The sequence below is a fragment of the Paraburkholderia caffeinilytica genome (assembly GCF_046030355.1).
Classification (GTDB): Bacteria; Pseudomonadota; Gammaproteobacteria; order Burkholderiales; family Burkholderiaceae; genus Paraburkholderia; species Paraburkholderia caffeinilytica_B.
The window spans coordinates 287087-343433 of sequence record NZ_JAQQCQ010000006.1; the positions used below are offsets into that span (position 1 = coordinate 287087).

The 56347-nt window shown below is 61.8% G+C and carries 54 protein-coding genes (2 of these 54 cut by a window edge); 27 read left to right on the top strand and 27 right to left on the bottom strand.

Annotation, left to right across the window (positions count from 1 at the left end; all coding sequences use genetic code 11):
• A protein-coding gene (locus tag PQQ95_RS12550; RefSeq protein WP_408437692.1) for a metal ABC transporter solute-binding protein crosses the window boundary here: on the bottom strand, positions 1–11 show its start. Its footprint begins 964 nt before the window's first position; 11 of the gene's 975 nt are visible here — the first part of the coding sequence; its start codon is at positions 9–11; the stop codon falls past the left edge of the window.
• Between the two features lie 412 nt (positions 12–423).
• On the opposite strand from PQQ95_RS12550, the gene PQQ95_RS12555 reads away from it, so the two are divergent.
• The 6 genes from PQQ95_RS12555 (at position 424) to PQQ95_RS12580 (ending at position 6575) form a co-directional block, all read left to right on the top strand.
• The gene (locus PQQ95_RS12555; protein ID WP_408437693.1) at positions 424–1206 is read left to right on the top strand and encodes an L-iditol 2-dehydrogenase; all 783 of its coding nucleotides are present in this window, start codon (positions 424–426) and stop codon (positions 1204–1206) included.
• A 113-nt stretch (positions 1207–1319) separates the two neighbouring features.
• Positions 1320–2642, top strand: coding sequence for an ABC transporter substrate-binding protein (locus tag PQQ95_RS12560; protein ID WP_408437694.1), 1323 nt, complete (start codon positions 1320–1322; stop codon positions 2640–2642).
• 209 nt (positions 2643–2851) lie between these two features.
• Positions 2852–3787 carry a carbohydrate ABC transporter permease gene (locus PQQ95_RS12565; protein ID WP_408437695.1) on the top strand — a complete coding sequence of 312 codons (936 nt, stop codon included), beginning with the start codon at positions 2852–2854 and terminating at the stop codon, positions 3785–3787.
• 38 nt (positions 3788–3825) lie between these two features.
• A complete protein-coding gene (locus PQQ95_RS12570) occupies positions 3826–4659 on the top strand; it encodes a carbohydrate ABC transporter permease (protein WP_408437764.1) in 834 nt (277 codons plus the stop codon).
• Complete coding sequence (locus tag PQQ95_RS12575; RefSeq protein WP_408437696.1) at positions 4656–5357, top strand: HAD family hydrolase; 702 nt, start codon at positions 4656–4658, stop codon at positions 5355–5357. The genes PQQ95_RS12570 and PQQ95_RS12575 overlap by 4 nt, the downstream gene beginning before the upstream one ends.
• Positions 5358–5465: 108 nt before the next feature.
• The gene (locus PQQ95_RS12580) at positions 5466–6575 is read left to right on the top strand and encodes an ABC transporter ATP-binding protein (protein ID WP_408437697.1); all 1110 of its coding nucleotides are present in this window, start codon (positions 5466–5468) and stop codon (positions 6573–6575) included.
• A 149-nt stretch (positions 6576–6724) separates the two neighbouring features.
• Here PQQ95_RS12580 and PQQ95_RS12585 read toward each other — a convergent pair whose 3' ends face one another.
• The 3 genes from PQQ95_RS12585 to dalD form a co-directional block, all read right to left on the bottom strand.
• Complete coding sequence (locus tag PQQ95_RS12585; protein ID WP_408437698.1) at positions 6725–7672, bottom strand: sugar-binding transcriptional regulator; 948 nt, start codon at positions 7670–7672, stop codon at positions 6725–6727.
• A gap of 78 nt (positions 7673–7750) precedes the next feature.
• Positions 7751–9232, bottom strand: coding sequence for a xylulokinase (gene xylB, locus PQQ95_RS12590; protein ID WP_408437699.1), 1482 nt, complete (start codon positions 9230–9232; stop codon positions 7751–7753).
• 91 nt (positions 9233–9323) lie between these two features.
• On the bottom strand, positions 9324–10736 hold the full coding sequence (dalD, locus tag PQQ95_RS12595) for a D-arabinitol 4-dehydrogenase (RefSeq protein ID WP_408437700.1): 1413 nt from the start codon (positions 10734–10736) through the stop codon (positions 9324–9326).
• 387 nt (positions 10737–11123) lie between these two features.
• On the opposite strand from dalD, the gene PQQ95_RS12600 reads away from it, so the two are divergent.
• The 7 genes from PQQ95_RS12600 to PQQ95_RS12630 all read left to right on the top strand — a co-directional run bounded on the left by PQQ95_RS12600 (position 11124) and on the right by PQQ95_RS12630 (position 19224).
• On the top strand, positions 11124–12104 hold the full coding sequence (locus tag PQQ95_RS12600) for an AraC family transcriptional regulator (RefSeq protein ID WP_408437701.1): 981 nt from the start codon (positions 11124–11126) through the stop codon (positions 12102–12104).
• Positions 12105–12235: 131 nt separating this feature from the next.
• The gene (locus PQQ95_RS12605; protein ID WP_408437702.1) at positions 12236–13189 is read left to right on the top strand and encodes an ABC transporter substrate-binding protein; all 954 of its coding nucleotides are present in this window, start codon (positions 12236–12238) and stop codon (positions 13187–13189) included.
• A gap of 62 nt (positions 13190–13251) precedes the next feature.
• Complete coding sequence (locus PQQ95_RS12610; protein ID WP_408437703.1) at positions 13252–14772, top strand: sugar ABC transporter ATP-binding protein; 1521 nt, start codon at positions 13252–13254, stop codon at positions 14770–14772.
• A complete protein-coding gene (locus PQQ95_RS12615; RefSeq protein ID WP_408437704.1) occupies positions 14759–15766 on the top strand; it encodes an ABC transporter permease in 1008 nt (335 codons plus the stop codon). Before PQQ95_RS12610 ends, PQQ95_RS12615 begins: the two co-directional genes overlap by 14 nt.
• A gap of 33 nt (positions 15767–15799) precedes the next feature.
• A complete protein-coding gene (locus tag PQQ95_RS12620) occupies positions 15800–16894 on the top strand; it encodes an alcohol dehydrogenase catalytic domain-containing protein (RefSeq protein WP_408437705.1) in 1095 nt (364 codons plus the stop codon).
• Between the two features lie 51 nt (positions 16895–16945).
• Complete coding sequence (locus PQQ95_RS12625) at positions 16946–18490, top strand: FGGY-family carbohydrate kinase (RefSeq protein WP_408437706.1); 1545 nt, start codon at positions 16946–16948, stop codon at positions 18488–18490.
• A complete protein-coding gene (locus PQQ95_RS12630; RefSeq protein WP_408437707.1) occupies positions 18487–19224 on the top strand; it encodes an SDR family oxidoreductase in 738 nt (245 codons plus the stop codon). Before PQQ95_RS12625 ends, PQQ95_RS12630 begins: the two co-directional genes overlap by 4 nt.
• A 361-nt stretch (positions 19225–19585) precedes the next feature.
• Here PQQ95_RS12630 and PQQ95_RS12635 read toward each other — a convergent pair whose 3' ends face one another.
• The 5 genes from PQQ95_RS12635 to kynB all read right to left on the bottom strand — a co-directional run bounded on the left by PQQ95_RS12635 (position 19586) and on the right by kynB (position 24667).
• Positions 19586–19825 (bottom strand): hypothetical protein, encoded by a 240-nt coding sequence (locus tag PQQ95_RS12635; protein WP_408437708.1) that lies wholly within the window; start codon positions 19823–19825, stop codon positions 19586–19588.
• 1044 nt (positions 19826–20869) lie between these two features.
• On the bottom strand, positions 20870–21355 hold the full coding sequence (locus tag PQQ95_RS12640; protein ID WP_408437709.1) for a hypothetical protein: 486 nt from the start codon (positions 21353–21355) through the stop codon (positions 20870–20872).
• Between the two features lie 390 nt (positions 21356–21745).
• The gene (gene kynA / locus PQQ95_RS12645; RefSeq protein ID WP_408437710.1) at positions 21746–22690 is read right to left on the bottom strand and encodes a tryptophan 2,3-dioxygenase; all 945 of its coding nucleotides are present in this window, start codon (positions 22688–22690) and stop codon (positions 21746–21748) included.
• Positions 22691–22700: 10 nt separating this feature from the next.
• On the bottom strand, positions 22701–23951 hold the full coding sequence (gene kynU, locus PQQ95_RS12650) for a kynureninase (RefSeq protein ID WP_408437711.1): 1251 nt from the start codon (positions 23949–23951) through the stop codon (positions 22701–22703).
• A gap of 77 nt (positions 23952–24028) precedes the next feature.
• Positions 24029–24667 (bottom strand): arylformamidase, encoded by a 639-nt coding sequence (gene kynB / locus PQQ95_RS12655; RefSeq protein WP_408437712.1) that lies wholly within the window; start codon positions 24665–24667, stop codon positions 24029–24031.
• Between the two features lie 130 nt (positions 24668–24797).
• Between kynB and PQQ95_RS12660 the strand changes: the two genes are divergently transcribed.
• The gene (locus PQQ95_RS12660; RefSeq protein ID WP_408437713.1) at positions 24798–25307 is read left to right on the top strand and encodes an Lrp/AsnC family transcriptional regulator; all 510 of its coding nucleotides are present in this window, start codon (positions 24798–24800) and stop codon (positions 25305–25307) included.
• 87 nt (positions 25308–25394) lie between these two features.
• On the opposite strand, the gene PQQ95_RS12665 is transcribed toward PQQ95_RS12660, so the two are convergent.
• Positions 25395–25904 (bottom strand): flavin reductase family protein, encoded by a 510-nt coding sequence (locus tag PQQ95_RS12665; RefSeq protein ID WP_408437714.1) that lies wholly within the window; start codon positions 25902–25904, stop codon positions 25395–25397.
• A gap of 256 nt (positions 25905–26160) precedes the next feature.
• Between PQQ95_RS12665 and msrA the strand changes: the two genes are divergently transcribed.
• Positions 26161–26709: a peptide-methionine (S)-S-oxide reductase MsrA gene (gene msrA / locus PQQ95_RS12670; protein WP_408437715.1), complete on the top strand. Its 549-nt coding sequence runs from the start codon at positions 26161–26163 to the stop codon at positions 26707–26709.
• 18 nt (positions 26710–26727) lie between these two features.
• Here the strand turns inward: msrA and PQQ95_RS12675 are convergent, their stop codons facing one another.
• The 3 genes from PQQ95_RS12675 to pdxH all read right to left on the bottom strand — a co-directional run bounded on the left by PQQ95_RS12675 (position 26728) and on the right by pdxH (position 30198).
• A complete protein-coding gene (locus PQQ95_RS12675) occupies positions 26728–28095 on the bottom strand; it encodes a DUF72 domain-containing protein (protein ID WP_408437716.1) in 1368 nt (455 codons plus the stop codon).
• Between the two features lie 106 nt (positions 28096–28201).
• On the bottom strand, positions 28202–29416 hold the full coding sequence (locus PQQ95_RS12680) for a class I SAM-dependent methyltransferase (protein ID WP_408437717.1): 1215 nt from the start codon (positions 29414–29416) through the stop codon (positions 28202–28204).
• 140 nt (positions 29417–29556) lie between these two features.
• The gene (gene pdxH, locus PQQ95_RS12685) at positions 29557–30198 is read right to left on the bottom strand and encodes a pyridoxamine 5'-phosphate oxidase (protein ID WP_408437718.1); all 642 of its coding nucleotides are present in this window, start codon (positions 30196–30198) and stop codon (positions 29557–29559) included.
• 255 nt (positions 30199–30453) lie between these two features.
• On the opposite strand from pdxH, the gene tcdA reads away from it, so the two are divergent.
• The gene (gene tcdA, locus PQQ95_RS12690) at positions 30454–31347 is read left to right on the top strand and encodes a tRNA cyclic N6-threonylcarbamoyladenosine(37) synthase TcdA (protein ID WP_408437719.1); all 894 of its coding nucleotides are present in this window, start codon (positions 30454–30456) and stop codon (positions 31345–31347) included.
• On the opposite strand, the gene trxA is transcribed toward tcdA, so the two are convergent.
• Positions 31344–32192 (bottom strand): thioredoxin, encoded by an 849-nt coding sequence (gene trxA, locus PQQ95_RS12695; RefSeq protein WP_408437720.1) that lies wholly within the window; start codon positions 32190–32192, stop codon positions 31344–31346. The two genes, tcdA and trxA, sit on opposite strands and share 4 nt — an antisense overlap.
• 97 nt (positions 32193–32289) lie before the next feature.
• Complete coding sequence (locus PQQ95_RS12700) at positions 32290–33165, bottom strand: pirin family protein (RefSeq protein WP_408437721.1); 876 nt, start codon at positions 33163–33165, stop codon at positions 32290–32292.
• Positions 33166–33342: 177 nt separating this feature from the next.
• Between PQQ95_RS12700 and PQQ95_RS12705 the strand changes: the two genes are divergently transcribed.
• Complete coding sequence (locus PQQ95_RS12705; RefSeq protein WP_408437722.1) at positions 33343–34224, top strand: EamA family transporter; 882 nt, start codon at positions 33343–33345, stop codon at positions 34222–34224.
• Positions 34225–34314: 90 nt separating this feature from the next.
• Here the strand turns inward: PQQ95_RS12705 and PQQ95_RS12710 are convergent, their stop codons facing one another.
• Positions 34315–35898: an N-acetylmuramoyl-L-alanine amidase gene (locus PQQ95_RS12710; RefSeq protein WP_408437723.1), complete on the bottom strand. Its 1584-nt coding sequence runs from the start codon at positions 35896–35898 to the stop codon at positions 34315–34317.
• On the bottom strand, positions 35880–36488 hold the full coding sequence (gene tsaE / locus PQQ95_RS12715) for a tRNA (adenosine(37)-N6)-threonylcarbamoyltransferase complex ATPase subunit type 1 TsaE (protein WP_408437724.1): 609 nt from the start codon (positions 36486–36488) through the stop codon (positions 35880–35882). Before tsaE ends, PQQ95_RS12710 begins: the two co-directional genes overlap by 19 nt.
• 17 nt (positions 36489–36505) lie before the next feature.
• Between tsaE and queG the strand changes: the two genes are divergently transcribed.
• The 3 genes from queG (at position 36506) to xerD (ending at position 39257) form a co-directional block, all read left to right on the top strand.
• The gene (queG, locus tag PQQ95_RS12720) at positions 36506–37747 is read left to right on the top strand and encodes a tRNA epoxyqueuosine(34) reductase QueG (protein WP_408437725.1); all 1242 of its coding nucleotides are present in this window, start codon (positions 36506–36508) and stop codon (positions 37745–37747) included.
• A 107-nt stretch (positions 37748–37854) separates the two neighbouring features.
• Entirely contained in the window at positions 37855–38325 is a 471-nt protein-coding gene (locus PQQ95_RS12725; protein WP_408437726.1) for a methylated-DNA--[protein]-cysteine S-methyltransferase, read from the top strand.
• Positions 38322–39257 (top strand): site-specific tyrosine recombinase XerD, encoded by a 936-nt coding sequence (gene xerD, locus PQQ95_RS12730; protein WP_408437727.1) that lies wholly within the window; start codon positions 38322–38324, stop codon positions 39255–39257. The genes PQQ95_RS12725 and xerD overlap by 4 nt, the downstream gene beginning before the upstream one ends.
• Before the next feature lie 158 nt (positions 39258–39415).
• Here the strand turns inward: xerD and PQQ95_RS12735 are convergent, their stop codons facing one another.
• Complete coding sequence (locus PQQ95_RS12735) at positions 39416–40978, bottom strand: class I adenylate-forming enzyme family protein (protein ID WP_408437728.1); 1563 nt, start codon at positions 40976–40978, stop codon at positions 39416–39418.
• A 294-nt stretch (positions 40979–41272) separates the two neighbouring features.
• On the opposite strand from PQQ95_RS12735, the gene ybaK reads away from it, so the two are divergent.
• Complete coding sequence (gene ybaK / locus PQQ95_RS12740; protein ID WP_408437729.1) at positions 41273–41764, top strand: Cys-tRNA(Pro) deacylase; 492 nt, start codon at positions 41273–41275, stop codon at positions 41762–41764.
• Between the two features lie 113 nt (positions 41765–41877).
• Positions 41878–42522: a glycerol-3-phosphate 1-O-acyltransferase PlsY gene (gene plsY / locus PQQ95_RS12745; protein ID WP_408437730.1), complete on the top strand. Its 645-nt coding sequence runs from the start codon at positions 41878–41880 to the stop codon at positions 42520–42522.
• Between the two features lie 209 nt (positions 42523–42731).
• Here the strand turns inward: plsY and PQQ95_RS12750 are convergent, their stop codons facing one another.
• The gene (locus PQQ95_RS12750) at positions 42732–43217 is read right to left on the bottom strand and encodes a YajQ family cyclic di-GMP-binding protein (protein WP_408437731.1); all 486 of its coding nucleotides are present in this window, start codon (positions 43215–43217) and stop codon (positions 42732–42734) included.
• A 184-nt stretch (positions 43218–43401) separates the two neighbouring features.
• Here PQQ95_RS12750 and murB point away from each other — a divergent pair, with 184 nt between their 5' ends.
• On the top strand, positions 43402–44445 hold the full coding sequence (gene murB, locus PQQ95_RS12755) for a UDP-N-acetylmuramate dehydrogenase (protein ID WP_408437732.1): 1044 nt from the start codon (positions 43402–43404) through the stop codon (positions 44443–44445).
• 268 nt (positions 44446–44713) lie between these two features.
• Here murB and PQQ95_RS12760 read toward each other — a convergent pair whose 3' ends face one another.
• Both PQQ95_RS12760 and argF read right to left on the bottom strand, forming a co-directional pair.
• Complete coding sequence (locus tag PQQ95_RS12760; protein WP_408437733.1) at positions 44714–45940, bottom strand: argininosuccinate synthase; 1227 nt, start codon at positions 45938–45940, stop codon at positions 44714–44716.
• Between the two features lie 250 nt (positions 45941–46190).
• Positions 46191–47120: an ornithine carbamoyltransferase gene (gene argF, locus PQQ95_RS12765; protein WP_408437734.1), complete on the bottom strand. Its 930-nt coding sequence runs from the start codon at positions 47118–47120 to the stop codon at positions 46191–46193.
• Positions 47121–47556: 436 nt separating this feature from the next.
• Between argF and PQQ95_RS12770 the strand changes: the two genes are divergently transcribed.
• Positions 47557–47904 (top strand): DUF3579 domain-containing protein, encoded by a 348-nt coding sequence (locus tag PQQ95_RS12770; protein ID WP_408437735.1) that lies wholly within the window; start codon positions 47557–47559, stop codon positions 47902–47904.
• 240 nt (positions 47905–48144) lie between these two features.
• Here the strand turns inward: PQQ95_RS12770 and rpsT are convergent, their stop codons facing one another.
• A complete protein-coding gene (gene rpsT / locus PQQ95_RS12775; RefSeq protein ID WP_054034306.1) occupies positions 48145–48423 on the bottom strand; it encodes a 30S ribosomal protein S20 in 279 nt (92 codons plus the stop codon).
• Positions 48424–49001: 578 nt separating this feature from the next.
• Between rpsT and murJ the strand changes: the two genes are divergently transcribed.
• Both murJ and PQQ95_RS12785 read left to right on the top strand, forming a co-directional pair.
• Positions 49002–50552 (top strand): murein biosynthesis integral membrane protein MurJ, encoded by a 1551-nt coding sequence (gene murJ / locus PQQ95_RS12780; protein WP_408437736.1) that lies wholly within the window; start codon positions 49002–49004, stop codon positions 50550–50552.
• A gap of 5 nt (positions 50553–50557) precedes the next feature.
• Positions 50558–51400, top strand: coding sequence for a SirB1 family protein (locus PQQ95_RS12785; protein WP_408437737.1), 843 nt, complete (start codon positions 50558–50560; stop codon positions 51398–51400).
• A gap of 113 nt (positions 51401–51513) precedes the next feature.
• Here PQQ95_RS12785 and PQQ95_RS12790 read toward each other — a convergent pair whose 3' ends face one another.
• The 5 genes from PQQ95_RS12790 to lpxK form a co-directional block, all read right to left on the bottom strand.
• On the bottom strand, positions 51514–52272 hold the full coding sequence (locus PQQ95_RS12790; protein WP_408437738.1) for a 3-hydroxyacyl-CoA dehydrogenase: 759 nt from the start codon (positions 52270–52272) through the stop codon (positions 51514–51516).
• Between the two features lie 278 nt (positions 52273–52550).
• Positions 52551–53216 carry an adenylate kinase gene (gene adk, locus PQQ95_RS12795; RefSeq protein WP_408437739.1) on the bottom strand — a complete coding sequence of 222 codons (666 nt, stop codon included), beginning with the start codon at positions 53214–53216 and terminating at the stop codon, positions 52551–52553.
• Between the two features lie 214 nt (positions 53217–53430).
• Entirely contained in the window at positions 53431–54231 is an 801-nt protein-coding gene (gene kdsB, locus PQQ95_RS12800) for a 3-deoxy-manno-octulosonate cytidylyltransferase (RefSeq protein WP_408437740.1), read from the bottom strand.
• 139 nt (positions 54232–54370) lie between these two features.
• The gene (locus PQQ95_RS12805) at positions 54371–54574 is read right to left on the bottom strand and encodes a Trm112 family protein (RefSeq protein WP_408437741.1); all 204 of its coding nucleotides are present in this window, start codon (positions 54572–54574) and stop codon (positions 54371–54373) included.
• Positions 54555–55571 (bottom strand): tetraacyldisaccharide 4'-kinase, encoded by a 1017-nt coding sequence (gene lpxK / locus PQQ95_RS12810; RefSeq protein WP_408437742.1) that lies wholly within the window; start codon positions 55569–55571, stop codon positions 54555–54557. Before lpxK ends, PQQ95_RS12805 begins: the two co-directional genes overlap by 20 nt.
• A gap of 578 nt (positions 55572–56149) precedes the next feature.
• On the opposite strand from lpxK, the gene xseA reads away from it, so the two are divergent.
• On the top strand, positions 56150–56347 hold the beginning of the coding sequence (xseA, locus tag PQQ95_RS12815; protein ID WP_408437743.1) for an exodeoxyribonuclease VII large subunit. It continues 1182 nt past the right edge of the window; 198 of the gene's 1380 nt are visible here — the first part of the coding sequence; it begins with the start codon at positions 56150–56152; the stop codon falls past the right edge of the window.

Consider the following 56347-nt stretch of genomic DNA (forward strand, 5'->3'; position numbering starts at 1 on the left):
AATTTCTTCATCGTTGTTTCCTGCTGCGTGAGAGTTGGATGAACTACAAACCTTGGGAGCGGCGCGCTTCGGCGTTCTTGCGGTCGCTCATGCGCACATGCCGCCGGGCCGTGCCGCGCGGGGATGCGCCTATGCCCACCGCTCAAAACCGGGCGAGGCCGCAATGATATAACGTATCTCGAATTTTTGTCAGCGGCTCGAGCTAAAAGCAGATGAGCGATCTTCGATTTCTCGTATTTGTGCCGATCGAGGCGAGAAGAAGGCGCGTGAGGGTCCTGCCGCGCTGCACCATCGAAATCTGGTCGAGCGCCTTGACATGATCCGGTCCGTATCCGATCATTCGATCACCAACAGAGCAATTGATCGCGCAGCGAGCGTTCGCTCACCGCGCCTCAAGATGCGAAACGAACCGGAGACAGGCAAGTGGCGGCACGACTGCAAGACAAGGTGGCCATTCTGACGGGCGCGGCAAGCGGAATCGGTGAAGCCGTGGCCCGCCGCTATCTGGACGAAGGCGCGCGCTGCGTGCTGGTCGACGTCAAGCCGGCGGACAGTTTCGGCGACGCGTTGCGCGCCGCTTACGGCGACCGTGTGCTGACCGTCAGCGCCGATGTGACGCGCCGCGAAGACATCGAACGCATTCTCGCAAGCACGCTGGAGCGCTTCGGCCAGGTCGATATCCTCTTCAACAACGCGGCGCTCTTCGATATGCGCCCGATCCTCGATGAATCCTGGGACGTGTTCGACCGCCTCTTCGCGGTCAACGTGAAGGGCATGTTCTTCCTGATGCAAACCGTCGCGCGGAAAATGGTCGAGCAGGGCCGCGGCGGCAAGATCATCAATATGTCGTCGCAAGCCGGGCGGCGCGGCGAAGCGCTGGTGTCGCACTACTGTGCAACCAAAGCCGCCGTACTCAGCTATACCCAATCCGCCGCGCTCGCTCTCGCGCCGCACAAGATCAACGTGAACGGCATCGCGCCGGGTGTCGTCGATACGCCGATGTGGAAAGAGGTCGACGCGCTCTTCGCCCGCTATGAAAACCGGCCGCTCGGTGAGAAGAAGCGCCTCGTCGGTGAAGCGGTGCCGCTCGGCCGTATGGGTGTGCCGGACGATCTGACCGGCGCAGCCCTGTTTCTCGCGTCGGCGGATGCCGACTACATCACTGCGCAAACCCTGAACGTCGACGGCGGGAACTGGATGAGCTGAGCGGATAGCAATGTGGAGGAAGGAGCGAACCTGCTTGACCAACCCGCCTCACCCATCGTCATTTTCGTAGAACAAACGCAGCATCACATAACGTACGAGAAAGGAGACAACACATGAAACCAGCTACAAAATCCGCGCTGAAAGCGCTCAGTGCCGGTGCGCTTGCCTGCTTCGCGCTGAGTGCGTCGGCGGCCACGGTGACCATCGCCACGTTGAACAATCCGGACATGATCGAGCTGAAGAAGCTCTCGCCCGCCTTCGAGCAGGCCAATCCGGACATCAAGCTCAACTGGGTGATTCTCGAAGAAAACGTGCTGCGTCAGCGCGCCACCACCGACATCACGACGGGCAGCGGCCAATTCGACGTGATGACGATCGGCGCGTACGAAACGCCTCAATGGGGCAAACGCGGCTGGCTCACGCCGCTCACCAGTCTGCCCGCCGATTACGATCTGAACGATGTCGTGAAGACGGCACGCGACGGCCTCTCGAGCGGCGGCCAGTTGTACGCGCTGCCGTTTTACGTCGAAAGCTCGATGACGTATTACCGTAAGGACCTGTTCGCGGCCAAGGGTCTGAAGATGCCCGATCAACCGACCTACGACCAGATCGCGCAATTCGCCGACAAGCTCACCGACAAAGCCAACGGCGTGTACGGCATCTGCCTGCGCGGTAAGGCCGGCTGGGGCGAAAACATGGCGTATGCGACGACCGTGGTGAACACGTTCGGCGGCCGCTGGTTCGACGAGAAGTGGAACGCGCAACTGACCTCGCCGGAATGGAAGAAGGCGATTACGTTCTATGTCGATCTATTGAAGAAAGACGGCCCTCCGGGAGCGAGTTCGAACGGCTTCAACGAAAATCTCACGCTGATGTCCTCGGGCAAGTGCGCGATGTGGATCGACGCAACGGTGGCCGCCGGCATGCTCTACAACAAGCAGCAGTCGCAGATCGCCGACAAGGTGGGCTTTGCGGCGGCGCCGACGGCGGTCACGCCGAAGGGTTCGCATTGGCTGTGGGCGTGGGCGCTGGCGATTCCGAAGTCGTCGAAGCAGGCGGATGCGGCGAAGAAGTTCATCGCGTGGGCCACGTCGAAGCAGTACATCGAACTGGTTGCGAAGGATGAAGGCTGGGCGTCGGTGCCGCCGGGAACGCGTCAATCCACTTACGCGCGTCCGGAATACAAGCAGGCTGCACCGTTCGGTGACTTCGTGCTGAAGGCCATCGAAACGGCGGATCCGGATCATCCGACGCTGAAGCCGGTTCCGTACACCGGTGTGCAGTTCGTCGGGATTCCTGAGTTCCAGTCGTTCGGCACGGTAGTCGGTCAGAGCATCTCCGGCGCGGTTGCCGGTCAGATGACGGTCGATCAGGCGCTGGCAGCCGGGCAGGCCACGGCGAACCGCGCTGTGCAACAGGCCGGTTATCAGAAGTAAGCCGGCTTGCATGCACTGCAACGTAACGTGAAACGCGCCGGCTGACGCCCGTCAGCCGGCCCATGCAGCACAGCGGGCCGTCCCAGCCGCTCCTTTGCCGTTCATTTGCCACTCACGCGCCGCGAGATCGCAAGGCGGCACGGTGAGTGATGCGGCTAAGGCGGTGTCTTCGCCGGACAGCCCGCGCAATACCGAACAGGTGGTCAATCATGCGTCCTCTGCGCCTACCTCTCATGCATGCCCATCCCAAGACAGAAAAAGAACGCGAAGTCCGCAAAGCCAATTCCGCCCGCTGGCTGGTATCGCCCTCGGTCGCGGTACTCGTGCTGTGGATGGCCATTCCGCTGGCCATGACGATCTGGTTTTCGTTCTCGCGCTACAACCTGCTGAATCCGGATCTGAAGGGTTTCGCCGGATTCGACAACTACAAATATCTCGCCACTGATCCGTCGTTCGGACCGTCGATCGGGCACACGCTCGAACTGATCATCTCCGTGCTGGTGATCACCGTGGTCGGCGGCGTGCTGATGGCGATCCTGTTCGATCGTAAGTTCTACGGTCAGGGCATTGCGCGACTGCTGGCGATCGCGCCGTTCTTCGTAATGCCGACGGTCAGCGCGCTGATCTGGAAGAACATGATCCTGCATCCGGTGTATGGCCTGATCGCGCAGGGCATGCGCGCGATCGGCATGCAGCCGATCGACTGGTTCGCCGACTATCCGCTCACGGCGGTGATCATGATCGTCGCGTGGCAATGGCTGCCGTTCGCGTTCCTGATTCTGTTCACCGCGATCCAGTCGCTCGATCAGGAGCAGAAGGAAGCCGCGCGCATCGACGGGGCGGGTCCGTTCTCGATGTTCTTCTACATCACGCTGCCTCACCTGAAACGGGCGATCGCGGTGGTCGTGATGATGGAGACGATTTTCCTGCTGTCGATCTTCGCCGAAATCTATACGACCACGGGCGGCGGTCCGGGCACCGCGACCACCAATCTGTCGTACCTGATCTATTCGCTGGGCCTGCAACAGTTCGACGTCGGTCTCGCTTCGGCAGGCGGCATTCTGGCTGTCGTGCTGGCTAACATCGTGTCGTTCTTCCTTGTGCGGATGCTGGCGAAGAACCTGAAAGGGGAGTACGAAAAATGAGTCATGTTGCCTCCACTCCGGCGTCGAGCACGACGCCCATGACGGTGCCGGCGAAGTCGCCGTTCGCTGCGATTCGCCGCGGCATTCCCGGCGTGATCGCCTGGCTGGTCGCGTTGTTGCTGTTCTTCCCGATCTTCTGGATGACGATCACGGCATTCAAGACGGAGCAGCAGGCGTATTCGTCGTCGCTCTTTTTCGTCCCGACGCTCGATAGCTTTCGCGAGGTGTTCGCGCGCAGCAATTACTTTTCGTTTGCGTGGAATTCGATCCTGATTTCCCTGGGCGTCACGGTGTTGTGCCTGCTGCTCGCCGTGCCGGCCGCGTACGCGATGGCCTTCTTTCCGACGCGCCGCACGCAGAAAGTGCTGCTGTGGATGCTGTCGACCAAGATGATGCCGTCGGTCGGCGTGCTGGTGCCGATCTATCTGCTGTGGAAAAACAGCGGCCTGCTCGACACGGTGTCGGGTCTGGTGATCGTCTATACGCTGATCAATCTGCCGATTGCGGTATGGATGTCGTTCACGTACTTCGCTGAAATTCCGCGCGACATTCTCGAAGCCGGCCGGATCGACGGCGCCGTGACGTGGCAGGAAATCGTCTATCTGCTGATGCCGATGTCGCTGCCGGGACTGGCCTCCACCGCGCTGCTGCTGGTGATCCTGTCGTGGAACGAAGCGTTCTGGAGTATCAACCTGTCGAGTTCGAACGCCGCGCCGCTGACGGTGTTCATCGCCTCGTATTCGAGTCCTGAAGGCTTGTTCTGGGCCAAGCTCTCCGCTGCTTCGCTGCTCGCGGTCGCGCCGATCCTGATCGTCGGCTGGCTGTCGCAGAAGCAACTGGTGCGCGGCCTTACGTTCGGGGCGGTCAAATGACCGCAGATACGACGGTAGGTCATTTCGCGCTGATCTGCGATTGCGACGGCGTGCTGATCGACAGCGAAGCCGTAGCGGCGCGCATGCTGGTGCACGAACTCGAAGCGCGCTGGCCCGATGCCGACGTCGAGCCCGTGGTGCTGCCGCTGCTCGGCTTGCGCATCGAGAAGGTATTGCAAGGCACCGCGGCGCAACTGGGCAAGAGCCTCAGCGCCGAGGATATCGCGGCGATCCGCACAGCGGTGGAAGCGGCAGCGATGCAGGCGCCGGCGGTGGCCGGCATCGAGGCCGCGCTCGCGCAGGTGCCGCTCACCAAGGCATGTGCGAGCAACAGTTTCCAGCCGTACGTGGAGAACGTGCTGGCGCGCACGGGCCTCGTGAAGTTCTTCGGCGACCGGCTCTTTTGCGCCGATGCGGTGCCGAATCCGAAACCCGCGCCCGATGTCTATCTCGCTGCGGCGTCGGGTCTCGGCCTCGCGCCGTCCGCCTGCCTCGTCGTGGAAGACAGCGTGACGGGCGTGACGGCGGCGACTGCCGCGGGCATGGCGGTGCTGGGCTTTATCGGCGGTGGCCATGCGAGTGACGCACAGATCGACGCCTTGCACGCGGCGGGTGCGCGTACCGTGTTCGACGACATGTTGCAGTTGCCGGAACTGGTCGCGCAATGGACGCTGAGCGCAACGGCAGCGGCGCCGTAAGCGCGGCAGGTCAAAGCCAATGAGCAGGACTTGAACGGCATATAGAGAGAAGCGAATCAACGCAGCTGAAGCACCGGCTAGCAACACAGCAATACACGGAGACACATCATGGCAAGCGTAACTCTGCGCAACATCAGAAAAGCCTACGACGACAACGAAGTGATGCGCGACATCAACCTCGACATCCTGGACGGCGAATTCGTCGTGTTCGTGGGCCCGAGCGGTTGCGGTAAATCGACGCTGATGCGGATGATCGCCGGCCTCGAAGACATCAGCGGCGGCGACCTGACCATCGACGGCACACGCGTGAACGATGTGCCGCCCGCCAAGCGCGGCATCGCGATGGTGTTCCAGTCGTATGCGCTGTATCCGCACATGACGCTGTACGACAACATGGCGTTCGGCCTGAAACTTGCCGGCACCAAGAAGCCGGAGATCGACGCTGCCGTGCGCAACGCGGCGAAGATCCTGCACATCGACCATCTGCTGGATCGCAAGCCGAAGCAGCTTTCGGGCGGCCAGCGCCAGCGGGTTGCAATCGGCCGCGCGATTACGCGCAAGCCGAAGGTGTTTCTGTTCGACGAACCGTTGTCGAATCTCGACGCCGCGCTGCGTGTGAAGATGCGCCTCGAATTCGCGCGTTTGCATGACGAGCTGAAGACCACGATGATCTACGTGACGCACGATCAGGTCGAAGCCATGACGCTGGCCGACAAGATCGTCGTGCTGTCGGCGGGCAATGTGGAGCAGGTCGGCAGCCCGACCATGCTGTATCACGCGCCGGCCAATCGTTTCGTCGCCGGCTTCATCGGTTCGCCGAAGATGAATTTCATGGAAGGCGTCGTGCAGTCGGTGACGCACGACGGCGTCACGGTTCGCTACGAAACCGGCGAGACGCAGCGCGTCGCGGTGGAGCCGGGCGCGGTGAAGCAGGGCGACAAGGTCACCGTCGGCATTCGTCCGGAGCATCTGCATGTCGGCACGACGGAAGACGGCGTCTCGGCGCGCACCATGGCGCTCGAATCGCTCGGCGACGCAGCGTATCTGTATGCGGAGTCGAGCGTTTCGCCGGATGGCCTGATCGCGCGGATTCCGCCGCTCGAACGGCACAGCAAGGGCGACACGCAGAAGCTCGGCGCCACGCCGGATCACTGCCATTTGTTCGACAGCGAAGGGAAAGCCTTCCAGCGGAAGATCGTCGAAGTGCTAGCGGCGTGAGTCGGTAAATGGGAAAGCGGCGGGCGTGCCGCTTTCCTGTAGTCAAGCTCAGGATAAGCCGGCGTGGCGCGGCTTTCGAACGATGCCTACGACGCTGGGCAGCGTGTTGCAACAAGCCGTCGCGGGAGAGCCCTGTTTTTACGCTGCGCTCAGGCTTCCAGCGCGGCCCGCGCACACAATTCGTCGGTCACCAGCCCTGACAACCAGCCGCCTTTGAGCACTGCGATCAACGCCTCGCGCTTGCGCTCGCCGCCGGCAAAGCCGATGGTGGGGCGCGGCGGCGGCGAGTCGAGCGCGATGCTGGTGACGCGCCGGCCCGTCGGCGATTCGACGTGCGCGCCGGCGGCATCGATCGGCAGGCCAAGCATTTCGGCCACGGCGCCGCTCTGCACCAACTCTTCCACTTCCGCCGTCGTGATAAAGCCGTCTTCGTGCAACGGGCATTTCGGCCCGATATTGCCGATACCGACAAACGCGACATCCGCCTCGGCCGAGAGCGATTCGACGATCCGGTAGAGCCGGTGATTGCACCACTGCGCGCGCTCGGCCTCACTATCGGCGAGCAGCGGCGCGGGCAGCAGAAAATGCTTGCCGCCAGTCTTCTCCGAAATGTGCAGCGCGACGTCGTAGCGGTTCGAGGAGCCGTCCTGGGCGATCGCCCCAACCATCGATACCAACCGGTGCTGCGGACGCTCCAGCTGGGCGATCTGATCGACCGCGGCCTTCAGCGTACGGCCGCTGCTCACGGCGACCACCATCGGCTTTTCTTCGCCGAGATAGCGTTCCATGACCTGCGCGCCCGCCACCGCCAGCTTGCGGTCGACTTCTTCCGACGTATCGCTGTCGATCGGAACGACTTCGCACATGCTCAGCCCGTAGCGCTTCGAGAGTTGGTCGGCGAGCGCCAGACAATCGGCCAGTTTGTGATCGACACGCACGCGAATCAGATTCTTTTCCACCGCGAAGGCGACCAGCCGCTGCGCGACCGGGCGCGACACCTGCAGTTTCTCGGCAATCTCGTTCTGGGTATTGCCCGCGACGTAGTAAAGCCACGCGGCGCGGGTGGCGAGATCTAATTTTTCTGTGGACTTGGGCACGGTGACGGTTCGCTTGAAGTGCGCCGATGATAGCAGCCGGTCCCCGCCTCTCAACGGGAACCGGCTGTGCTTTGCCGGTTAGGCGAGCGGTTGCCGCGCGGGGTCGAACAGCGGCCGCACATGGCGGTAGAGCGCGCGATACGCTTCGAGCCGGTTGCGCAGTTCGGCATGCCGTCGCGGGTTCGGCGTGAACTCCTTTTCGATCGGCGGCTTGGTCAGCACCTTGGCGGGATCGCCGCCGGCCGCCAGCCAACCGAGGCGTGCCGCACCGAGCGCCGCGCCGGTTTCGCCGCCGCCATGCTTGCGCGTGGCGGTGTCGAGCGCATCGGCGAGCAGTTGTGCCCAGTAGTCGCTGCGCGCGCCGCCACCGAGCAGGGACAGCGCTTTCGCTTCGGTGCCGGCCGCGCGCAATGCGTCGAGGCCGTCCGTGAGCGCGAGCGTCACGCCTTCGAGTACCGCATAGCCGAGCAACGCGCGATCGGTCGCGTGATTCATGCCGAAGAACACGCCCTGCGCATACGGATCGTTGTGCGGCGTGCGTTCACCTGACAGATAAGGCAGAAAGAGCGGGGCAGTCGTCAGCGCTTCTGCGGGGAGCGCCTCGATTTCGGCGAGCAGGGTTGGCTCGTCGGTGGAGGTCAGCTTGCAGACCCAACGCAAACAGCTTGCCGCCGACAGCACCACGCTCATTTGATGCCAGCGATCCGGAATCGCGTGACAGAACGCATGCACCGCGGAGGCGGGATTCGGCCGGAAACTATCGCCGACCACGCACAGCACACCGGATGTGCCGAGCGAAACGAAGCCGTCGCCCGGTTGCGTCGCGCCGATGCCGATCGCGCTCGTGGCATTGTCGCCGCCGCCGGCAGCGACGATGACGCCGTCGCTCAAACCGAACTCGCGCGCCACTTCGGGCAGCAGGGTGCCGGACGGCTCGCTGCCTTCGCAGAGGCCAGGCATCTGCGCGCGCGTCATGTTGCAAGCGGCGAGCAGCGAATCGGACCAGTCGCGTTTGGCGACGTCGAGCCACAACGTGCCGGCTGCATCCGATGGATCGGATACCTTGCCGCCGGTCAGTTGCAGACGCAGGTAGTCCTTCGGCAGCAGCACGCAGGCGGTTTGCGCGAAGATTTCGGGTTCGTGGCGCGCAACCCAGAGCAGCTTCGGCGCGGTGAAACCGGGCATCGCGAGATTGCCGGCCACGGTGTGCAGCTCCGGCGCGCGCTCGGTCAACTCCGCGCATTCCTTGTCGCTGCGCATGTCGTTCCATAGGATCGCGGGCCGTAACACGCGATTCTGCGCATCCAGCAAGACGGCCCCGTGCATTTGCCCCGAGAGGCCGATGCCGTGAATCTGCGCGAACTCGTCGGGATGTTTGGCGCGCAACGCGGCCAGCGCCGTGCGCGTGCCGGCCCACCAGTCTTCGGGATTCTGTTCGGCCCAGCGCTGATGCGGGCGCGAGACGGTAAAGGGTGAGCCAGCGGTGCCGATCACGCGTCCATCGGAGGCGAGCAGCAGGACTTTCACTTCGGACGTGCCGAGGTCGATGCCGAGATACATGGGCGCGAAACCTTCGTCGTTAGGGATGCGTTACTTTAGCCGCAAGCGCCAAGCGGTGCCATGCGCATTAAGCCTGGCACCGGCGCACGAATCACGCTGCGCCGCGTTTGGCCAGCCACACGTCGACACGCGCCAACGCGCCCGCCAATGCCGATTCCAACTCCGGCGTCTGCGCCATGCTGCCCCATAGCAGCCGGTCAGCAGCGAACGCCTGCAACGGATCGGGGGCGGCAAAGAAGCCGCGCGCAACGTTTTCATCCATCACGCCATCCTGATACGCATACGGCAGTGCGCCGGCGTTCCAGCGCTCCAGAAAGCGGAAGAACAGCGCCGGCAGCATCGCCGTGGCCGCAGGCGTGACGCCACGTTCGAAGCATTCCGAGAGCGTCGGCGCGATAAAGCCGGGCAGCTTCGAAAAACCATCGGCCGCGACGCGCTGATTGGTGTCCTGGATGTAGGGATTGCCGAAGCGTTCGAGCACGACGTCGCGATAGCGTTCGAGATCGAGCGGGCTCGGCGTGAGGCACGGAATCACATCTTCGGTCACGTAGTCGAAGGCGAACTTGTTGATGTCCGGGTCAAGCGTCCCTTCGTGGATGTAGTTCAGTCCGACCAGCGTGCCCGCCCACGCAATGCAGCTATGCGTCGCGTTGAGAATGCGGATCTTCGCTTCTTCATACGGCAGCACCGAGTCGACCAGTTCCGCGCCGACCTTTTCCCACGCGGGGCGTCCGGCGATGAAACGGTCTTCGATGACCCATTGGATAAAGGCTTCGCCCATCACCGGACAGGCATCGTCGACACCGGTGGCGGCTTTGACGCGTTCACGCACGTCGGCCGTTGGACGCGGCGTAATGCGATCGACCATCGAACTCGGACACGCGGTGTTGTCGTCGAACCATTGCGCCAGGTCGTTTGCGCCGCGCCGTTCGAGAAACTCGCTCATACCCGCATGAAAACGCTCGCCGTTGCTGCGCAGGTTATCGCAGGTCTGCAGCGTCACCGGACCGGCGCCGCGTTTCATGCGGGCGTCGAGAATGGCGGCGAGCGCGCCGTAAATCGTCGTGTGGCCGCCGTTCAGGTCAGCCGCGAGATCGGCATTGGCCGTGTCGAGTTCGTCCTGTTCGTCGAGGTAATAACCGCCTTCGGTGACGGTGAACGCAATGATCTTGCAGGCCGGATCGGCGCCTGCTTCGATCAACGCATCGAGACTCTCGGTCCATGGCACCACGCGCTCGATCGAACGAATCGTCTCGTACGCGCGCTCGCCCTGTGGCGTGACGGTTTCGAGCGTATAGACGCCGTCTTGCGCGGCGAGCGCCTCGAGCACTGCGTTCATATCGCTGCGGATATTGCCGACCGTTAGCGACCAGTGCGGCTCGCCCGCCACCTTCGCCTCGTTCAACCGATGGAGATACCACGCCTGATGCGCGCGATGAAACGATCCCGCGCCGATGTGCAGGATCACGTGTGCGGCCGTGCCGCTGACTTGCCCGCTGTTCATGTGCGTCTCCTGAATGTCCTTGATCGCACGGCTCGGAGCCTGCGTTTTTTCTTGAGGTGGAGCATTTGCTCTGTCTGTGAGCGAATGATCGTACCCGGCGAAACGAATGTCAAGGCGACGCCGACGGCTTTTCGTGGCGCAGCGCGGCGCGGCGGGGCTTTGGGCGCGACTCGCAGGGCGCGTGCGCGTTATGGGACGTGTCTCGCCGTGCGTATTGCATTGCATCAAATTTGACTTTCCCCGCGCCAGGACTAACCCGAATGCAAAAAAGTATCGGTCTGCGGTTTGATTTTTAGTGGTGGATCAGGCTGTAGAGGGCTACTTTTCGCTATACAAGACGAAGTTCAGCGGCACTCGCAACACGCCGCTTCATGGAGGAAGACGCGAATGCAACCCGATCTGGAAGTCGTCGCCGTACGGCGCGACGAATCCTTCAAAGTGTGGTCGCACGGCTATCCGTATCGCACGGTGCGCTGGCACTTTCACCCGGAATACGAAATCCATCTGATCGTGGCGACGACCGGCAAGATGTTCGTCGGCGACCATATCAGCAGCTTTGCGCCCGGCAACCTGGTGTTGATGGGACCGAACCTGCCGCACAACTGGGTCAGCGACGTGCCGGACGGCGAGACGATCGCGCAGCGCAATCTCGTCGTTCAGTTCGGTCAGGAGTTCGTGTCGAGTTGCATGGGCAGTTTTCCGGAGTGGCGCCAGGTCGAGGCCCTGCTCGCTGACTCGCGCCGCGGCGTGTCGTTTGGCGCGCAAACGAGCGCCGCGATTCAGCCGCTGTTCCTCGAATTACTGGCTGCGCGCGGACTGCGCCGCCTCGTGCTGTTCATGTCGATGCTCGAGATCCTGATGAACGCCGAGGACCGCGAGATGCTCGCGAGTCCCGCGTATCAGGCCGATCCGACCGGTTTCGCGTCGACCCGTATCAATCACGCGCTCTCGTATATCGGCAAGAACCTGTCCAACGATCTGCGCGAATCGGATCTCGCGCAACTTGCCGGGCAAAGCGTGAGTGCGTTCTCGCGTTACTTTCGCCGTCATACAGGGTTGCCGTTCGTGCAGTACGTGAACCGCATGCGCATCAATCTCGCATGCCAACTGCTCACCGACGAAGACCTGAGCGTGACCGATATCTGCTTCAAGGCTGGCTTCAACAACCTGTCGAATTTCAACCGGCAGTTCCTCGCGGTGAAAGGCATGGCGCCTTCGAAATTCCGCCACTACCAGCAATTGAACGACGCGAGCCGCGACGCCTCTGAAGAAGCCGCCGCGCGCGGCGCGGGCATCGACAATGCGCCCGCGATCGTGCTTGCGCCAGGTTTGCCACGCAGCGCCGCGGCTGCCTATCCACCGACGTAGTCCTCCACCAGGCTTTAAGCCGAAGCGTTTCACTTCACCCGAGTTTCAACACCTATCGCGCTGCCCCGGGACAGCGTGAGGGACGTGCTCATCTATCACCTCAACGAACAGTTTTAATAACGGAGACAACCATGACGCAATCCACTTCCAGGCAGACATCGTTGAAGACCTTCGCGCGCAGCACAGCTGCGTTGGCGACGCTGGCATTCGGCCTGTCGTTCATCGCCGCGCCGGCCGCACAGGCCGCACCGCTGAAGATCGGCATGACGTTTCAGGAGTTGAACAACCCGTACTTCGTGACGATGCAAAAAGCGCTGAACGACGCGGCCGCGTCGATTGGCGCGACGGTCGTCGTTACGGACGCGCATCACGACGTCAGCAAGCAGGTGAGCGATGTCGAAGACATGTTGCAAAAGAAGATCGACATCCTGCTCGTGAATCCGACCGATTCGACCGGCATTCAATCGGCCGTGACGTCGGCCAAGAAAGCGGGCGTGGTGGTGGTCGCCGTCGATGCGAACGCGAACGGCCCGGTCGATTCCTTCGTCGGTTCCAAGAATTTCGACGCGGGCGAGATGGCTTGCGATTATCTGGCGAAATCGATTGGCGGCAGCGGCGAAGTGGCGATTCTCGACGGCATTCCAGTGGTGCCGATTCTCGAACGGGTGCGCGGCTGCAAGGCGGCGCTGGCGAAAGTGCCGGGCATCAAACTCGTGGATACGCAAAACGGTAAGCAGGAACGCGCGACCGCGCTGTCCGTCACCGAGAACATGATTCAGGCGCATCCGAATCTGAAGGGCGTGTTCAGCGTGAACGACGGCGGTTCGATGGGCGCGCTTTCGGCGATTGAATCGTCGGGCAAGGACATCAAGCTGACCAGCGTCGACGGTGCGCCGGAAGCGATCGCCGCGATCCAGAAACCGAATTCCAAGTTCATCGAAACGTCCGCGCAATTTCCGGCCGACCAGGTGCGGATCGCGCTCGGCATCGCGCTTGCGAAGAAGTGGGGCGCCAATGTACCGAAAGCCATTCCGGTCGACGTGAAGATGATCGACAAGAGCAATGCCAAGGGCTTCAGCTGGTAAGCCGAATGTTCGTCGCCGTGATTCCTGGATGAACATGGCGACGAGCAGCAGAGGAGGACCCGATGGACACGATACTCAAGCTCGACAACATCACCAAAAGCTTTCCCGGCGTGAAGGCGTTGCAAGGCATTCACCTGGAAATTGCGCGCGGCGAGATTCACGCCTTGCTCGGCGAAAACGGCGCGGGCAAATCGACGTTGATGAAGATCCTGTCTGGCATCTATCAGCCTGACGAAGGCACGATCACGATCGCGGGCGAAACGCGCCACTTCACGAATTACCACGATGCGGTTGCGGCGGGCGTCGGTATCGTGTTTCAGGAGTTCAGCCTGATTCCGTATCTGAACGCGGTGGAGAACATGTTTCTTGGCCGTGAGCTGAAGAACGGTTTGGGTTTGCTCGAACGCGGAAAGATGCGGCGCGCGGCCGCCGCGATCTTTCATCGGCTGGGTGTGGCAATCGACTTGACGGTGCCGATCCGGGAGCTGTCGGTCGCGCAGCAGCAGTTCGTGGAAATTGGCAAGGCGTTGTCTCTGGAAGCGCGCATCCTGATTCTGGATGAGCCGACCGCCACGCTGACGCCGGCCGAAGCCGAGCATCTGTTTGCGATCATGCGTGACCTGAAGACGCAAGGCGTCGCGATGATCTTCATCTCGCATCACCTTGAAGAAATCTTCGAGGTGTGCGATCGCATTACGGTGCTGCGCGACGGTCAGTACGTCGGCATGACCGAGGTCGCGCAATCCAATGTGAGCCGTCTTGTGGAAATGATGGTGGGGCGCCGCATCGAAAACAGTTTTCCGCCGAAGCCGCCGCTCTGCACCGATGCGAAGATCGTGCTCGACGTCGAGAAGCTGCAGTTGCAGAAAGACAGTCCCATGCTGAGCTTTACGCTGCGTGAGGGCGAGATTCTCGGCTTCGCAGGACTGGTCGGGTCGGGTCGCACGGAAACCGCGCTGGCGGTGATCGGCGCGGACCCGGCGTATGTGAAAGAAATCCGCATCAACGGCACGGCCGCCAAACTCTCCGATCCCGCCGATGCGCTGCGCGCCGGCGTCGGCATCTTGCCGGAGAGCCGCAAGACCGAAGGTCTGATCACCGATTTCTCGATCAAGCAGAACATCTCGATCAACAACCTCGGCAAATACCGCTCGCTGCGTTTCTTCATCGACCAGGGCAGTGAAACGCGCGCCACCGCTGACATCATGAAGCGCGTCGGTGTCAAAGCGCCGACGATGCACACCGAAGTCGCGACACTCTCCGGCGGCAATCAGCAAAAAGTGGTGATCGCCCGCTGGCTGAATCATCACACCCATATCCTCATCTTCGACGAACCGACGCGCGGCATCGACGTCGGCGCCAAAGCCGAAATCTATCTGCTGATGCGCGAACTCACCGCGCGCGGCTATTCGATCATCATGATCTCGTCTGAACTGCCGGAGATTGTCGGCATGTGTGACCGCGTCGCCGTGTTCCGGCAGGGCCGGATCGAAGCGATGCTCGAAGGCGAAGAGATCGACTCGAACGCCGTGATGACTTATGCAACAGCCGGCACCCGTGGAGCCACTCATGAACACGCCTAATCCTTCTTCATCGCCGAAACCGTCGACCGTCAGCAGTGACACCCCGGGCGCACCCGTGCGCTTTACGTGGGCCGCGTTGAAACGCTCGACGCTGTTCTATCCGTTCATCGGCTTGCTGGTGGTGTGCATCGTGATGGTGTTCGCGAGCGACAGCTTCCTCTCCGGCGCGAATATCGAGAACGTGCTGCGCCAGGTGTCGATTAACGCAATCATTGCTGTTGGGATGACGTGCGTGATTCTGACTGGTGGTATCGATCTCTCCGTTGGCTCCGTGATGGCTTTGGCGGGCACGCTCGCCGCGGGCTTGATGGTGGCCGGGATGAATGCCGTCGCTGCTTTGGCGGTCGGCATTGCGGTCGGTTTGGGCTTTGGTGCGGCCAACGGTTTCTTCGTCGCATTCGCCGGCATGCCGCCGATCATCGTCACGCTTGCGACGATGGGTATCGCCCGCGGTCTCGCACTGATCTACACAGGGGGTTATCCGATCGACGGCCTGCCCGACTGGGTCAGCTTCTTCGGCAGCGGCAAGATCCTCGGTATCCAGGCGCCGGTCGTGATCATGGTGGTGATCTACGCGATCGCATGGGTGTTGCTCGAACGCATGCCGTTCGGCCGCTACGTATACGCGATTGGCGGCAACGAACAGGCGACGCGTCTGTCTGGCGTGCGTGTGGCGCGCGTGAAACTGATTGTTTATTCAATTGCCGGTTTGACCTCCGCTTTCGCCGCCATCGTGTTGACCGCGCGCTTGATGAGCGGCCAGCCGAACGCGGGCATCGGCTTCGAACTCGATGCCATCGCCGCCGTGGTGATGGGCGGCACTTCGATTTCCGGCGGGCGTGGTTCGATCATCGGCACGCTGATCGGCGCGTTGCTACTGGGCGTGTTGAACAACGGTCTGAACATGGTCGGCGTGAATCCCTATGTGCAGAACGTGATCAAGGGCGGAATTATTTTATTGGCTATCTACATCAGTCGCGACCGCAGAAAGTAACTCTTAAACGACCTCTTTTAGCAGGACCATGCAATGACTCAATCCACGCAATCCGATAAGCAAAACATGACGGCGATCGTCTGCCACGCACCGAAAGACTATCGCGTCGAACAGGTGTCGAGGCCCAAGGCTCGCGCGCATGAACTGGTGATCCGCATTGCCGCGTGCGGCATCTGCGCGAGCGACTGCAAATGTCATTCGGGCGCGAAGATGTTCTGGGGCGGCCCGAGCCCGTGGGTCAAAGCGCCGGTGATTCCGGGCCACGAGTTCTTCGGTTTCGTCGAAGAAATCGGCGAAGGCGCGGCCGATCACTTCGGCGTGACGATTGGCGATCGCGTGATTGCCGAACAGATCGTGCCGTGCGGCAAGTGCCGCTATTGCAAATCCGGCCAGTACTGGATGTGTGAAGTGCACAACATCTTCGGCTTTCAGCGCGAAGTTGCGGACGGCGGCATGGCCGAGTACATGCGCATTCCGCCGACGGCAATCGTCCACAAGATTCCCGACGGCATCTCGCTCGAAGATGCCGCGATTATCGAACCGCTCGCATGTGCGATCCACACCGTGAATCGCGGCGATCTGCAACTCGATGACGTGGTGGTGATTGCCGGTGCCGGTCCGCTTGGCTTGATGATGACGCAAGTCGCGCATCTGAAGACGCCGAAGAAGCTCGTGGTGATCGATCTGGTTGAAGAGCGTCTGGCGCTTGCACGCGAATACGGTGCGGACGTGACGATCAACCCGAAGCAGGACGACGCGCTGGCGATCATCCATTCGCTGACCGACGGCTATGGCTGTGACGTCTACATCGAAACGACCGGTGCGCCGATCGGCGTCAATCAGGGCATGGAGATGATTCGCAAGCTGGGACGCTTCGTCGAGTTCTCCGTGTTCGGTGCGGATACGACACTGGACTGGTCCGTGATCGGCGACCGCAAGGAACTCGATGTGCGCGGCGCGCATCTGGGTCCATACTGTTATCCGATTGCGATCGATTTGCTGGCCCGCGGACTCGTGACGTCGAAGGGTATTGTCACGCATGGTTTTTCGCTGGAAGAATGGGACGAAGCGATCAAGGTTGCCAACTCGCTCGATTCGATCAAGGTGTTGATGAAGCCGCGTGCCTGAGCGCCTGGCGCGGCGCGGGGCAAGGACGAGCGGCACATAAACGGAGACTGTATGGACTACGTCATCGGCGTCGATATCGGCACGCAGAGCACCAAGGCGCTGCTGGTCGATCAGCACGGCGCGATCGTCGCGCAGCATGCGTCGAGCTATCAGCCGGATACACCCAAGCCGCTATGGGCCGAGCAATGGCCGGCGGTGTGGTTGAAAGCGGTGGTGGAATGCATCGCGGCGTGCGTGCGCAAGGCGAAGGAGGCGGGCGTCGCCGCGAAGTCGATCAAGGCCGTGTGTGTGAGCAGCCTGTATGGCGGATCGGGGATTCCTGTCGATAGCGATATGCGGCCGCTTTATCCCTGTCTGATCTGGATGGACCGGCGTGCGACCGATCAGGTCGAGTGGGTGCGCGCCAACATCGACCTTGAACGGTTGTATGCGATCACGGGCAATAGCGTGGACAGCTACTACGGGTACACGAAGATGTTGTGGCTGCGTGATCATGAGCCGGAGGTGTGGGCGCATACGCGTTACTTCCTGCCGCCGAACGCCTATGTGATTTATAGCCTGACCGGCGAGGTCGCCGTCGATCACAGTTCGGCGGGCAATATCGGCGGTATCTACGATATGGGTCGACGCGACTGGTCGGATGAAGCACTCGACATGCTCGGCATTCCTGCGACGATGATGCCGGAGCGGCTGGTGGAATCGTCGGAAGTGGTGGGTGGGTTGTTGTCGCAATGGACCGAACAGTTAGGGCTGGAGGCGGGCACGGCGATCGTCGCGGGCGGCGTGGATGCAGCGGTGGCGACGTTTGCCGCGGGTGTGACGCGCGCGGGACAACACGTTGCCATGATCGGTACGAGTATGTGCTGGGGATATATCAACCAGACCGTCGATGCGCGACATGGGCTGATCAGCATGCCGCATGTGTTCAATGGTCAGCACGATATTTATGTATTTGGCGGGGCGATTACAGCGGGTGCTTCCGTGACGTGGTATCGCGAGCAGTTCTGTCATGCGGAGACCGAGGCCGCGCGCGCGATGCCAAATGGGGATCCGCATCGCCTGCTTGAAGAGAGCGCGTCCCGGATTCCGGCAGGCGCTGACGGGGTGATGTTCTTGCCGTATCTGATGGGCGAACGAAGCCCTGTGTGGGATGCGAAAGCGAGTGGGGCGTTTGTTGGCTTGAGCCTGTTTCACACGCGTGCGCATTTGTATCGTGCGGTGTTGGAGGGCGTGTCCTTCGCATTGAAACATAACATCGAAGCGGGGCGTAAAGGCGCGCAGTCGCTCGATGACAAGTTGATCGTGGTGGGCGGCGCCGCGCATTCGGATCTATGGATGCAGATCATTACCGACATTACCGGCTATCCGGTCTATACGATCGAGCAGGACGTGGAGGCGGCAATGGGCGCGGCGTTGCTGGCCGGTGTCGGCGTCGGTCTGGTATCGCGTGAAGAGGCGCAGAACGGATGGGTCACGCTGATTGAACGCGCGGAGCCGAACGCGCAACGAATGGCGTTGTACGAACAGCGGTTCGGTGTTTATACGGATTTGTATCCGGCGTTGAAGCCGGTCATGCATCGGTTGCAGACATCATGAATGCTACTTTTGATTTTTCTGGTCGCTCGATTCTTGTGACGGGGGCGTCGAGTGGCATCGGACGGGCGACGGTGGAAGCGTTGTGCGCGTCTGGTGCGAGTGTGGTCGCGGCGGCGCGGAATGTGAACGAGCTCGCGCGGCTGGCTGAGGAAACGGGCTGCGAACCGCTGATGCTCGATGTGAGCGATGAAGCCGCTATTGATGAAGCGTTGGGTTCGCTCGAAGCGTTCGATGGGCTCGTGAATTGTGCAGGGATTGCTTTGTTGGAGCGTGCGGTGGATACGACCGGTGCGAGTTTCGATCGCGTGATGGGGGTGAATGCGCGCGGAGCGGTGCTGGTTGCCAAGCATGTGGCGCGCGGGATGATCGATGCTAAACGCGCTGGCAGTATCGTGAATGTTTCCAGTCAGGCTGCGCTCGTGGCGCTGGATGATCATTTGAGTTATTCGGCTTCGAAGGCGGCGCTCGATGCGGTTACGCGGGCTTTGTGTATCGAGTTGGGGCCGTACGGTATTCGGGTGAACAGCGTGAATCCGACAGTGACGTTGACGCCGATGGCGGTGCAGGCTTGGAGTGATCCTGCAAAACGCGATCCGGCTTTGATGGCGATTCCGTTACGGCGCTTCGCGGAGTCTGCGGAGGTCGCCGCGCCGATTATGTTTTTGTTGAGTGACGCGGCTTCGATGATTAGTGGGGTTTGTTTGCCGATTGATGGGGGGTATACGGCGAGGTGATGGATAGCGTGCGAGGGGCGCAGGCTTGCACTCTAACGGCTCGAACGGCGCGCTTTGGCGATAATTCCGCCGGTGAGCGCAAGCAAGAAAGCACTGGCCAATGCACAGCGAAGGGCGAATGCCAAAGCGTGTGCGCCGCACTCGTCGCCGCATTCGACTGTCGAATGTGGCAGCGCGATGTACAGTCCAGTCAAACCGCCAACGATAGCACCGCTGACGAATAGTGCGAGAACGAGCATTGCTGTTTTCACGCAATTTCCCAGAATAAAATCTGCTTCGCGTCCGCGAGATTGGAAAATAGATTCTCCGGCCCGACGCCAATGAGTTCTTTCGCACTGAAGCCGGGAGAGTGGCGGGTGGCTTAGTCTGTGATTCCGCTTACACGCTGACCCTCCGGAACGAGGTCAGGGTGTTGCTTGTAAATAGGGATGAGTGCTTGTTCGAACATCATGTACATGATTTCTCCCATTGCCCGTTTGAAAATTTCAAGATCTTCGGTGGAGCAATGCGCTTGAACAAAGACAATCGCTTCGTTAAGCGATTCATTTATCCCCAACAAGCGGTTGCACACTTCCAGGGCCATTGCCTTATCTTTAATCATGCGTCTACTCCAAATTGACCTATGTAATCTGTGATTCGCTGCCGAGGCATCGCGTGCTCCGGCGCTACACTGACAAGCACTGTTCCTTTTAAGTATCTAGTAGGTTATCCGGAACAGGGTATATCTGCGGGTTGGTGGGTTTGGTGATGTGCGAGCAGAGCCACTTTTCCCTCGACCCGCACACCGAACGGACGTTGGAGCTAGAACAACTTCATCACGAGCCGAGTGATCGGCCCATAGTTCGCAAGGTTCACTCCTAGATCGTTTAGTCTTCCTTGCAAATAATGAATTGTGTCGGAATAACGTAATACTGCTTTTCCGTCACAGTCGACTGCGTAAATCCAGTATAACTTTGGATTTTCCTCGAGAAGGTCGGCGTGCATGCGGGGACATCCGAACGTCAGAGAAACGCGGTTGTTAAATGCCCCAGAGCTGACTGGGCCGGGATTTTTCCTCGGCCTCCTGGTCGGTACATCAACGAATCTTCCCCATGCCTGGTGCCCGTCCGGAAACTCTAACACTACGAATCCGTCGGTCACTAGTGAATAGACGACACTCACCGGCGAATGGATCAGTTCCGCTTCCGATGGATCTGTGAATTTTTGGTAGTCGTTTGCAATTTCCAGGTGGCGCTTCAGTTCTCCGGAAACGATAAATCCGGCGCAGAATATCAGGATGAGGATCCCTCTAGTCCACTTAGCCCTTCGTGTGAGTAGTTGGCTTTCGTTAACTTGCATATCGAGGACTTTGGAGTGTCTTGCGTCCTGAGGTTGATTGCGGAGTCCCACCGCTTCTCAAATGAGAGCGGGCGCATGATGGGGTTGATAGGTAGGTCGACGGAGGCGAAAGCGGGGAAGTCAAAAATCCCCACCTTCGTTGCCAACCCGTAGGAAATGATGGAGAGCAGCGGCGCGCGAACGTAAAAAATCGCGTTGGAGTGTCGACCACGCCTATCAGCTGTAAGGGGATAGGGACTTCGCCCCAGCGGCGTTGGCGTACACCGCCGCCCGACCATCTATCAGGTCCAGTCCAGACGAATGCACGTTAGTGCTTCACAGTCGCCGGCTTTACATCTGTCCGTGCGCATGCGGCATTCCTCACACGCTCCTGCTTACGCGTCACAGCTTTATCCGGCGCAGCTTCTGCTTCCGCCGCAGCTTCCCCTGCCTCTCGTCCCGCCTCCGCAGCATCAGAGAGAAGTTTCGTCGCGAGCTTGGCCGTGATGCGACTGTGCGGAACCCCCTTCGCGTCGAGCGCGATCACCTGGTACAGGTCACGGTCGCATTCAACTTCCTGCTGGTATTGCTCGACCGTATGGAGCAGGTGTTCCAGCAGGTTGCGCTCACGGTGTCGTTCCTCAACCGTCGTCGCGGGGCATCGGGTGATGCTTGCCGCGAGATCAATCAGTGTTCGAAGCTGTTGGATTTGTCGGTCGCACGCGCCAAAAGCCGACAGCGCAAGTTTTTCGTACTGGAGCGCATCAACGGGCGGTCGTGATGCCGTTTGAGTCTTTTTGGTGGTTTTGGTCATGGTGCGATTTCCGATGTGTTTCTGAAACGCCCGACACTCTCTAACAGATAGGGTGAGCGGGCACATAGCGAGTTTGAGAGACCGGCGGTAGTTCAAACCGGCGGGTCTTTCGACCCCCTCACTACGACCCGCCCATTGAATAGACGTGCAGAAGCAAGTACACGACCTACGAATGTAGGTTATGCGAACTACCGTTCAGGCTCTCACACCCGGCCGTCTTCCAACGGCACATAGAAATCTAACCCAACCGTTTTTTAAGACGATCAACCACACAGGCTAAACACGCGAGTTATGACCAATCTTTACATTAAACCCAACATACCTACGGTTCGCCATGTACTGCATGAGCGCGGCCAATGCATCGCGCATTGACCACGACGTAAAGACGCCTTAAAGCATCGTCCTCACATGCCAAAGTTCAGGAAACAAAACGACATCCAGCATCTTCCGCAGATAAGGCGCGCCACTCGTCCCACCCGTGCCTTGCTTGAAGCCAATAATCCGCTCGACCGTCGTCACATGCCTGAATCGCCACTGCCGAAACGCGTCTTCGAGATCGACAAGTTCCTCCGCCATCTCGTACAACTCCCAATGCTGCGACGGATTGCGATATACCTCTAACCACGCAGCCTCAACGGAAGCATCATGCGCAGTAGGCTGCGTCCAATCCCGCTCCAATCTGGAAGGTGAAATCGCAAACCCACGCCGCGCGAGCAGTCGAACCACTTCATCGTAAAACGAAGGTGCTTGCAGCGAAGCCGTCACCTCGGCAAGAACATCCGCCCGGTGCGCGTGCGGCTTCAGCATCTGCTCATTCTTATTGCCGAGCAGAAATTCGATCTGCCGATACTGATAAGACTGAAACCCGGAAGAGCTGCCCAGATACGGTCGCATCGCTGTGTACTCAGACGGCGTCATCGTCGCGAGAACGCTCCATGCCTGCACGAGTTGCTCCATGATCCGCGACACGCGCGCGAGCATCTTGAACGCCGGCGGCAACTCATCGCGATGCACCGCCTTCAAGGCCGCGCGCAACTCATATAGCGCGAGCTTCATCCACAGCTCACTCGTCTGATGCTGGATGATGAACAGCATCTCGTTGTGATCCGGCGATAACGGATGCTGCGCATCCAGCACCGTCCCCAACGAAAGATAATCGCCGTAACTCATCGACTCCGAGAAATCCAGCTGTGCGTCATGCCAGCCATCACCGGAATCGGCGGCAGCAGTGGCCGTAGCCGCAACCGAAGGAGCAACCCCACTACCATGCCCAAACGGACACCCTTGCATCGGCTTCTCTTCCGGCAATCCCGGCGTTTGCATGTGATCGGTCATCGCGCGCTCCTTAGGTCACCGCGCCGCGAGCGGCAAATTCAGGCGCCCGCCAGGTCTCTTGCGTAAGCACCTCGCGCAGCGTCTCCACCGCATCCCACACATCGACAAAGCGCGTATAAAGCGGCGTAAAACCAAACCGCAACACATGCGGCTCGCGATAGTCGCCGATTACGCCACGTGCGATCAGCGCCTGCATCACTTCATAGCCATGCGGATGCTCGAAGCTCGCATGCGATCCGCGCTGCGCATGCTCACGCGGCGTCACGAGCTTCAACGGAAACTCGGCGCACCGCGCTTCGACCAGTTCGATAAACAGATCGGTCAACGCGAGCGACTTCGCGCGGATGGTCTGCATGTCCGTTTGCAGGAACACATCGAGGCCGCATTCGACCAGCGACATCGATACCATCGGCTGCGTGCCGCAGAGGAAGCGGCCGATGCCATCGTCAGGTTGATACGCCGGGTCCATTTTGAACGGCGCGCGATGTCCCCACCAACCGGACAGCGGCTGCGCGAAATCGTTCTGATGCCGCTTCGGCACCCACACGAATGCGGGCGAACCCGGGCCGCCATTCAGATATTTATACGTGCAGCCCACCGCGTAGTCCGCGCCAACGCCATTCAGATCGACCGGCACCGCGCCCGCGGAATGCGCAAGATCCCAGAGCGCGAGCGCGCCCTTATCGTGGATCAGTTGGGTCAGGGCGGCCATGTCGTGCATGTAGCCGGTGCGGTAGTTCACGTGCGTGATCATCGCGATCGCGGTGTCGTCGCTGATCGCGGCAGGCAACTCGGACGGATCGTCGACGAGGCGCAGCTCATAACCGCGGTCGAGCTGTTCGATCAGCCCTTGCGCGATATACAGATCGGTCGGGAAATTCGAGCGCTCGGAGACGATCACGCGACGTTTCGGATCGCGCGCATTCGCCAATCGCACAGCGGCTGACAGAAGCTTGAACAGGTTGATCGAAATCGTGTCGGTGACAACCACTTCGTTGTCAGCCGCGCCGATCAGCGGCGCGAGCTTGTTGCCAAGGCGGCGCGGCAGCTCGAACCAGCCGGCAGTGTTCCAGCTGCGGATGAGACCTTCGCCCCACTCGGCGCCGATCACGGTCTGCGCGCGTTGCGCGGCGGCGGCCGGCGGCACGCCGAGCGAGTTGCCGTCGAGATAGATGGTCGTCGACGACAGCGCGAACTGGTCGCGCAGCGTGGCGAGCGGGTCGGCGCTATCGAGCGCTACGGCTTCTTCACGAGTATTCATGATGGGTCCAGTCAATCAGATCAGGGAGTTCGGTGAATGCGATGAGTGCGGTGATTCGGTTTGCCGTGCGCCGGTGATCAGCGAGAGGCGGGCAGCGCACGCAACACGGCGCGCACGGGGCTCGCATCGAGCGTGGTCAGCTTCAGCGGCAGCGCGATCAGCTCGTAGTCGCCGGGCGCGACGGCGTCCAGCACGATGCCTTCGAGAATCGCCATGCGGTGCGCGCGAATTCGGTGATGCGCGTCCATCGTCTTCGATTCCTGCGGATCGAGCGACGGCGTATCGATGCCGATCAGCTTTACGCCGCGAGCAGCGAGCAGATCGATGGTCTCCGGCGCAACGGCGCAGAACGCGCTATCCCAGACCGCAGTCGGCGCGTTTTTGTAAGTGCGTAGTAAGACTCGCGGCGGCAAGTCGTCGAGCGAGCCGGTCAGATGTTGTGGCGTGACAACAGGCGACGCGCCGATGCAATGAATCACGCGGCAGCGTCCAAGGTAGGCATCGAGCGCGACCTGGCCGATCGCCGCGCCCTCTGCGTCGTAGTGAAGCGGAGCGTCGGTGTGAGCGCCGGTATGCGGCGACAAGGTCAGCCGCGCGACGTTGACCGGCGAGCCTGCCTCCATGCGCCACACGCGTTCGATACCGACCGGCGTATCGCCGGGCCAGACGGGTGTCGAGGTGTCGACGGCGGGGGTGATGTCCCAGAGTGTGTCCATGTCTCCATCTGCGGATTGTGTCTATCCGGGAATGATAGGTGGCTTGTCGCGAAATGTGATTGCGAAAAAATCTCCTTCTGAGCCCTGTCTTGGAACATAATTTGAGTCAAATGGGAAAGGGAGACCGAATATGAACGCGATCTCGCTCGACGCCACCGATTGCCGTATCTTGACGGTGCTTCAGCAAGAAGGACGCATCAGCAATCTCGATCTGGCGGAGCGCATTTCGCTTTCGCCATCGGCCTGTCTGCGACGCCTGCGTCTGCTGGAGGAGCAGGGCGTCATCGCGCATTACCGCGCGTGTTTGAATCGCGAAGTGCTGGGTTTCGAGCTGGAGGCGTTTGTGCAGGTGTCGATGCGCAACGACCAGGAGAACTGGCACGAGCGTTTTGCGGAGGCGGTGCGGGACTGGCCGGAAGTGGTCGGCGCGTTTGTCGTGACCGGCGAGACGCATTACCTGCTACGGGTACTCGCCCACAATCTCAAGCACTATTCGGATTTCGTGCTGCAACGCCTCTATAAGGCGCCGGGCGTGATGGATATTCGTTCGAATATCGTGCTGCAGACATTGAAAGAAGATTCGGGCGTGCCGGTGTCGCTGGTGCCGAAAACCAGCGGACACAGCGCGCCGCATAGCTGAGTGCGAATGACGGCTCAGCTTTTGGGTTGACGTATCCCCAACTTTTGCCTGCTTGCGGGCCGCTGTTAAAACACAGCGGCGTCGCATTCAGAGCGTCTTGAGTCCGTGGAATTGACCGTTCTGGAACACCAGCGGCGCAATCTCCGCGGCATTCTCGTGGACGCCGCAGCGCTCCACTTCGCCGACGAAAATCACGTGGTCGCCTTCTTCGTAGCGGCTGCGGTTATGGCATTCGAACCAGGCGAGCGCGCCGTCGAGTACCGGCATGCCGGTGTCGCCTTCAGCGTGCGACACGCCTTCGAAGCGATCGCCCTTCACCGTGGCAAAGCGTTTGCACAGGTCGAGCTGCGACGCGGCCAGCACGTTGACCACGTAGTGACTGTTCGCCCGGAAGACCGGCATCGAAGCCGAGCGTGTGGCGAGGCTCCACAGCACCAGCGGCGGATTGAGCGAAACCGAATTGAATGAGCTGGCCGTGATCCCGATCAATTGGCCGGACGCCGCGCGCGTTGTAATGACGGTGACGCCGGTAGCGAATTGGCCGAGCGCCTGTTTGAAGGCGGCCTGGTCGAAGTTAGGCGGGCTGGCGTGCTTCATCGGGCGGAAGCCTTCGGCGCAAATCGGGCGAACCCCGGACTGAAGCCATCGCCTGTGCGGCTGGAAATAAATGATTCAAAAGTCATAGTGAAAATCGTCGATTTGTCCCAATTTTAACTGCAATCGCGGTGGACTGGCCGCGACACCTGCCGGTTAATGGAAAAACCGCTAAGCTGGAAAGTCTTGGTGGTGGCATGAGCGTTGCGCTTAACCGGGACCGGCATCGGCCGACTATAAGTATCAAGGAGCAAGCAGCATGAGTCAGACAGGCGAAGTCGCCACCCTGGGTGGCGGGTGTTTCTGGTGTCTCGAAGCGGTGTATCTGGGCGTCGAAGGCGTGAACGCGGTGGAGTCGGGCTATGCGGGCGGCCAAACCCAGCGGCCGACCTACGAGCAGGTGTGCGACGGCGTGACGGGTCACGCGGAAGTCGTGAACGTCGACTTCGATCCGGCGAAAATCAGCTATCGCGAGATTCTCGATATTTTCTTCGCGATCCACGATCCGACCCAGTTGAACCGGCAGGGCAACGACGTCGGCACGCAATATCGCTCGGTGATTTTCACGCACTCCGACTCGCAGCGTGAAACGGCGCTACAGGCGATTCGCGAGATCGGCGAACAGGGGATCTACGACGGCCAGATCGTCACCCAGGTGCTGCCGCTCGACGGCAACTACTGGCCGGCCGAGGCGTATCACCAGAACTATTTTGCGCAGCACCCGAACCAAGGGTACTGCTCGTTCGTGGTGGCGCCGAAGGTCGCCAAGTTCCGCCAGAAGTTCGCACATCGGATCAAGGCGAGTTGATCTGGCGCGTGGCGCGGTTCAGGTGTCGGCTTCGTGCTCGTGCTCATGGGCAAGGCGCGCGTATGCCTCGACAATCTCCCGCGCCAGTTCCACGCAGCTTAACGGCGCCGACCCTTCCGCCTTGTTGTTGACGGCGATCACCACCGGCTGGCCGGCCAGCGCATAGCGCGCGGCCAGTTCGGCGAGCGCACTGCGGGTCGCCGGGTCCTGATCGACCAGCTGGTTGAACGGTTCGTACTTGGCCTTCGCCTGTTCGTATTTGAAGCCGCCGTGCAGACTCCAGCGCACGATCAGCGGCCCGGCCGGCTCGCCGTCCAGCAGGGCGAGCGCCGCCGCCTGGCGCAGCGGATCCGGCATCCGCGCATGAATCCCTACGCAATATCGCACGCCCGCTGCCTTTAGCGTGCGGATAAAGCGTGGCGTGAGCAAACTCGCGTCGCGGATTTCGATCGCATAGCAGGTACCTTCGGGCAGCTTCGGCAATGCTGTCAGGAATTCCGCGAGCCGCTCGATGAACACCGCCGGTTGCGCGAGCATCTGGTCGGGCAGCGGCGACAACTGGAACACCAGCGCACCGGCTTTCGCGCCGAGGCCTTCGAGACATGGCGTGACGAACTCGTCGATTGCCATTTGCGCGTTCAGAAAGCACGGGTTCAACGCAACCGGCTCGCCGCGTTCGGCGCGCACGGTGGCGTCGGTGATCGTCATCGGCGCTTTGACGATGAAGCGGAAGTGCTCCGGCACCTGCTGCGCATAGCGCAGGTATTCGGTGACGGTGAGTGCCTGATAAAACGACCGGTCGATGCTGACGGTCTTCAACAGCGGATGCGCGCCATAAGCCGTCAGACCTTCGCGCGAGAGTTTGCTGTTGCTGTACTCGTCGCCGTAGACAATGCCGTTCCAGCCCGGAAACGACCATGTCGATGTACCGAGGTGGACCTGCGGCGGCAGTTCGGCGGCGAGCGCCAGGAGTTCAGCAGAGGGCGGGGCGGCGAGAACGTCGCGTGAGCGGCGCTTTTTGGGTGTATCGGTTGCTGCTGGTGCTGCATTGGCATCGGCTGCGATTTCGGCGGGTGCCGGTGAGTCGTCTTCCTGCCAGAGCAGCGCTGCGCCGCTTGCCTTTGCGCGCGGTCGGCGCGGCTGCCGTTCAACCTGCGTCGCGGCGGCGGGCGTTGACGTTGGCGTTGCGACCGAGCTTGCTAGTGTGGATTCGGCTTCGGCGCTGGCAGTCGCGCGCGGTGCCTTTGCGCCCGCTTCGGGCTTCGACGGGGATACCGGCGTCTGCGCCACCGGCATCCCGAACAGATCGAACTGCGGCGCGTCGGCCTGTGCGTCTGGCTCGCCGCTCACCGGCTGTTCAACTTCGCTTGTCCCGCTCTGGTCCATCGATGTTCGACCTGCTGTTGTTTAAGGTTTGCGCCGCGTCGGCCTGCTTATGCAGTGCCCGTAGCCCCGGCACGCGGCGACGGTAAATCGCCACGGCGCAACCGTATCACAACGTTTTGTCGTACATATAGCGACGCGACCATGGCAAGGTTTTCGCGCTGCGGCCGGCTTTGCGGCACACCACCTGGTAGATCGAGACGTCGTCGGTTTCGAACGCGTACGCGCAACCGGCGAGATACACGCGCCAGATGCGGAATTTTTCGTCGTCGACCAGCTTGCGGGCTTCGTCCGCATGCGTTTCGAAGTTTTCCGCCCAGATGTCCAGCGTGTGCGCATAGTGACGGCGCAGGCTTTCGACGTCAACCGCTTCGAGCCCGCCACGCTGCATCGCTTCGAGCGCAAGGCTGATGTGCGGCAGTTCGCCGTCCGGAAAGACATAGCGGTCGATGAATTCGCCGCCGCCCAGCGCGGTTTCGCCGCTGTCCGAATCGCTCGATGTGATGCCGTGATTCATGGCGATGCCGTCGTCGACGAGCAGATCGTGGATCTTCTGGAAGTAGCCCGGCAGATTCTTGCGGCCCACGTGCTCGAACATGCCGACGCTGGTGATGCGGTCGAACTGTCCTTCGACGTCGCGGTAATCCTGCAGACGAATCTCGATCTGGTTTTCCAGACCCGCGGCTTTCACGCGAGCGGTAGCGAGATCGAACTGGTTCTGCGACAGCGTCACGCCCACGCACTTCGCGCCGAATTTCTGCGCTGCGCGCAGCACGAGCGCACCCCAGCCGCAGCCGATGTCGAGCAGGCGCTGCCCCGGTTGCAACTGGATCTTGGTGAGGATGTGGTCGATCTTCTTGATCTGCGCGGTGGCGAGATCTTCATCGCCATTCTCGAAGTACGCACACGAGTACACCATGTTCTCGTCGAGCCACAGCTTGTAGAACTCGTTCGAGACGTCGTAGTGATACTGAATGGCTTTCTTGTCCGACGACTTCGAGTGATGGAAGTAGCGCCGTACGCGCGCCAGCTTGCTCGCGCTGGTCACGGTGTTGCGCGCCAGCTGATAGCCGATGTTGATGATGTCCGACAGCTTGCCTTCGATGTCGATCTTGCCCTTCACGTACGCCTCGCCCAGATTGTCGAGGCTCGGTTCGAGCAGATAGGGCAGCGCCGTGGCGCTTTTGACATGGAGCGTGACCCGGGGCGCGGCGAACTGCCCGAAGTCATGTTGCTGACCGTCCCACAGCACAAGGCGTGCGGGCAGGTTAGCCTTGGTTTTTACCTCTTCCACCCACTGCGCCAGCTTTTTCTCCCAGAACATGTGATTTCTCCGTGTCCGTTGAACTAAAGCAAAGCCTGTGTGGATCGCTGCTCACTGCGGTGCCACTCCCATACCGCGAGGCGCAATCCGGTCGTCGCGCGCTGCTGCGTTGGCAACGCGCATACGTGTTGTGTTCCGATTCAAGGCGATAGGCGGGAGATTTGCCAGTCGCTGCTTTCGCTTGAACGCGTGTAGAGCAGACGGTCGTGCAGACGCGACGGCCGGCCCTGCCAGAATTCGATTGCTTCGGGTACCAAACGATAACCGCCCCAGTGCGGGGGGCGCGGTGGCTGGTCACCGTATTGCAGGCTGATTTCGCGTTCGCGTGTTTCGAGCTGCGAGCGGCTTTCAATTACCTGACTTTGATTGGATGCCCATGCGCCGATACGCGAACCGAGCGGACGCGACGCGAAATACGTATCGCTCTCTTCGGTACTGGTTTTGACGATGCGGCCTTCGACGCGCACCTGGCGTTCCAGTTCGATCCAGTAGAACAACAGGCTCGCATAAGGGTTCGCAGCCAGTTCGCGGCCCTTGCGGCTTTCGTAATTGGTGAAGAACACGAAGCCGCGCTCGTCGACGCCTTTGATCAGCACGATGCGCGCCGACGGCCGGCCGCGCGAATCGACGGTGGCCAGCGTCATCGTATTCGGTTCGGGCAGTTGGGCGTCTACCGCCTGCTGAAACCACGTGTCGAATTGACGAAACGGGTTGCGGTCGATATCGGCAACGTCCAAAGAACCCAGCGAATAGTTTTTTCGAAGTTCGGCGAGTGAGGTCATGTTCTTATGCGAACGCTACAGTCCAATCAGTATAGCCAGGGCGCGAATTTTTTGCGCGTGGCCAGGTCAAGGCCCGCCGCATTGTGTGGACATCCACGCCATTACGTTTGCGGCCATTCGTGCTTCCAGGTGGGTGCGGGCATGTGAATTGGCGCGATCAGGCAAAATACGGGTTGCGAACGCCTGAGCGTGCCTGTGCGTGCATGAGCGTCTTCATCACTTTGTGTTTTGCCTGCTTTGAACGAGCCTTCCATCATGTCCAGCCCCGCCGCGCATTCCGATCTTACTACCAGCCTCGACGGGAGCGAAACCGCCGACCGCGCGCGGCGCTTCGGCGGCATTGCCCGCCTGTACGGCGCGCCGGCGCTTGCTGCGTTCGAAGGAGCCCATGTGGCGGTGATCGGTATCGGCGGAGTCGGCTCATGGGTGGCGGAGGCGTTGGCGCGCAGCGCGGTCGGCCGGCTGACCTTGATCGATCTGGACAATGTCGCGGAGAGCAACACTAACCGTCAGATCCATGCGCTGGACGGCAACTACGGAAAACCGAAAGTCGAAGCAATGGCCAAGCGCATCGCGGCTATCAATCCGTTCTGCGACGTGCGGCTGGTTGAAGACTTCGTCGAGCCGGACAATTTCGCGGCGACGCTCGGTGGCGGTTTCGATTACGTGATCGATGCGATCGACAGCGTGCGCACCAAGACCGCGTTAATCGCGTGGTGCGTCGAGAAGAAGCAGCCGTTGATTACGGTGGGCGGCGCGGGCGGCCAGCTGGACCCGACGCGCATCCGCATCGACGATCTCGCGTTGACCATCCAGGACCCGCTGCTGTCGAAAGTGCGCGGGCAGTTGCGCAAACAGCATGGCTTCCCGCGTGGTCCGAAGGCGAAGTTCAAGGTGAGCGCGGTGTATTCCGATGAACCGCTGATTTATCCGGAGGCCGCTGTCTGCGATATCGACGAGGAAGCGGAGCACGTCACGACCTCGCCGGGTCATACGGGACCGGTCGGTTTGAACTGCGCGGGATTTGGATCGAGCGTGTGTGTGACGGCGAGCTTTGGTTTTGCTGCGGCCGCGCATGTGTTGCGGGCGTTGGCGAAAGCGGCGCGGCCCGTCGCCGCGCCTGCTTCGCCTGAAAACACACCCAGTTAATACAACAACGCGCTCAGCTTGCGCCGCCATTGCGACACCAGCTCCGGCTGATGCGCGGCGAGATCGAACACCGACAGCATCGTCTTGCGGCCGATATCGTCGCGGAAGGTGCGGTCGCGCTGCACGATGGCCAGCAGATGTTCGAGCGCGCCTTCGTATTTGCGGCGGGCGATGAATGCGCTGGCCAGATCGAAGCGTGCTTCAAGATCGTCCGGGTTCGCTGCGACCTTGGCTTCGAGTGCATCCGTAGGCGGCAGATCCGCCGCAGCATCCACCGCATCGAGCCGTGTCTTGATCGCGTTGAAGCGGGCGTCGATCCCCTGCGTGGTTTTCGGCGACAGCAGATCGACTTCATTGCGCGCTTCGTCGATGCGGTTATCTTCGAGCAGCATGTCGATGAGGTCCATGCGTGCTTCGTCGAAGCCTGGGTCGTAGGCGAGTGCGGCTTGCAGCGCGTTGTAGGCATCTTCACGACGGCCCTCGGCCAATGCCGCTTGCGCTTCAAGACGGGCTGCGTCCGCGCCTTGCGGCACGAGGCGCTCGATAAACTCGCGCAACTGGCCTTCCTGCAGCACGCCGACGAATTGATCGACCGGCTGGCCGTCGGCAAACGCCATGACGTGCGGAATGCTGCGCACCTGGAAGTGTGCGGCCAGCTCCTGATTCTCATCCACGTTGACCTTCACCAGCTTCCATTTGCCGGCGGCTTCGGCCTCGAGCTTCTCGAGCATCGGGCCGAGTGTCTTGCAGGGACCGCACCACGGCGCCCAGAAATCGACCAGCACAGGGGCCAGTGTCGACGCCGCGATGACGTCTTGTTCGAAAGTGGCCAGAGTGGTGTCCATTGCGTCCTCATCGATAAAACGGTTGGTTGGCTAGGTGGGGCCGCGCGCGGCGAATTCAATGTGCCTCCTGCTCACTTTTAGTGGTCTGGATGCGCGCTTATTTTCTTGTCGGCAGCGGAATCCATTCGGTTTCACCCGGCACCTTGCCCATTTCCTGCTGGGTCCACGCCAGCTTCGCGGCTTCGATCTTTTCACGCGAACTGGCGACGAAGTTCCATTCGATAAAGCGCTCGCCATCCAGCTTCTCGCCGCCGAGCAGCATCACGCGCGCACCGTGGGTGCTGGCCAGCGTGACGGTTTCGTCGAGCGCGAGCACGGCCATCTGACCCACTTCGAGCGGCGTGCCGTCGATCTCCAGATCGCCGTCCACCAGATAGACGCCGCGTTCCTCGTGCTCCGGTTCGAGCGCGAAGGCGCCGCCCGGAGCGAACTCCGCGGCGACATACAGCGTGCCGGAAAAGGTTTCGACCGGCGAGGTTTCGCCGAACGCCGTGCCGGCGATCACGCGCAGCGTGACGCCGTTGCGCTCGACCACCGGCAGCGTCGCGGCCGGATGATGCGAGAAGGACGGTTCGATGTCTTCGTCTTCGAGCGGCAGCGCGACCCAGGTCTGGATGCCGTGCATGGTCAGTCCGCTCGCGCGATCTTCGGCCGGCGTGCGCTCGGAATGGACAATGCCGCGGCCTGCCGTCATCCAGTTGACGTCGCCCGGAACGATCTTCTGCTCGGAGCCGAGGCTGTCGCGATGCATGACCGAGCCTTCGAACAGATAGGTGACGGTCGCGAGGCCGATATGCGGGTGCGGACGCACGTCGAGTCCGACGCCGGGTTCGAGCGTGGCGGGGCCCATGTGGTCGAAGAAGATGAATGGGCCGATCAGGCGCGCCGCCATGGCCGGCAGCACGCGCCGCACGGTGAGGCTGCCGACGTCGCGCAGATGGGGTTTGAGGACTGCTTTGATCGAGGAAGACATGGGCAGGCTCGGCTGAAAGGGTGAGTCGGATTTTTCTTAATAGACGATTCTACTGCGGCTGACGGAACGCCGACGGTTTGCGCCGTTTTACCATTCCGGGATTCCGTAACGCGTGCCATCCCCTCACTCCGCAGGCTCCGCTAAACTGCCGGATCCAGCAATCAAATGGAGACCGGCATGTCGCCGAAGGATTTACTGCTCGCGCTGGTCGTGGTGGTTGCGTGGGGCGTCAATTTCGTCGTGATCAAGGTGGGCCTGCATGGCGTGCCGCCAATGCTGCTCGGCGCGCTGCGTTTCACGCTCGCCGCGGTTCCGGCGGTGTTTTTCGTCAAGCGGCCGCAGATGCCGTGGCGCTGGCTGTTCGCCTACGGCGCGACGATTTCGTTCGGGCAGTTCGCTTTCCTGTTCTCGGCGATGTACGTCGGCATGCCCGCTGGGCTCGCCTCGCTCGTCCTGCAGGCGCAGGCCTTCTTCACGCTGATTTTCGCGGCGCTGTTTCTGCATGAGCGCTTTCGCGTACCGAATGTCGTCGGTTTGCTGATCGCGGCGGGCGGCCTCGCGGTCATCGGCATGCAAGGCGGTCACGCGATGACGCTCGCCGGTTTTGTTCTCACGCTGTGTGCCGCGTGTTCGTGGGCGCTCGGCAACATCGTCACGAAGAAGGTCGGTAAGGTCGATCTGGTCGGGCTGGTGGTGTGGGGCAGCCTGATTCCGCCCTTGCCGTTTTTCGCGCTGTCGTACGCGTTCGAGGGGCCGCAGCGGATCGCCGCGGCGCTGTCCGGGATCAGTGCGACGTCGATTTTCGCCGTCGTGTACCTCGCGTTTATTGCGACGCTGATCGGCTACGGGCTGTGGAGCCGGCTCCTGTCGCGCTATCCGGCGAGCCAGGTGGCGCCGTTCTCGTTGCTGGTGCCGATTGTCGGGCTGGCGTCGGCGTCCCTGTTTCTGGACGAGCGGTTATCCGCGGCGCAGATCGTGGGCGCCTTGCTGGTGATGGCGGGGCTGGCGGTGAACGTGTTCGGCGGTTGGGTCGTGCAGCGGCTTTCACCGGCGCGTTGACGGCCTCTTAAGCGTGAAGCAGAAAAAAACGGACGCATCGAGCGGCCGTTTTTTATTGCCGGCATGACGCGGTGTCATGCCGGCTAGCAATCAGGTCATGCGGCTCTTCGCTAACGGTGGATTCGCCGCGAAATAGCGCTTGATGCCGGTCATGATCGCGTCGGCCATTTTCTCCCGATACGCGTCGTCGTTCAGGCGGCGCTCTTCGTCCGGGTTGCTGATGAAGGCGGTCTCCACCAGAATCGACGGAATGTCCGGCGCTTTCAGCACGGCAAAGCCGGCCTGTTCGACCGAGCCTTTGTGCAGCTTGTTGATGCCGCCGATCTCCTTCAGCACGAAGTTGCCGTAGCGCATCGAATCGCGGATCTGCGCGGTGGTCGACATATCGAATAGCGCGCGGTTGACGGTGGCGTCGGCGGACTTGATGTTGATCCCGCCGATCTGATCCGACGAGTTCTCCTTGTTCGCCATCCAGCGCGCCGCGGCGCTCGACGCACCGTGCTCCGACAAGGCGAACACCGACGAGCCCTTCGCGTCGGGCGTGGTGAACGCGTCCGCGTGGATCGATACGAACAGGTCCGCGCCCACGCGCCGCGCCTTCTGCACACGCACGTTCAGCGGCACGAAGAAGTCGGCGTCGCGCGTCATCATGGCGCGCATGTTCGGCTGCGCGTCGATCTTCGCGCGCAGTTTCTTCGCGATGTCGAGTGCGACGTGCTTCTCATACGTGCCTCCGCCGCCGATTGCGCCTGGGTCCTCGCCGCCGTGACCCGGATCGATCGCGACGGTCAACAGACGCACCGTGTTGCTCTTGCCGGTTTTCGGGTTGGTGAAGGCGTAACTATCGTCGCCGTCGTTGTCGTCGCCGAGATTGCTGGCGCTGCTGCCACTGCTGTTGCTGCCTTTGTTGCGGGCGATGGCGGTTGGCGGCGCGACGGGTGCTGTCGGTGTCGAGGGCTTGCCGAGAATGGGCGGAGCCGGTGTCGGCGTGACATGCGCCGGCGGACGCGGCACGCCTGACGAGGTTCCGCCGCCGTTCTGCGCATAACGCTCGAAGAAGGCTTCGCTGTTGTCGGCGGTGGGCGGCGTGGTACCCGGGCCGCTCAGCGTGGCGGGCGGCGCGTTGCTTTCGTCCAGCGTTTGCTGTTTGCGCTCGGTCTGCGCGAGCAGATCCATCAGCGGATCGGGCGCGACAGCGGGGTACAGGTCGAACACCAGCCGGTATTTGTACGCGCCGACCGGCGGCAGCGTGAACACCTGCGGTTTCACCGAGCCCTTCAGATCGAACACCATTCGCACCACGTGCGGCTGATATTGCCCGACACGCACCGACTGAATCTGCGGATCGTTCGGCGTGATCTTCGATACCAGATCCTTCAGTGCCTGATCGAGATCGAGGCCGCTCAGATCGACCACCAGCCGGTCAGGACCCTGCAGCAACTGCTGCGCGTTCTGCAACGGCTGATCCGACTCGATCGTCACGCGCGTGTAATCGCGCGCGGGCCAGACCCGCACGCCCAGCACCGAACTCGCCCACGCGAGACGCGGAGCGACAAGGCCGAGCACCAGCGTGGACGCGCCCGCGCGCAGAATCTGCCGGCGCCGCCAGTTATGCGTTGCGGTAGCCGCCGATTCGATCGAGCGGAACGGTTTGATCAACATCTTTCGAGACATGCCTTTCCTGATTCGCTGTATGCCCGTGCGACGAGTACCCGGCCCTCGCCTCCGCTGTCCAGGTCGAGCGAGAAGACGAGATCCGGAACGCCCAGGAGACGCCCGGCACGCTGTGGCCATTCGACGAGGCAGATGGCGCCGCTGTCGAAGTACTCGCGAAAGCCGGCGTCGGCCCATTCGGCCGGGTCGGTGAATCTGTACAGATCGAAGTGATAGAGCGTGAGTTCCCCAGCGGGCCGCTCGAGCACGTAAGGTTCGACGAGTGTGTAGGTGGGACTGCGCACGCGGCCGGTGTGGCCGAGGCCGCGCAAGGTTGCGCGCACGAGTGTGGTCTTGCCGGCGCCGAGGTCGCCGACGAGTTGGACTTGCAGTCCGTGGAATGCCTGACTCCCCGCAGCGTGTGGCGTGTGCTGTTTCGCTGTTTGCTGCGCGTTGTGCACCGGATTCTGGTTCGACTCGCGCACGCTTTCGATCGCCTGTGCGAAGCGTTCGCCGAATGCATGGGTGGCGGCCTCGTCCGCGAGCGCGAAGGAGCGTTCGAGCAGGACATGGGCGGGCGGTTGGATCGCGAGATCGGGATTGACGGGCATTCTCGTAAAATGGCGTGATGAACCGAAGTCCGGAGTCCCCTGTTTCCTGCACGCCTGCGTCAAACGACGATGCGCGTGCCGAGCGTCATTTCGATGAAGCGGCGCTGAATGCGCTCGCGCTCAACATCAAAACGTGGGGCCGTGAACTGGGTTTCGGGGCGGTCGGTATCAGCGACACCGATCTCTCCGCTGCCGAAGCGCCGCTTGCAGCATGGCTGGATGCGGGTTGCCACGGCGAGATGGATTATATGGCGAAACACGGCATGAAACGCGCGCGTCCCGCCGAGCTTGTGGCCGGCACGCGACGTGTGATTACCGCACGCATGGCCTATTTGCCCGCAGAGACATTGAGTGGAAAGGCGCACGAAAGCGCTTTGCACGACACGCCGCCCGTACCGCAAGACTGGCGTGCAGCCGAGCATGCGCGGCTTGCGGACCCATCGGCGGCGGTGGTGTCGATCTATGCGCGGGGCCGCGATTATCACAAGGTGATGCGTAACCGTCTGCAACATCTGGCCGAGAAAATCGAAGCGGCGATCGGTCCGTTCGGCTACCGCGTATTTACCGATTCGGCGCCGGTGCTTGAAGTAGAACTTGCGCAGAAGGCCGGGATCGGCTGGCGCGGCAAGCACACGCTGCTGCTGCAGCGCGATGCCGGTTCGCTGTTTTTTCTCGGCGAAATCTATGTCGATGTGCCGCTGCCCACCGACGCCGAGACTTCGCCCGGCGATGCACCCGAAACGCCAGGCTCGCATTGCGGCAGTTGCACGCGCTGCATCGGCGCATGCCCGACGGGCGCGATCGTGGCGCCCTATAAGGTCGATGCACGCCTTTGCATTTCGTATCTGACGATCGAATTGAAGGGCAATATTCCCCTGGAAATGCGGCCGCTGATCGGCAATCGGGTGTACGGCTGCGACGATTGCCAGCTCGTGTGTCCGTGGAACAAGTTTGCGCAGGCCGCGCCGGTCGCCGATTTCGATGTGCGGCATGGGCTCGATCGCGCGACGCTGGTCGAACTGTTTGCATGGAGCGCGGCGGAGTTCGATACGCGCATGCAGGGCAGTGCGATTCGCCGCATCGGTTATGAAAGCTGGCTGCGTAATCTGGCGGTGGGGATGGGTAATGCGCTGCGTGCGTCGTCCGGGAGTTTGAGTGCGGAGGCGCGCGAGGCGATGGTTCACGCGCTGAAGTTACGCGTCGAAGACCCTTCGGCGGTGGTGCGCGAGCATGTGGAATGGGCGCTGGAAGCGGCGTAAAGTAGCGCCATTCCGGCGAGGCGTTTGACTGGGTGGAGCGCCTGTACCCCATGCAGGTACGCTACCCCGACACTTGACACTCCTCGCGAATCACGGAGTAAGCAACCATGTTCAACGCAGTGATCGATGCACCGTTCGGCAAAGTCGGCATTCGCCTCGAAGGCGAGGCTGTGCGCGAGATCGTCTATCTGCCCGAGTCGACGCAGAACGTCGCACCGGACTCGCCCCTGGCGAGGCAAGCGGCGGAACAGATCGAGCGGTATTTCGAGCGGGCGTCCGCGAAGTTCGAATTGCCGCTGGCAGCGGTCGGCACCGCGTTTCAGCAACGCGTCTGGCAAGCGATCAGCGATATCCCGCCGGGCACGGTGCTGACCTATGGACAACTGGCAAGGCAGATCGGCAGTGTTCCGCGCGCGGTCGGCCAGGCGTGTGGTTCCAATTACTTTCCGATCGTGATTCCGTGCCATCGGGTGGTCAGTTCGAGCGGTATCGGCGGATTCGCGCATCACGCCGGAGACGGCTTCTTTCGCAACGTCAAGCGCTGGCTTCTGGCGCATGAAGGCATTCCCTACGCATGAGCGATACCGTGACGGACGACGCGCCAATCGCGTCACCTTTGTTTGTGTCGAGCTCGGCCTCGATCGACGCGTTCTGTGACGCGTTGTGGCTCGAACACGGTTTGTCGCGCAACACGCTCGATGCCTACCGGCGCGATTTGCGCCTGTTCTGCGAATGGCTCGCGCAAACCCGCAACACCTCGCTCGACACCGCCAGCGAAGCCGATCTCAACGCCTACAGCGCGGCGCGCCAGAAAGACAAATCGACGTCGGCGAACCGGCGACTCTCGGTGTTTCGCCGCTATTACGGCTGGGCAGTGCGCGAGCATCGCACGAAGGTCGATCCGACGGTGCGTATCCGTTCGGCCAAGCAACCGCCGCGTTTTCCGTCGACCCTCACCGAAGCGCAAGTCGAAGCGCTGCTCGGTGCGCCGGATATCGACACGCCCTTGGGGCTGCGCGACCGCACCATGCTGGAGTTGATGTACGCGAGCGGTTTGCGCGTCACCGAACTCGTCACGCTGAAGACGGTGGAAGTGGGCCTGAACGAAGGCGTAGTGCGCGTAATGGGCAAGGGTTCGAAAGAGCGCCTGATTCCGTTCGGCGAAGAGGCGCATGGCTGGATCGAACGCTATCTGCGCGAAGCGCGTCCGGCTTTGCTCGGTGCGCGGGCGACGGATGCGCTGTTCGTCACCAGCCGCGCGGAGGGCATGACCCGCCAGCAGTTCTGGAACATCATCAAGCGTCACGCGGCGGCGGCCGGTGTGCACGCGCCGCTCTCGCCGCATACGCTGCGCCACGCGTTCGCGACGCATCTGCTGAACCATGGCGCCGATTTGCGTGTCGTGCAATTGCTGCTCGGCCATACGGATATCTCGACCACGCAGATTTACACGCATGTGGCCCGCGAACGGTTGAAGTCGCTGCATGCGCAACATCATCCGCGGGGGTGAGGCTCGCGTTCGTGGCTACGTGGCTACGTGGCTACGTGGCGATGCAGCGATGCGGATATATGCGGTTGCCGTTGCTGCGAATGGCAGCGGCAGCCTTAGCCGCCACCATCCGTACAGTCATAACCATAGCTACCGGTGCCATGGCCATAGTCAAGGCATTAGACGAATTCGCGAAGCCGGTGCTTGAGAATCTTGCCAGTCGACGCCGCGGGCAGCGCGGCCAGCACCTTCACCTCGGCGGGGCGCTTGTACGGCGCGAGACGCTCGCCACACCACGCGATCAGTTCAGCGGGCGACACCTTCGCGCCCGCGATCAATTCGACGAACGCGATCACTTCCTCGTTACCCTCCACGGCGCGCCCGATCACCGCCGACTGCACCACCTGCGGATGCGCGTTCAGCACATGTTCGACTTCCGCCGGATACACGTTGAAGCCCGAACGGATGATCAACTCCTTGCTGCGCCCGACGATATGCAACGCACCGTCCGCGTCTTGCCGCGCCAGATCACCGGTCTTGAGCCAGCCGTCTTCGGTAACGGCGACGCGGGTCAGGTCCGGACTGCGGTAGTACCCGAGCATCACGTTCGGGCCGCGCACCCACAGTTCGCCGATGTCACCCGGCGCGGCATCCACGCCGTCGAGTCCGACGAACCTCACCTCAACGCCAGGAATAACCTCGCCGACTGAGCAATCGCCGCGCGGCGCATCGAGCATGGTGTGGGAGACGGTCGGGCTACTCTCGGTCATGCCATAGCCGTTGTGCAACGGGAGGCCGTAGACGCTTTCGACGTGCGCCTTTAGCGCGGCGTCGAGCGGCGAGCCGCCCGAATAGGCGAAACGCAGATGCGGCGCGGACCACGCGTGGCCGTGTGTCTGCATATGTTCGAGCAGTTTGGCGTGCATGGCCGGAACGCCCTGGAAGATCGACACCCGCTCGTCGGCGAGCGCACGCCGAACCGCTTCCGGCGCGAAACGCGGCGCGAGACGCAAGGTTGCGCCGGCGTGCAGGCTGCCGAGACAAACCGAGGCAAAGCCGTACACATGCGAGATCGGCAGCACGGCGTACACGACGTCGTCCGGACCGACTTTGCGTAAGCGGCTCGAGACGGCCGCGATGAAGAGCAGATTGCGATGGGACAGCATCACGCCTTTTGGCGCGCCGGTGGTTCCCGTGGTGTAGATCAGCGCGGCGCATTGACGGTCATTCGCCGCTTCAACCGGTTCGGCCTTTGCGTGGGTGTCGATCGTGTACGACCAGGCTCCGATATCCGGCGCGATGGCAGGCGCTGTGGCGGCTTGGTGCCGCTCTGCATGCTGTTGGGCATCCGCGGAGCTTTCGACCGCATACGCGACCACACGAGGCTGCGCGTGCGCCCGGATCGCATCGAGCTCGGCCGCGGACAGGCGGGCATTCGACACCAGCGCCCACGCGTCGAGCTGTGCGGTCGCGAACAGCAGGACGATCTGCACGATGCTGTTCTCGGCCACGATCATCACGCGATCGCCGCCACGCACGCCCCATTCGCGCAGCAGCGCGGCGGTGGCATTGACGGCTTCCAGAAGTTGCGCGTTGGTGAGGCGGCGCGCGTCCTCGATCAGGGCGATGTGCTGCGGATCGCGCGCGGCGGCGAGCACTGGAATGTCGGCAATACGCGCGGGCAGGGTGGCCAGCAGCGCGGGAATGTCGATCTTGGAACGGGTAGATGAAGCGAGGCTCAACGCTGTCTCCTGTGTCGGCCCAAGTTAGCGCTTTAGCGCCTACTTGGGTCCCATGCAAGGCGGTCGGCCCGAGTTAGCGCTTTAGCGCCTACTTGGGTCCCATGCAAGGCGGTCGGCCCAACTTAGCGCTTCAGCACTTACTCAGGCCCCCTGCAACATAGTTACAAAACATATTCGTCGCCCGGCATACAGCGCGCCGGCACATTTGCGAACGATCGTGCCACAATCTCCAGGCCCGCACAATTGGCCATTCGGCAAATAGCCGTTGTGCAAACTCGCCATTACAATGCGCCGATGAGCAAATCCAGACACGTCTCCGAAACGCCCGCGACGCAGTTCCTGCGCCGTCACGGCGTCACTTTCGGCGAACATCCTTACGATTACGTCGAGCACGGCGGCACCGAGGAATCGGCGCGCCAGCTCGGCGTGGACGAACATCATGTCGTCAAGACCCTGGTGATGGAAGATGAGCACGCCAAGCCGCTGATCGTGCTGATGCACGGCGACCGTACGGTCAGCACCAAGAATCTGGCGCGGCAGATCGGCGCGAAACGCGTCGAGCCGTGCAAGCCCGAGGTGGCGAACCGGCATTCGGGCTATCTGATTGGCGGCACCTCGCCGTTCGGCACGCGCAAACAGATGCCGGTGTACGTCGAGTCGAGCATCCTGGAGATGGACAAGATCTGGCTGAATGGCGGGCGGCGCGGTTTTCTGGTTAGCATCGAGCCCAAAATATTGACCGGTTTGCTGGCGGCAAAGCCGGTGCAGTGCGCGAGCGTCGATTGACGTTTGCCTGAATGTTTTTCGGGCAGGCCGGTTCGGTAGAATGTGCGCCGCCTTGTTCCCTGTTGCGGTTGGGGTGTCGAGTTTCAGACCGCCGATCCTTATAAGAGTCCCAGATGCAAAACCTGATCGTTGCTGTCGTTGCCTACCTGATCGGCTCGGTGTCGTTTGCCGTGATCGTCAGCGCCGCCATGGGGCTGGACGACCCACGCTCGTACGGTTCGGGCAACCCGGGCGCCACCAACGTGCTGCGCAGCGGCAGCAAGAAGGCCGCGATTCTCACCCTGATCGGCGACGCCTTCAAAGGGTGGTTGCCGGTGTGGTTCGTGGTGCACTTCGGCGCGCGCTATGGCCTCGACGATACGTCGGTTGCGATTGCCTCGGTTGCCGTGTTTCTCGGCCACCTGTATCCGATCTTCTTCCGCTTCAAGGGCGGCAAGGGCGTGGCGACCGCAGCGGGCGTGCTGATCGCGATCAACCCGATCCTTGGCATCGCCACCTTGCTGACCTGGCTGATCGTGGCGTTTTTCACGCGTTATTCTTCGCTGGCGGCATTGGCCGCGGCGGTATTCGCCCCGATCTTCGACGGCTTTCTGTTCGGCCCGCACATCATCGCGCTGGCGATCGTCGTAATGAGTTCGCTGTTGGTCTGGCGCCACCGCGGCAACATCGCCAAGCTGATGCGCGGCCAGGAAAGCCGTATCGGCGACAAGAAGAAAGCGGACGCAGCGGCTAGCGCGGCGGGTGGCAACGAATCCTGAGCGTGGACGTGGGGCCTGGCGTTAGCCAGCCCAGCGTGCGAGTGCCTTCACGAAGTCCGGGCTGAACGCACAATGGCTAGGTGCTGAGCGCATGCAACCCGTGCGGGTGCTGAGGTGGGTGCTGAATCCCCACGCGGCCCGTTGCCGAGCCTCAACGCACGCCCATTGCCGAGGATCAACACACGCTCGGCCTTGAGCGTGACGCGCGTTTAGTCGCGGAAGTTGTTGAAGTCGAGCGGGGTATCCGTCACGTCCTTGCGCAGCATCGCGATCACGCTTTGCAGATCGTCGCGCTTGCCGCCGGTGATGCGCACCGCATCGCCCTGAATGCTCGCCTGGACCTTGATCTTGCTGTCCTTCACGAGACGCACGATTTTCTTCGACAGATCACCGGACACGCCCTTCTTGATCTTGATGACCTGCTTGACCTTGTCGCCGCCGATCTTCTCGATCTTGCCGTAATTGAGAAAGCGCACGTCCACATTGCGCTTGGCCATTTTCGACAGCAGGACGTCTTTCACCTGGCCGAGCTTGAAGTCGTCGTCCGCGTAGGCGGTGATTTCGCTTTCCTTGTGCTCGACGCGCGCGTCCGACCCTTTGAAGTCGAAGCGGGTTGAAATTTCCTTGTTGGACTGCTCGATCGCGTTCTTGACTTCGATCATGTCTGCTTCGCAGACGACGTCAAACGATGGCATTGTGTTCTCCCAATAGTGCTGCGGTGCGTGGCGCGGCCGGTCGGCTGCTCACGGGGCACTCGCTATAATCACGAACCGGACGTCATTTTACCGACGCCACTCCCTTTTGCCTAAGGCCGCCGCGCATTGTCGTGCGGCCGGGGCCAGATGTCGTTTTGCTGGTCGCTCCATTCTTCTCATTCCGATGTCCCAATCCGACTCCGCCGCGTTCATTACCGGCTATCCGCTGAAGGCGCATAACACCTTCGGTTTCGAGGTTCGCGCGCAGTTTGCGTGCCGGATCGAGCACGAAGCGCAGCTGATGGCTGCCGTACGCGATCCGCGTGCCGCCGGCTTGCCGCGGCTGGTGCTGGGCGGCGGCAGCAATGTCGTGCTGACGGGAGACTTCGCCGGATTGGTGCTGCTGGTGGCGCTGCAAGGCCGCCGCGTCGTGCGCGAGGACGATGATGCGTGGTACGTCGAAGCGGCTGCCGGCGAGCCATGGCATGACTTCGTCGCCTGGACTTTATCGCAAGGACTGCCTGGGCTGGAGAACCTTGCATTGATTCCGGGCACGGTGGGCGCGGCGCCGATTCAGAATATCGGCGCGTATGGGCTCGAGATGTGCGAGCGGTTTGCGTCGCTGCGTGCGATTGAGCTGGAAACGGGCGCCGTAGTTGAACTCGATGCTGACGCGTGCCGATTCGGCTACCGCGACAGCTTTTTCAAGCGGGAAGGGCGTGACCGTTTTGTCATCACGTCGGTCACGTTCCGTTTGCCGAAGGTTTGGCAGCCGCGCGCTGGCTATGCGGATATCGCGCGTGAACTGGCGGCCGCAGGCCGTACCGATGCCGCAGCCCCGAGCGCGCAGGCGATTTTCGACGCGGTAGTCGCGGTGCGGCGCGCGAAGCTACCTGATCCACTTCAGCTCGGTAATGCCGGGAGTTTCTTCAAGAATCCGGTTGTGGAGGCAACGCAGTTCGAGGCGCTGAAGCTCAAGGAGCCGGAGGTGGTGTCTTACCTTCAACCGGACGGCCGGGTGAAGCTTGCGGCGGGCTGGTTGATCGATCGATGTGGCTGGAAAGGACGCGCAATGGGCGCAGCGGCTGTGCATGAGCGGCAGGCGCTGGTGCTGGTGAATCGCGGCGGCGCGAGCGGCGCGGAGGTGCTGGCGCTTGCGAAGGCGGTTCAGCGGGATGTGCTGGCGCGGTTCGGAGTGGAGTTGGAGGCGGAGCCGGTTTGTTTGTGACGCGGCACGCGGCTGGGCTGGCCGATCGCGGTAAGGCGAACGGTGCGCAGGCGTTAGCGCTGGCAGAAACGGTTTGGGAAAACGCGCCGATGAGTGGGTGAGACGGCGCGACGTTGCCTTGCCTGAGCGAGTGGGGCGTCGCAATGAAAAAGGGCGCCAGGAGAAGACCCCCGGCGCCCTTTTTTCGCATCTGCGTTTCAGTGTCGGCTGTGCTTCTGCGCACTTAGCTTCGCTTGCGCGAAGTTAGCCTCTGCCGAAACGCCTGCTTTTAGCCGCGTTGACGACGCGCGTTTTCAGCAATCCGCATACGCAGCGCGTTCAACTTGATGAAGCCGCCAGCGTCGGCCTGGTTGTACGCACCGCCGTCGTCGTCGAACGTAGCGATCGTCTTGTCGAACAGCGTTTCCTTCGAGTCGCGCGCGACAACCGACACACTGCCCTTGTACAGCTTCACACGCACCCAGCCGTTGACCTTCTCTTGCGTGTGGTCGATCAGCACCTGGATCGCGCGGCGCTCCGGGCTCCACCAGTAGCCGTTATAAATCAGCGACGCGTAACGCGCCATCAGATCGTCTTTCAGGTGAGCCACTTCACGGTCGAGCGTGATCGACTCGATGCCGCGGTGCGCCTTCAGCATGATCGTGCCGCCCGGCGTTTCATAGCAGCCGCGCGACTTCATGCCGACGTAACGGTTTTCGACCAGATCCAGACGGCCGATGCCGTGCTTGCCGCCCAAGCGGTTCAGTTCAGTCAGCATTTCAGCCGCCGACAGACGCTTGCCGTTGATCGCGACCGGGTCGCCGTGCTCGTACTCGATATCGAGGTACTCAGCCTGATCCGGCGCCTGTTCCGGCGACACCGTCCAACGCCACATGTCGGCTTCGGCTTCGGCCTTCGGGTCTTCCAGGTGACGGCCTTCGAACGAGATGTGCAGCAGGTTCGCGTCCATCGAATACGGCGCGCCGCCTTGCTTGTGCTTCATTTCAATCGGAATGCCAGCCTTTTCGGCGTACGCGAGCAGCTTTTCGCGCGACAGCAGATCCCATTCGCGCCACGGGGCGATCACTTTGATGCCCGGTTCCAGCGCGTAGTAACCGAGTTCGAAGCGAACCTGGTCGTTGCCCTTGCCGGTTGCGCCGTGCGAGACCGCTTGCGCGCCGGTGGCGCGAGCGATTTCGATCTGACGCTTGGCGATCAGCGGACGCGCGATCGACGTGCCCAGCAGGTACTCGCCTTCATAGATCGTGTTGGCGCGGAACATGGGGAACACGTAGTCGCGCACGAATTCTTCGCGCAGGTCTTCAATGAAGATGTTGTCCTGCTTGATGCCGAGTTGCAGGGCTTTTTTGCGCGCCGGTTCCAGCTCTTCGCCCTGGCCGATGTCGGCCGTAAACGTGACGACTTCGGCGTCGTAATTGTCCTGCAACCACTTCAGGATGACGGAGGTGTCGAGGCCGCCCGAATAGGCGAGCACGACTTTCTTGATATCGCTCATGGTGAACTCGTAGCTGGAGAAAGCTGGAAAACAAGACGCGCCGGCAGTTCCGGAGCGCGGAAAACCACTATTTTGACACTAAACCGCCGTTTGCCCGCGTTTTTGGAGCAGTGCGGTGGGTGAACCGGTTCCGCGTGCAACCGCGGAGGCCGGCTCGATGCGTGGCGCTAAACGTGGATGCCTTGCCTCGTATTCAAGGCCCCGTCGCGCTTCACGCAGATGCTGCTTAAGGTGCTGAACCGCGGTTCGCTCAGTGATTGAGCTTGCCGAGCAGCAGATATTCCATCAACGCCTTCTGCACATGCAGACGATTTTCCGCTTCGTCCCACACGACGCTTTGCGGGCCGTCGATCACTTCCGCGCTGACTTCCTCGCCGCGGTGGGCGGGCAGGCAGTGCATGAACAGGGCATCGGCGTTGGCGCAGGCCATCATGTCAGCGTCGACGCACCAATCTGCAAAGGCTTTCTTGCGTGCTTCGTTTTCGGCTTCGAAGCCCATGCTGGTCCACACGTCCGTGGTCACCAGATCGGCGCCTGCGCAGGCTTCATTCGGATCGTCGAATTCCTGATAGAACGGTGTGCTTTCGGCTGCGACCATGGCGGGGTCGAGCTTGTAGCCCGGCGGCGTGGACAGGCGCAGCTTGAAGCCGAGAATCTGGGCAGCTTCGATCCAGGTGTACAGCATGTTGTTCGCGTCACCTACCCACGCCACTGTCTTGCCGCGAATTGGACCGCGATGCTCGAAGTACGTGAAGATGTCCGCCAGCACCTGGCACGGGTGATATTCGTTGGTCAGCCCATTGATCACCGGCACGCGCGAATTCTCGGCGAAACGCTCGAGGATGTCCTGGCCGAACGTGCGGATCATGATGATGTCGACCATGCGCGAGATCACTTGCGCGGCGTCTTCGATCGGCTCGCCGCGGCCGAGTTGCGTGTCGCGTGTGCTCATGAAGACGGCGTGGCCGCCCAGCTGGAAGATGCCGGCTTCGAACGAAAGCCGCGTGCGCGTCGAGTTTTTCTCGAAGATCATCGCCAGCGTGCGGTCGTGCAGCGGGTGGTAAGTCTCGTAGTTCTTGAACTTGCGTTTGAGAATGCGCGCGCGTTCCAGCACGTACTCGTAGTCTTCCAGCGAGAAATCCTTGAACTGCAGATAGTGGCGAATTTTCTTGGCGGTCATGAAACAAATACGGCGGTCTCACCCGGCAGGATTGCCGGACGGCGCCGCCGTCGTTTGTGGTAACTCAATGCAGCATAAAGGATTTCGCCCCGTTTGACGAGTCGGGTAAAAGGCTGGATAAGCTGGCTGAAAGCCTTTTGCAACCCTCAAACGGGTCTTGTGTGCGCTGCGGAAAAAGGCCCGCTGCGCTATAATCTACCGGTTATCCCTAAGCCCAGCAGGCCGGTATTTCGCTTGCGGGACACGGCTCGCGCGCTCCGGAAAGTTTCCTCGCGGTGCGCCGTCATGATGAGCGCCGAGGCGGCTTATCCGGCCCTTCGCGGTGTCTGGCGGCGCAGCTCGCCAATCCGGCGTGGTCACGTGTTCAGGCATCCCAAAGCCGCTTTGCAGCCAGCTTTGCCGTTATCCCGCTGGGCAGTCACACAGGTATTCCTACATGGCCGAAGCAGCTCCAACCGAATATTTTATTCAAGGCATCACGTCGACCGGAAAAAAGTTTCGGCCGAGTGACTGGTCGGAGCGGCTCGCAGGCGTAATGGCATGCTTCGGTCCCAGCCCGGGTGGCAGGGGGCCGAATGCTTATCTGCAATATTCGTTGTACGTGCGGCCCACCATGATCGGCGACCTCAAATGCGTGATTCTCGATTCGCGCCTGCGCGACATCGAACCGATGGCATTCGATTTCGTCCTGAACTTCGCGAAAGACAATGACCTCGTTGTGACCGAGGCGTGTGAGTTGCAGCTTGAGCACGCCGCGCCGCAAGAGAAAAGGCACGTGATCTGACGCGAGTCTGCCGGATCGTTAAAAGCAAAAACCCGCCAGTGGCGGGTTTTTTTACGCCTGAAGCAGCAGCTTCAAGGCGGGCAGCTCAAATGCGGTGGCTTCGATGTGCAGTCAACTGACTCGCGAACAGGCGTGAATCAGTATTTGGCTCGGTCGATGCCAAGCAAAAAAGCCCGCCGAAGCGAGCCTTTCTGTTGCAGCGGAAACAGGAGGTAGCCCACCGAAGCGGGCTGACCGGATTTACTGCGCTGCGGGCGCTTGCAGACCCTTGAGGGCTGCAGCGAGACGGCTCTTGTTGCGAGCTGCCTTGTTCTTGTGAACGATTTTCTTGTCGGCGATGATGTCGATGGTCTTCGACGATGCCTGGAAGATCTCGACGGCCTTAGCCTTGTCGCCGGCTTCGATTGCCTTGCGGACAGCCTTGATAGCCGTGCGGAACTTCGAGCGCAGTGCCGAGTTGTGCGAGTTTGCCTTGGCGGCCTGGCGGGCGCGCTTGCGTGCTTGTGCGGAGTTAGCCATGACGGTTCCTTATCCTGTTCCTGTTTCCAGTACCTGACCTTCAAGTGGTGAGGTGCTGCTTTTAGATCGAACTCTTGGAAGCGATTGCCCAAGAGCGCAAAAGTGTCGAAATTAATCCGAAAATAATTCGAAGAATCGATCGGACTACGCGAAGGCGGGCCCGTGTTCCGGTGTTTTTCGAGGCTGGTAGGCGCTTCTGGTACGGCTTGAGCGATGCTCGTGCCCACGTACCGTGGCGTGCCTGAACCCCGTCCGAAAACTGAGCGAGCTTCGAAACCGGCGATTATAGCAACAAAATCAGGCACGTGGCAACGGGGAATCGCCAATCCCGATGTGCCGGCCTGTTGCGCGAGCCCCAGGATTCTGTAGGTCTCAACAGGCCAAGCGTGGGGCGCAGCGGCCGGATGGGTGTCCGTGCAACGGGCGAGCGGGGCGGCGGGTTGTGGCCGCAACACGTGCGGCAAGCAATAAAAACCGGCCTGATCCGCTCATCCGAACGAACGTCTGCGGCACAAATCGGTCCGATTCGCGTTCCGGCTCGTCGTCCGCACCTGCGGCACCCGTATAATAAGCGCCCCATGAATCTATTCCGAGCCCTGCTGACGGTCAGCGGCTTCACGCTGCTGTCGCGCGTGACCGGACTGGCCCGCGAAACGCTGATCGCCCGTGCGTTCGGTGCCAGTCAATATACTGACGCGTTTTACGTCGCCTTCCGCATTCCGAATCTCCTGCGCCGCATTTCCGCCGAGGGTGCGTTCTCGCAGGCCTTCGTGCCGATTCTCGCCGAGTTCAAGAACCAGCAAGGACACGACGCCACCAAGGCGCTCGTCGATGCCACCTCGACCGTGCTTGCCTGGGCGCTCGCCGTTCTCTCGCTGATCGGCGTGGTGGGAGCGTCGGGCGTGGTGTTCATCGTCGCGTCAGGACTCGCGCATGAAGGCCAGGCGTATGCGCTCGCGGTCACCATGACGCGCATCATGTTCCCGTACATCATTTTCATCTCGCTGACGTCGCTGGCGTCGGGCGTGTTGAATACGTACAAGAACTTTTCGCTGCCCGCGTTCGCGCCGGTTCTGCTGAACGTTGCCTTCATCGTCGCGGCGGTGTTCGTCGCGCCGCGCCTGCAAACACCGGTCTACGCGCTGGCGTGGGCGGTGATCGCCGGCGGCGTGCTGCAATTCGTCGTGCAACTGCCGGGTCTGAAGAAGATCGACATGCTGCCGCGCATCGGCCTGAATCCGCTGAAAGCGCTCGCGCATCGCGGCGTGAAGCGGGTGCTGTCGAAAATGGTGCCGGCGATGTTTGCCGTCTCTGTCGCGCAGATCAGCCTGATCATCAACACGAATATTGCGTCGCGCATCGGCCCGGGCGCCGTCTCCTGGATCAACTACGCCGACCGGCTGATGGAATTTCCGACCGCGCTGCTCGGCGTCGCGCTCGGCACGATCCTGCTGCCCAGCCTCTCGAAGGCGCACGTGGACGCCGATCCGCACGAATATTCGTCGCTGCTCGACTGGGGGCTGCGCGTCACCTTCCTGCTGGCCGCCCCGAGCGCCGTCGCGCTGTTCTTCTTCGCCCAGCCGCTCACCGCGACGCTGTTCCACTACGGCAAGTTCGACGGCAACTCGGTGGTGATGGTTGGCCGTGCGCTATCCGCGTACGGCATCGGCCTGATCGGCCTGATTCTCATCAAGATCCTCGCGCCCGGTTTTTACGCGAAACAGGACATCAAGACACCGGTGAAGATCGGCATCGGCGTGTTGATCGTCACGCAATTGAGCAACTATCTGTTCGTGCCGATCTTCGCGCATGCGGGTCTCACATTGAGCGTCGGGCTCGGCGCGTGCGTGAACGCGCTGTTCCTGTTCCTCGGCCTGCGCAAGCGCGGCATCTATATGCCGTCGAGCGGCTGGCTGAAATTCTTCGTGCAATTGTTCGGCGCCTGTCTGGTGCTGGCCGGCACGATGCATTGGCTCGCGATCAGCTTCGACTGGATCGGCATGCATAACCGGCCGGTCGACCGCATCGTGTTGCTGGGGGCGTGCCTCGTGCTGTTCGCCGCGCTATATTTCGGTATGCTTTGGCTGATGGGCTTCAAGTACGCGTATTTCAAAAGGCGAGTGAAGTGATCACGATGACGCGAGTTCTCGACTATTTCAGTACGCTGGTTGCCGATGATGACAGCCTGCCGCTGACCGAGGCGGCGCTCTCGCTCGCGCAGGACGCTTATCCCGATCTCGATTTGCAAGGCACGCTGGCGGAGATCGACGAGCTGGTTTTGCGTTTGCAGCGCCGTATGCCAGACGATGCCGATATCCGGCAGAAGGTCGGCATTCTGAACCGGTTTTTCTTCCGCGAGCTGGGTTTCGCCAGCAATCTCAACGATTATTACGATCCCGACAACAGCCATCTGAATGCGGTGCTCAAGCGGCGCCGCGGTATTCCGATTTCGCTGGCGGTGCTGTATCTGGAAATGGCCGAGCAGATCGGCATTCCAGTGCGCGGCGTGTCGTTTCCGGGGCACTTCCTGTTGCGCGTGACCACACCGGACGGCGATGTCATGCTCGATCCGACCAGCGGCCATTCGCTTTCCGAATCGCAGATGGTGGACATGCTGGAGCCCTATGTGGCGTCGGCGGGCGAGTCGGTGAGCAGGGCGTTGCGGATGTTGCTGCAACCGGCCACGCGCCGCGAGATCATCGCGCGTATGCTGCGCAATCTGAAGTCCACTTATCTTCAGACGGAACGCTGGCAGCGTCTGCTGGCGGTGCAGCAGCGTCTCGTGATCCTGCTGCCGGACAGTATCGAGGAAGTGCGCGATCGCGGTTTCGCCTATGCGCGGCTCGACTATCTGCGCCCGGCGCTCGAGGATCTCGAACGCTATCTCGGCGACCGGCCGGATGCGGAGGACGCGACGGTGGTGGAGTCGCAGTTGCATGAACTGCGTCAACGCACCCAGTACGATGACCGCGATTAAGCGCCGCTTGCCGGCCTACCGATCAAAAACGAAACGCCTGCACATGAATCATGTGCAGGCGTTTTTCATTGGCCATTGGCACGGCCGCGTAAAGCGGCGCGCCGGGCGAATCCTTACTTCGGCTGCATGCGGATCGCGCCGTCCAGACGAATCACTTCGCCGTTGAGCATCGGATTGTCGAAGATCTGCTTGGCCAGCATCGCGTACTCGGCCGGTTTGCCGAGGCGCGGTGGGAACGGGACCATGGCGCCGAGCGCGTCCTGCACTTCCTGCGGCATGCCGAGCAGCATCGGGGTTTCGAAAATGCCCGGTGCGATGGTCATCACGCGGATCGCGTTGCGCGACAGGTCGCGTGCGATCGGCAGCGTCATGCCGACCACGCCGCCTTTGGACGCTGCATAGGCGGCCTGGCCAATCTGGCCGTCATACGCGGCCACCGATGCCGTGTTGACGATCACGCCCCGTTCGCCATTCGCATTCGGTTCGTTCTTCGACATGGCCGCGGCAGCGAGCCGGATCATATTGAAGGTGCCGATCAGATTGATGGAGATGGTGCGCGCGAACGAATCGAGCGGATGCGGACCGTCCTTGCCGACCGTCTTGACGGCGGGCGCAATCCCCGCGCAATTGATGAGGCCGCGCAGTGTGCCGAGCTTTGTGGCGGCCTCGACTGCTTGCGTGGCATCGTCTTCCCGGCTCACGTCGCACTTGACGAACACGCCGCCGAGTTCCTTCGCGAGCGCAACACCTGCGTCCACATTCAGATCGGCGAGCACCACCTTGCCGCCGTTTTCGACGAAAAGGCGCGCTGTGGCTGCGCCAAGGCCCGATGCACCGCCGGTGATCAGGAATACGTTGTCTCGAATCTCCATGTCTTCTCCTTTGCTTCAGTTCAGTAATGTCTCGATCGAATATCTTTTCGATGATCGATTGTAACGGCTATGCTGCAATGCGGAAAGCGAGCCGGGCAGCGGCGGCTCGGACGGGGAGCCTGCCGAAGATCCGTCGCACTGCCGAACTGCCAGGGATGGCTAATTAATGCTGGCCATGGCGGACAACGCAGACCAGAAGAGAGCGCTTATCCGCGGTGCGCAATAAAAAACCCGCCGGCATGGGCGGGTTTTTTGAGCAACAAAACACAGAAGCGAGCTTACTTCAACGCGTCGAACGCCCGGTTGCGAATTTCGTCGACCGAGCCGAGGCCCGAAATGCGGCGATATTGCGGGGCCTTCAGTGAGGTCGTTGCGTCGCCGTTTTGCGCCCAGTCGTTGTAGTACTCGATCAGCGGCTTGGTTTGCGCAACATACACGTCGAGGCGCTTCTTGACGGTTTCTTCCTTGTCGTCGTCACGCTGGATCAGCGGTTCGCCGGTCACGTCATCCACACCTTCAACCTTCGGCGGGTTGAACTTGACGTGGTACGTACGGCCCGACGAGGCGTGCGAACGGCGGCCGCTCATACGCACGATGATCTCGTCGAACGGTACGTCGATTTCCAGCACGTAGTCGATCGCCACGCCCGCCTGCTTCATGGCTTCCGCTTGCGGAATGGTGCGCGGAAAACCGTCGAACAGATAACCGTTCGCGCAATCCGGCTGCTGCAGGCGTTCCTTCACCAGGTTGATGATCAGCTCGTCCGTGACCAGCTCGCCGGCATCCATGAAGCGCTTGGCTTCCAGGCCGAGCGGCGTACCCGCTTTGACGGCCGCGCGCAGCATGTCACCGGTGGAAATTTGCGGAATGCCGAACTTTTCCTTGATGAAGGTGGCCTGAGTGCCCTTGCCCGCGCCGGGCGCACCCAAAAGGATCAAACGCATGTGATATCTCCAGATCTATGTGAATTCTTGGGTGATGCTGCAGCCATCCCGCGATTCGTCGAGGGACCCGCATCAGCTGCCGTTTCACGTCTCGCGCAGCACGTCGACAACGACGGCGCTGCAAGACCATGACGGCGCGACCGGGGCAAACCCTGACTCTCGCGTTTAACGGGAGGCGCGCACAACCGTCCGATTATGCCATGGGTTTTTACGCTCAAGACCCGAATAAAGCCTGTACGCGCGCGAGATCGGCCGCCGTGTCGACGCCGGGCAGCGGTGCATTCTCCGTCACGAGCACCGCGATTCGCTCGCCGTGCCACATGGCGCGCAGTTGTTCGAGCGCTTCGACCTGCTCGATCGGCGAGATCGCGAGATTCGGATACGAGCGCAGGAACTGGGCGCGATATGCGTACAGGCCGATATGCCGGTAGACGACTGCGGGCGCCGGTGGCGCGGGCATCGACGCCACCTCGGGCCAATGCGGCTGATACGCGTCGCGTGCCCACGGAATCGGCGCGCGCGAAAAGTACAGCGCGACGCCGCGCGCGTCGAGCACGACCTTGACGACGTTCGGATTGAAAATTTCGGCGGGGTCGGTGATCGGATGCGCGGCGGTGGCGATCGCGCACCCGTGGCTCGACGCCAGGTGCGATGCCACGCCGCACACGAGCGCCGGGTCGATCAGCGGCTCGTCGCCCTGAACGTTCACCACGATCGTCTCGTCGCTCCAGCCGAATTGCGCGGCCACTTCCGCGAGACGGTCGGTGCCCGACGGATGATCGGCGCGCGTCAGCACGGCTTCGAAGCCGTGCTCGCGGGCCACGTCCAGCACCGCTTGCGCGTCGGAGGCGATCAGCACCTGCTGCGCGCCCGATTCGCGCGCGCGTTCGGCGACCCGCACCACCATCGGCTTACCGCCGATGTCGGCGAGCGGCTTGTTGGGCAGGCGCGTCGAGGCGAGCCGGGCTGGCACGACGGCGATGAACGGGGGAGTGGTGGCGTTAGCGTTGGTCATCGGAAGAACGGGCGGCGATGAAACCGGATGAAAGCGCCCGCAAGTGCACCGCGGGCGCTAAAGGGAAAGACGGCAATTGCGGAACAGACACGCGGACAGGGTGCGTAGAACGCACCGTCTCGCGTTGGGCAACGCTGACTCAGGCGACGGAGCCCGGATTCAGGTCGACCGGCGTGCCTTCCACGGTCTGCCGTGCTTCGTCGACCAGCATCACGGGAATGCCGTCGCGGATCGGATAGGCCAGTTTGTCTGCGTTGCAGATCAGTTCCTGCGCCGAACGGTCGTAGATGAGCGGGCCCTTGCAGATCGGGCAGACGAGAATTTCAAGCAGGCGAGCGTCCACGGACTTTCTCCACAACTAATGCAATGAGGCGGTGATCGAGCGCGGCTTCGACCGGGACAACCCAGATGCGCGCGTCGTGCCAGGACCCTAATTTTACCGCATCCTTTTCGGTTATCAGGATGGCGTCCGCGTCGACGTCCGCAAAAGGATTGCGTTCGAACGCGTAGTGATCCGGCAACGCGCGGGTGGCGGGCGTGAGGCCGGCCGCGCGCAGCGTGGCGAAAAAACGCTCCGGGGCGCCGATGCCGGCGGCGGCCAGCACGCGATCGCCGCTGAACTGGGCCAGCGGACGGCGCAGACCGGGGTTGTCGAGATGCCAGGCGTCGGCGGGCGCGAGTTGCAGCGCGAACGTGTTCGGCCAGGGCGGCAGCGTGCGGGCGTAGGGATCGTTGATGAGCGTCGCATCGCGGCGGCGCGACAGCGGTTCGCGCAGCGGACCGGCCGGCAGCAGAAAACCATTGCCGCCGAGCCGGTGATCGAAGACCACCAGTTCGGCGTCGCGGGCGAGGCGGTAATGTTGCAAGCCGTCGTCACTGACGATCACGTCGACGTCGCGATGCGCGGCGCACAGCGCCTGCGCGGCCGCGACGCGATCCGGGCAGACCCACACCGGTGCGCCGGTGCGGCGCGCGATCAAAAGCGGTTCGTCGCCACCGACGCTGGCCGGCGACGTCGCGAGGACCGGTGTCGGGGCCTTGACGCGCGCGCCATAACCACGCGACACCACACCGGGTTTGAAGCCGGCGCCGCGCAAGGCTTCGACCAGCGCGATGACGGTGGGCGTCTTGCCGGTGCCGCCGACGGTCACGTTGCCCACCACCACCACTGGTACGCCAATGCGTACGGACTTCAGCCAGCCTAATGAGAAAGCGGCGCGGCGCGCGGCGGCGACCGCGCCGAACACACACGCAAAGGGCGTCAGCGCCCACGCCAGCGGGCTACGCTGTTGCCACTCGCGCGTGAGGCGTGCTTCGAGCCGGTTGTTCAATTCGCTCATCGGCAAGCCGCAACGATGGACGAACAAGGCCGGGACGGCGGCGTGGAAGCGCCAGGTGCAATACGCGGTGCAAGCATCAACGCGGTTCTCCGGACAATCGAAAAGTAAAGCGAAAAGGTCAGGCAGCGGCTGCATCCGATGCGTTCGCGCAGCATGTCCGCCATGAGCAGCCAGTGTGCCGTAATGGCGAGCGCCGCGGGCGAGTTCGGCATGCTGTGGAACCCGCCACTCTAGCGCGCGCAAGTCCCGCCCGGCAAGTCGCGCACCGGGCGTCGCATGGCAGGTCACCGTACCGCACGCTACTCACAGCCTGTGGATAACTTTGTGGAGAACCCGCCCGTCAACGGACCGGAAGGGCCGCGCGGAGCGCTCCGTATCGGCAATCGTTCTCTTTAATGAGATGCAAACACCATATAAATCAAGGACATGCTTCCAGCGCGTGCGGCCTGGCGGGCGATCCGGCGGCATTCGTCTAATGTCTCCCGACATGTGGACACTTTTAACAATTTGCCTGCCGCGCTGGACGCCGATGGCCACTCGGTCTATCGTCTGTCCGGCCAGTCACCGATATTCCTCGTATGAATCCCGAAAGCCCTTTCTCCTCGTCGGCTACGCCCGGCGGTGAAGTTGTCGTCCCCGTTTCCGCGCTCAACCGTGCGATTGGCACGATGCTCGAACGTTCGTTTCCGCTCGTCTGGGTGGCCGGGGAAGTGTCGAATTTCACGCGCGCCGCGAGCGGCCACTGGTATTTCTCGATCAAGGATGCCCAAGCGCAG

Excerpts from the sequence above, each read along its gene's own strand:
- ybaK (WP_408437729.1), top strand. The coding sequence starts at position 41,273 with ATGAGCAAATCCAGACACGTCTCCGAAACGCCCGCGACGCAGTTCCTG.
- trxA (WP_408437720.1), bottom strand. The coding sequence starts at position 32,192 with ATGGACACCACTCTGGCCACTTTCGAACAAGACGTCATCGCGGCGTCG.
- PQQ95_RS12750 (WP_408437731.1), bottom strand. The coding sequence starts at position 43,217 with ATGCCATCGTTTGACGTCGTCTGCGAAGCAGACATGATCGAAGTCAAG.
- argF (WP_408437734.1), bottom strand. The coding sequence starts at position 47,120 with ATGACCGCCAAGAAAATTCGCCACTATCTGCAGTTCAAGGATTTCTCG.
- queG (WP_408437725.1), top strand. The coding sequence starts at position 36,506 with ATGAACCGAAGTCCGGAGTCCCCTGTTTCCTGCACGCCTGCGTCAAAC.
- PQQ95_RS12610 (WP_408437703.1), top strand. The coding sequence starts at position 13,252 with ATGGACACGATACTCAAGCTCGACAACATCACCAAAAGCTTTCCCGGC.
- PQQ95_RS12680 (WP_408437717.1), bottom strand. The coding sequence starts at position 29,416 with ATGTTCTGGGAGAAAAAGCTGGCGCAGTGGGTGGAAGAGGTAAAAACC.
- PQQ95_RS12620 (WP_408437705.1), top strand. The coding sequence starts at position 15,800 with ATGACTCAATCCACGCAATCCGATAAGCAAAACATGACGGCGATCGTC.
- PQQ95_RS12565 (WP_408437695.1), top strand. The coding sequence starts at position 2,852 with ATGCGTCCTCTGCGCCTACCTCTCATGCATGCCCATCCCAAGACAGAA.
- kdsB (WP_408437740.1), bottom strand. The coding sequence starts at position 54,231 with ATGACCAACGCTAACGCCACCACTCCCCCGTTCATCGCCGTCGTGCCA.
- xerD (WP_408437727.1), top strand. The coding sequence starts at position 38,322 with ATGAGCGATACCGTGACGGACGACGCGCCAATCGCGTCACCTTTGTTT.
- PQQ95_RS12580 (WP_408437697.1), top strand. The coding sequence starts at position 5,466 with ATGGCAAGCGTAACTCTGCGCAACATCAGAAAAGCCTACGACGACAAC.
- PQQ95_RS12760 (WP_408437733.1), bottom strand. The coding sequence starts at position 45,940 with ATGAGCGATATCAAGAAAGTCGTGCTCGCCTATTCGGGCGGCCTCGAC.
- rpsT (WP_054034306.1), bottom strand. The coding sequence starts at position 48,423 with ATGGCTAACTCCGCACAAGCACGCAAGCGCGCCCGCCAGGCCGCCAAG.
- PQQ95_RS12710 (WP_408437723.1), bottom strand. The coding sequence starts at position 35,898 with ATGTCTCGAAAGATGTTGATCAAACCGTTCCGCTCGATCGAATCGGCG.
- PQQ95_RS12700 (WP_408437721.1), bottom strand. The coding sequence starts at position 33,165 with ATGTCTTCCTCGATCAAAGCAGTCCTCAAACCCCATCTGCGCGACGTC.
- PQQ95_RS12660 (WP_408437713.1), top strand. The coding sequence starts at position 24,798 with ATGAACGCGATCTCGCTCGACGCCACCGATTGCCGTATCTTGACGGTG.
- PQQ95_RS12640 (WP_408437709.1), bottom strand. The coding sequence starts at position 21,355 with ATGACCAAAACCACCAAAAAGACTCAAACGGCATCACGACCGCCCGTT.
- PQQ95_RS12605 (WP_408437702.1), top strand. The coding sequence starts at position 12,236 with ATGACGCAATCCACTTCCAGGCAGACATCGTTGAAGACCTTCGCGCGC.
- PQQ95_RS12770 (WP_408437735.1), top strand. The coding sequence starts at position 47,557 with ATGGCCGAAGCAGCTCCAACCGAATATTTTATTCAAGGCATCACGTCG.
- kynU (WP_408437711.1), bottom strand. The coding sequence starts at position 23,951 with ATGAATACTCGTGAAGAAGCCGTAGCGCTCGATAGCGCCGACCCGCTC.
- PQQ95_RS12600 (WP_408437701.1), top strand. The coding sequence starts at position 11,124 with ATGCAACCCGATCTGGAAGTCGTCGCCGTACGGCGCGACGAATCCTTC.
- PQQ95_RS12560 (WP_408437694.1), top strand. The coding sequence starts at position 1,320 with ATGAAACCAGCTACAAAATCCGCGCTGAAAGCGCTCAGTGCCGGTGCG.
- tsaE (WP_408437724.1), bottom strand. The coding sequence starts at position 36,488 with ATGCCCGTCAATCCCGATCTCGCGATCCAACCGCCCGCCCATGTCCTG.
- PQQ95_RS12790 (WP_408437738.1), bottom strand. The coding sequence starts at position 52,272 with ATGGAGATTCGAGACAACGTATTCCTGATCACCGGCGGTGCATCGGGC.
- lpxK (WP_408437742.1), bottom strand. The coding sequence starts at position 55,571 with ATGAGCGAATTGAACAACCGGCTCGAAGCACGCCTCACGCGCGAGTGG.
- PQQ95_RS12635 (WP_408437708.1), bottom strand. The coding sequence starts at position 19,825 with ATGATTAAAGATAAGGCAATGGCCCTGGAAGTGTGCAACCGCTTGTTG.
- msrA (WP_408437715.1), top strand. The coding sequence starts at position 26,161 with ATGAGTCAGACAGGCGAAGTCGCCACCCTGGGTGGCGGGTGTTTCTGG.
- dalD (WP_408437700.1), bottom strand. The coding sequence starts at position 10,736 with ATGAACAGCGGGCAAGTCAGCGGCACGGCCGCACACGTGATCCTGCAC.
- murB (WP_408437732.1), top strand. The coding sequence starts at position 43,402 with ATGTCCCAATCCGACTCCGCCGCGTTCATTACCGGCTATCCGCTGAAG.
- PQQ95_RS12725 (WP_408437726.1), top strand. The coding sequence starts at position 37,855 with ATGTTCAACGCAGTGATCGATGCACCGTTCGGCAAAGTCGGCATTCGC.
- kynA (WP_408437710.1), bottom strand. The coding sequence starts at position 22,690 with ATGACCGATCACATGCAAACGCCGGGATTGCCGGAAGAGAAGCCGATG.
- PQQ95_RS12675 (WP_408437716.1), bottom strand. The coding sequence starts at position 28,095 with ATGGACCAGAGCGGGACAAGCGAAGTTGAACAGCCGGTGAGCGGCGAG.
- PQQ95_RS12570 (WP_408437764.1), top strand. The coding sequence starts at position 3,826 with ATGACGGTGCCGGCGAAGTCGCCGTTCGCTGCGATTCGCCGCGGCATT.
- adk (WP_408437739.1), bottom strand. The coding sequence starts at position 53,216 with ATGCGTTTGATCCTTTTGGGTGCGCCCGGCGCGGGCAAGGGCACTCAG.
- murJ (WP_408437736.1), top strand. The coding sequence starts at position 49,002 with ATGAATCTATTCCGAGCCCTGCTGACGGTCAGCGGCTTCACGCTGCTG.
- PQQ95_RS12615 (WP_408437704.1), top strand. The coding sequence starts at position 14,759 with ATGAACACGCCTAATCCTTCTTCATCGCCGAAACCGTCGACCGTCAGC.
- PQQ95_RS12705 (WP_408437722.1), top strand. The coding sequence starts at position 33,343 with ATGTCGCCGAAGGATTTACTGCTCGCGCTGGTCGTGGTGGTTGCGTGG.
- PQQ95_RS12630 (WP_408437707.1), top strand. The coding sequence starts at position 18,487 with ATGAATGCTACTTTTGATTTTTCTGGTCGCTCGATTCTTGTGACGGGG.
- xylB (WP_408437699.1), bottom strand. The coding sequence starts at position 9,232 with ATGTATCTCGGCATCGACCTCGGCACGTCCGAAGTGAAAGTCCTGCTG.
- plsY (WP_408437730.1), top strand. The coding sequence starts at position 41,878 with ATGCAAAACCTGATCGTTGCTGTCGTTGCCTACCTGATCGGCTCGGTG.
- PQQ95_RS12625 (WP_408437706.1), top strand. The coding sequence starts at position 16,946 with ATGGACTACGTCATCGGCGTCGATATCGGCACGCAGAGCACCAAGGCG.
- PQQ95_RS12575 (WP_408437696.1), top strand. The coding sequence starts at position 4,656 with ATGACCGCAGATACGACGGTAGGTCATTTCGCGCTGATCTGCGATTGC.
- PQQ95_RS12665 (WP_408437714.1), bottom strand. The coding sequence starts at position 25,904 with ATGAAGCACGCCAGCCCGCCTAACTTCGACCAGGCCGCCTTCAAACAG.
- PQQ95_RS12785 (WP_408437737.1), top strand. The coding sequence starts at position 50,558 with ATGACGCGAGTTCTCGACTATTTCAGTACGCTGGTTGCCGATGATGAC.
- pdxH (WP_408437718.1), bottom strand. The coding sequence starts at position 30,198 with ATGACCTCACTCGCCGAACTTCGAAAAAACTATTCGCTGGGTTCTTTG.
- tcdA (WP_408437719.1), top strand. The coding sequence starts at position 30,454 with ATGTCCAGCCCCGCCGCGCATTCCGATCTTACTACCAGCCTCGACGGG.
- kynB (WP_408437712.1), bottom strand. The coding sequence starts at position 24,667 with ATGGACACACTCTGGGACATCACCCCCGCCGTCGACACCTCGACACCC.